Genomic DNA, 52,605 nt, shown 5'->3' on the forward strand with positions numbered 1-52,605 from the left:
ACGATTGCGGGCGACTGTGCTTCGTTACCTCGACCGTCACTCGACTGAGCCCCAAACGGACGGAGGGAGAAACGCGCCCCTTCAGGCGCGGTCTGTTTCCGCGCCTAACCCGATCAGCGCGATCTGCCGGCCATAGCCGGGCTCGCCGCGATGCGTTGCGCGGCGGTAGCTGTAGAAGCGCGCCTCGTCGGCATAGGTATCGAGCCCGAGCGCGGCGATCCGCGTAAGGCCGGCGGCGGCGAGGCGGTGGACGACGTAGGATTCGAGGTCGAACTGGTGATGCCCCGCGCGGGCGGGCGCGAAGAAGCGTTCGTTGGCGGGGTCGTGCGCTTCGAAGCGCTCAGCGAAGGCATCGTCGACCTCGTAGCTTGCGCGCGCGATGCACGGGCCAATCGCCGCGGTGATGCGGTCGCGGCGCGCACCGAGCGCTTCCATCGCGGCGATCGTCGAATCGGTCACCCCGCCGATCGCGCCCTTCCACCCGGCGTGCGCTGCGCCGACCACGCATGCCGCGACATCCGCGAACAGGACGGGCGCGCAATCCGCGGTCAGGATGCCGAGCGCGAGGCCGGGGCGATCCGTGACGAGCGCGTCGGCGCGGGGGCGTTCACCGTCCGCGAACGGCGCGGCGACGGTGATGCAGTCGCCCGAATGGACCTGATACAGCGTGACGAGCGTCGCGCCCGGCAGCACCGCGTCGGTCGCGCGTGCGCGATTCTCGGCGATGGCGGCGGCATCGTCGTCCGACCCGAGTCCGACGTTGAGCCCGGCATGGACCCCGGTCGAAACGCCGCCCTCGCGCCCGAGGAAGCCGTGCGCGACGCCTTCCAAAGTGCGCGCATGAATGACGGGAACGCCGCTCACAGCACCAGCCGCATCAGATTGTCGTCGTCGACCGTCGTGCCGACGCGAAACGCGATCCGACCGATGTCGCGGAAGCCATAGCGTTCGTAGAACCGGTGCGCGCGGTGGTTGTCGACATAGACGCTGAGGATCACCTCGCGCGCGCCGTGGCTGCGCGCATGGTCGAGCGCCCACGCCATCATCTCCTGCGCGACGCCGCTGCCATGCCACGGGCTGAGCACGTAGAATTGGTACAGCTCGATCGCATCGGGGCGCCATTCGCCGGGGAAGGTGACCGGCCCCATCTTGACGAAGCCGATGATCTTGCCGTCGTCGAGCGCGAGCCGGATCGCGAAATCGGGGTCGGACAGTTGCGAGGGCAGGCCGTTGGGGCCGAACGCCTCGTCGAGGAACGCGCCGAGATCCTTCGGGTCGTAGAGCGTGCCGAACGTCTCGGTGAACGATTCGCGCGCCATCGCGGCGAGCGCGGGGCCGTCGATCGTCCGTGCGTCGCGATACTGGATCATTCGAACCCCGCAGGTGTTGGCCAGCCGGGTGCCGACACCGCAAGGACCTGGAATAACGTGCCCATCGCCTCGGTCAGGCGGGCCTTGTCGGCGGCGATCCCGTCCGCGCGGTCGGGCGCGGCCTTCGACAGCGCGGCGGCGCGCGCGTCGATGCCGAGCGCGGTGAGGAACGCGCCCTGGTCGACCGGGCCCTCGACGCGCGCGCCCTCGACCAGCGCGGCCGCACCGAGCGTGCCGAAGTCGACGTGCGCGGTCAGGTCCTGCTCGCCGGGGGCGTCGAACGGGTTGGCGAAGGCGTGGCCGCGCACCGCCTGCAACGTGTCGCCGATCGCGGGGCCGTTATAGCCGTAATCGACGATCAGCAGCGCGCCGCCCTGCGCGACGATCCGCTGCGCGAGGGCGCGCAGGATCGCGACGCTCGCGGGCGAGGTTTCGATTACCGCGCCGTTGGCGGTGTCGCGCAAGGCTTCGGGGATGACGCCGTCGGGCACCTGCGTGCCCGCGATCGGGAGGAACAGCGTGTCCTGGCACGCGACCAGCCGCTCGAACCAGCCCGCCTCGCCTTTCACGAGCTGGCGGATCGGGAGCGCGTCGAAGAATTCGTTCGCGACGACGACCAGCGGGCGATCGGTCGGGAGCGTGTCGATCGAGTCGTGGAAGGTCGCGGCCGCGAGGCGCTCCTTCTGCGCGGCACGCAGCACCGGGCTGGTCTCGACGCAATGCACCGGCGGCGCGAACCCTGCCTTTCGCCCTGCGCGCAGCGCATCGGCGGAGAGCGTGCCGCGGCCGGGGCCGAGCTCGACCCAGGCGGCTTCGGGGCGGCCGGCGCGGTCCCACAGGTCGGCGGCCCACAGCCCGATCAGCTCGCCGAACATCTGGCTGATTTCGGGCGCCGTCGTGAAGTCTCCGCCCGTGCCGAGCGGATCGCGGGTCGCGTAATAATGCTGGTTCGCCGCCGCCATGAACTGCGCGATCGAGACCGGCCCGGCGAGCGTGATCGCGCGCGCGAGGCGGTCGGCGAGGGGAGCAGGCGGGGGTGGGGAGGGGGTGTCGTCCGTCATTGTCGGCGCGCAATGCCCCGCGACGGCGCGGTCCGCAAGCGTGGTGGCGGGGGCTGGGTCGCTTCCGCAATCCAAGTCCCGCCCGTCACCCCGGCACAAGGCCGGGATGACGCCGCTCCGAGGGCGTCAGGCGACGCTCGCATCTCCGGCAATCGGCACGACGCGCTGGCGGCGGCCCTTGGCGGTCGCGACCAGATACAGGCCGCCGAGGATCATCGGCAGCGTCAGCACCTGCCCCATGTGGATCGTCGTCGCGAAGAAGGTGCCGCTGAACTGCGAATCGGGTTCGCGGAAGAATTCGACCGTGAAGCGCGCGAGCCCGTAGCCGACCAGGAACAGCCCGACGAGCCGCCCCGGCTCATAGCGCGCCTTGGTGCGCCAGAAGGCGAACCACAGGATCGCGAACAGCGCGATCCCCTCGAGCCCCGCCTCGTACAACTGGCTCGGGTGGCGGGGCACGTCGTTGCCGGTGCGCGGGAAGATGATCGCCCAGGCGACGTTGGAGGGCTTGCCCCACAGCTCGCCGTTGATGAAGTTCGCGATCCGCCCGAAGAACAGCCCGAACGGCACCGCGCACGCGAGATAATCGTGGATCCGCAGCCAGTCGAGCTTCTCCTTGCGCGCGAACAGGATGATCCCGATCGACGTGCCGATCATCCCGCCGTGGAACGACATGCCCCCGTCCCACAGCCGGATCAGCCGCCACGGGCTAAGCAGCATGTCGGGCGCATAGAAGATCGCGTATCCGAGCCGCCCGCCGAGGATGATCCCGAGCGTCGCGTAGAACACCAGATCATCGACATGCCGCCGCGCCATCGGGCTGCCGGGCTGCGCGATCAGCTTGAGCAGATACCACCAGCCGACCAGGATCCCGGTGATATAGGCGAGCGAATACCATTTGATCTGGAAGAAGCCGAGGTCGAGCGCGACCGGGTTGAGGTGCAGGTCCTCGAACCGCAGATGGCCCGCTGCGCCGGGAGCGGCAGCAGCGGTCGTCGCATCGGCGAGCAGGGGCAGGACGGCAGTCAGGATCAAGGCTTTTCCCCGGGGATTTGCGCCTCCATAAAGGCGACTGGCGACAAGACCAAGCGACAAGACGAAACGGAGGATGAGATGCCGAGCATATTGGACGGCCGCATGGATGCGACCCTTGCCGCACTGACCGGACCAGGCGGTCCGCTCGCGCTCGGGAGCGTGTCGGTGGACGGGCGCGACCTGCCGGTCATCACCGGCGTGCCGCAGACGCTGCCGCCGTATTTCGCGCATTATTGCGCCGAACATGCCGACAAGACCTTCCTCGTCGCGGGCGACGAGCGGCTGACCTTCGCGCAGGTCCACAGCGCCGCGGCCTGTGTCGCGCAGGCGCTGGTCGGGCAGTATCGGATACAGCCGGGCGACCGCGTCGGGATCGCGATGCGCAATTCGCCGTCGTGGATCGTGCTCTACATGGGAATCGTGATCGCGGGCGGGGTCGCCACGTTGCTCAACGGCTGGTGGCAGGCGGAGGAACTCGGCGCGGCGATGACCGACGTCGAATGCAACCTCGTCTTCGCGGACCCGCCGCGCGCACGCCGGATCGCGGCGATCGACGGGCTCGGTGTCCCGATCGTGACGATCGACGACACGCTTCCGCTCAAGCAGGCGCTGGCCGGGCTCGATCCGTCCGAGGTCGCACTCCCCGTCGTCGCCCCGACCGACCCTGCGACGATCCTGTTCACCTCGGGTTCGACCGGCCAGTCGAAAGGCGCGATCAGCGATCATCGCGCGGTGACGCAGGGGGTGTACAACTATCTCGCGCAGGCGCTGATGATGCTGAGCATCGCGACGCAGGACGGCAGCCCGCCCGACGGCCAGCCCGCGACGTTGCTCAACGTACCGCTGTTCCACGTCACCGCCGAAGTGCCGGTATTCCTCCAGAGCTTCGCGATGGGGCGAAAACTGGTCCTCATGCCCAAATGGGACGCCGAGGAAGCGATGCGGCTGATTCAGGCGGAGCATGTCAGCTATTTCGTCGGCGTGCCGCTGATGAGCTTCGAGATCCTGACTCACCCCAATCGCGCCGCCTACGACCTGTCGAGCGTCACCGATTTCGCGGCGGGCGGCGCGCCGCGCCCGGTCGAGCATGTCCGCCGGATCGCGGACGAGATGGGCGGGCCGAAACCGCTGCTCGGCTATGGCCTGACCGAGACCAACGGGATCGGCTGCGGCAATTTCCGCGACAATTACCTCGACAAGCCCAATTCGACCGGGCGTGCTTCCGCGCCCTTGGTCGATCTCGCGATCCTCGACGATCGTGGGCGCCCGGTCGCGCAGGGGGAGCGCGGCGAGGTCGGGATTCGCTCGATCTGCAATTTCCGCAAATATTACGGCCGCCCCGATGCGACCGCCGCCGCCTTTACCGCGGATCGCTATTTCCTGACCGGCGACATCGGCTATCTCGATGCGGACGGCTATCTGTTCATCGTCGACCGCAAGAAGGACATCATCATCCGCGGTGGCGAGAACATCTCGTGTCAGGAAGTCGAGGCGACGATCTACCAGCATCCCGGCGTCGCCGAGGCGGCGGTGTTCGGCTTGCCCGACGAGCGATATGGCGAGGTGCCCGGCGCGGTCGTGCTGCTCCACCGGGACGAACGCCTGAGCGTCGACGAACTGTCCGCCTTCCTGTTCGCGCATGTCGCGGCGTTCAAGGTCCCGCAGCGGATCTGGTTCGTCGACGCGCCGCTGCCGCGGCTCGGGACCGAGAAGATCGACAAGGTGACGCTGCGCCGGACGTACCGCGCGCTGGTGGAAGCGGAGCGGGCAGGGGAGACGGTTTGAGGTGAGGGGGGCGTTGTTGGGCGCGGCGGGGCGTCCCACCACCGCCGTCATGCTGAACTTGTTTCAGCATCCACCCCTCCGCAGGCTCGGCCAGCCGGTGTGGCACGGTGGACCCTGAAACGCGTTCAGGGTGACGCCGGGGGGGCGCCGTTCCCCCACCCCCCCAACTTGCCGTCATGCTGAACTTGTTTCAGCATCCACCCCACCGCAGGCTCGGTCCGCCGTCGTGGCACGGTGGACCCTGAAACGCGTTCAGGGTGACGGCGTGAGGGGGGCACCGTTCCCCCACCCGCCCAACGTACCGTCATGCTGAACTTGTTTCAGCATCCGCCGCTCCGCAGGCTCGGTCAGCCGTCGTGGCACGGTGGACCCTAAAACCAGTTCAGGGTGACGGCGTGAGGGGGGTACCGTTCCTCCACCCGCCCAACGTACCGTCATGCTGAACTTGTTTCAGCATCCACCGCTCCGCAGGCTCGGCCAGCCGTTGTGGCGCGGTGGACCCTGAAACCAGTTCAGGGTGACGGCGTGAGGGGGGCTGAAACAGCATAGCGTTTGCGCTTGCCCCCCTAAAGCGGCAAACGCGGATGCATCATGACCGACACACCTTTCCGCATCGCCGCCCAAGAGTCCAAAGCCTGGCCGTATGAGGAGGCGCGCAAGCTCCTCAAGCGCTATCCCGACGGCAAGCCGGCAAACGCGCCGATCATCTTCGAGACCGGCTACGGCCCCTCGGGCCTGCCGCATATCGGCACGTTCAACGAAGTGCTGCGCACGACGATGGTGCGCCACGCGTTCCAGACGCTGTCGGACGCGCCGACCCGGCTGATCGAGTTCAGCGACGACATGGACGGCCTGCGCAAGGTGCCCGACAACGTCCCCAACCAGGCGATGCTGACCCAGCATCTCGGCAAGCCGCTCAGCCGCATTCCCGATCCGTTCGAGAAGTTCGAGAGTTTCGCCGCGCACAACAATGCGATGCTGCGCGACTTCCTCGATCGCTTCGGCTTCGAATACGAATTCATCTCGTCCGCCTCGCAATATGAAGCCGGCGTGTTCGACGATGCGCTGAAGGGCGTGTTGCGCAATTATGCCGCGATCATGGGCGTGATGCTCCCGACGCTGCGCAAGGAACGCGCCGCGACCTATTCGCCGATCCTGCCGATCAGCCCCAAGACCGGGGTGGTGCTCCAGGTCCCGGTCGAGGTCGTCAATGTCGAGGAGGGGACGATCCGCTTCACCGACAGCGACGGCGAGGTGCTGGTGCAATCGATCCTCGGCGGCCACGCCAAGCTGCAGTGGAAGGTCGACTGGGCGATGCGCTGGGTCGCCTTGGGCGTCGATTACGAGATGTACGGCAAGGACCTGATCGACAGCGGCGTCCAGTCGGGCAAGATCGCGCGCGTGCTCGGCGGGCGCCCGCCCGAGGGGCTGATCTACGAGATGTTCCTCGACGAAAAGGGCGAGAAGATCTCCAAGTCCAAGGGCAATGGCCTGACGCTCGAGCAATGGCTCGATTACGGGACGCAGGAGAGCCTGTCCTTCTTCGCCTATCGCGAACCCAAGAAGGCCAAGCAGCTCCACGTCGGCGTCATCCCGCGCGCGGTGGACGACTATTTCGACTTCCGCGGCAAATATGCAGCGCTTCCGGTCGAGCAGAAGCTCGGCAATCCGGTGCATCACATCCATGACGGCGACGTGCCGGGGACGACCCCGCCGGTCACGTTCGGGCTGCTGCTCAACCTCGTGGGCGTGCTCGGTGCTGGCGCGACCGCGGAGCAGGTGCGTGGGTATCTCAGCAATTACGTTGAAGGCGAGATCACGCCCGAGCTCGACGCGCTGATCGGCCATGCGCTCGCGTACAACCGCGATTTCGTCGCGCCGACGCTCCAGCGGCGCAAGCCCGTGGGGATCGAGGTCGCCGCACTCGAACGGCTCGATCGCGATCTGGCCGCCGCACCCGCCGATGCCTCGGCGGTCGACTTGCAGAACATCGTCTATGCGATCGGCAACGAGGGCGGATTCGATCCGCTGCGCAGCTGGTTCGGTGCCTTGTACGAGACGTTGCTCGGATCGTCGCAAGGGCCGCGGATGGGCAGCTTCATCGCGCTCTACGGGATCGACAACACCCGCACGCTGATCGCCGAGGCGCTCGCGGACTGACGGAGGACCTGCCCATGCCGACCAAACCGCTGATCGGCCCGACCACGCGGCTGTGCATGTCGCTGGCGGCGCGCCCGGGCACTTTCGGGACGCGCTTCCACAACCGGCTGTACGAGATGCTGGGGCTGGATTTCGTCTACAAGGCGTTCTCGACGCGCGACCTGGAAGGCGCGGTGCGCGGGATCCGCGCGCTCGATATTCGCGGCTGCGCGGTCTCGATGCCGTTCAAGGAAGCGGTGATCCCGCTGCTCGACGGGCTTGCCCCGTCGGCGGCGGCGATCGACAGCGTCAACACGATCGTCAACGATGCGGGTACGCTGATCGGGCACAATACCGATTATGCCGCGGTCGCGCGGCTGATCGCCGACATCGACCCGGCGACGCGCTTCGTGTTGCGCGGGTCGGGCGGGATGGCGAAGGCGGTGGCGGCGGCACTCCGCGACGCGGGGTTTCGCAACGGGACGATCGTCGCGCGGAACGCGGCGGCGGGGCAGGAGCTGGCGGCGCTGTACGGCTTTGGCTGGTCGGCGGAACTGGGCGATGCCGCGGCGGGACTGCTGCTCAACGTGACCCCGCTCGGGATGACCGGGGGCGATGCCGATGCGCTCGCCTTCCCGCAGGCGATGATCGCGGCGAGCGACGTGGTGGTGGACGTGGTGCAATACCCGCCCGAGACCCCGCTGCTGCGCGCGGCGCGGGCGGCGGGCAAACGCGTGATCACGGGCGCGGAGGTGGCGACCCTGCAGGCGCTCGACCAGTTCGTGCTGTATACGGGCGTGACGCCCGAGGCGGATCAGGTCGCGGAGGCCGCCGCCTTCGCCCGCGCGAACGGGTAGGCGGCGCGAGGAACGGGGAACGGGGGAGTGGGGGAGGATTACCGCCCCCCATGCCGTCTTCCCGCCTCCACGAGAGTTTTGCAAAACCGTCCGTCATCCTGAACTTGTTTCAGGATCCAGCCCTCCACGAGTCCGGACTATGCCTGTTGCGCGGTGGATGCTGAAACAAGTTCAGCATGACGGCAGCTTTTGGGGCCGGGGGCGACCGAAGTGGCGACCGGGAAAAGACGTTTCCCCAAACCCGCCGCTCGCTTCCGGTTCCCCCCGCGTCTCCCACGCGTTAGGCCAGACGCATGGTCCACTTTCCCACCCCGCCCCGCGCCGTCCGGAAGATCCGCTCCGCGTTGCGCACCTTCCTCGCGCAGGAGGCGACGAGCGGGATCGTGTTGATGGCAGCCGCGGCGCTCGCGCTGGTCATCGCCAATTCGCCGCTCGCCGACGCATATTTCCACACGCTCCACCGCGAGACCGGCCCGGTGCTCGCCCCGGCGATCGGGCCGATGACGGTGCATCTGTGGATCAACGACGGATTGATGGCGGTCTTCTTCCTGTTCGTCGGGCTCGAGATCAAGCGCGAGCTGGTCGACGGGCAACTTGCTTCGCCTGCGCGGCGGCGGTTGCCGGTGATTGCGGCGGCGGCGGGGATGATCGTCCCCGCGCTGGTGTTCCTCGCGATCGCGGGGGGTAACCCGCCATTGCGCGCTGGCTGGGCGATCCCCGCCGCGACCGACATCGCGTTTGCGATCGGGGTGCTCGCGCTGCTCGGCCCGCGCGCGAGCCCGGCGCTCAAGCTGTTCCTGACGACGGTCGCGATCGTCGACGATTGCGGCGCGGTCGCGATCATCGCGCTCGCCTATAGCAGCGGGATCGATCTGGTCGCGCTGGCGGGCGCGGGTGGCGTGGTGCTGCTGCTGCTCGTCCTGAAACAACGCAGGGTGATGCAGGTGTGGCCATATCTGGTCGGGTTTGCGGCTCTGTGGTGGCTGGTGCTGCTCTCGGGGGTGCATGCGACCGTCGCCGGGGTCGTGACGGCTGCGCTGATCCCCGTAACCAAGTCGCCCGGCATGCCCGATTCCGCTGAATCGCCGCTCCACCGGCTCGAACATGCGCTGTCGCCGTGGGTCGCGTTCGGGATCGTGCCGCTGTTCGCCTTTGCCAATGCCGGGGTTTCGTTCGCGGGGCTCACCCCTGCGGTCGCGCTGGACCCGCTGGTGCTCGGCATCGCGGGCGGGCTGTTCCTCGGCAAGCAGGCGGGGATCTTCGGGGGCGTCGCGCTCGCCGAACGGTTCGGGATCGCCAAGCGCCCCGCGGGCATGTCGTGGCTCCAGCTGTACGGTGTCGCGCTGCTCGCGGGGATCGGGTTCACGATGAGCCTGTTTATCGGGGGACTGGCGTTTCCGGGCAACGATGCGTTGCAGGACGAGGTCAAGATCGGGGTGCTCGCCGGATCGACGCTCGCGGCGGTCGCGGGCTGGCTGGTGCTGCGGTTCGCGCCCACGACACGAAAGGGATCCCATGCGTAGCTTCTTCTCGCCTGCCCAGCTGGCGCATGCGCCCGCGCAGGAACTCCACAACGGCGGGTTCACCGCTTATGCCGAGACGCCATCGCGCGCGGAGACGATCCTCGCCGCGATCGGCGGCGCGGAGACGCCGGAGGATCGTGGCGACGCGGCGATCCGGGCGGTCCACACCGACGACTATCTCGCGTTCCTGCGCGAGGGGCCTGCGCGCTGGGCGGCGGCGGGGCGGCCGGGGGATGCGATGGGGTATGTCTGGCCGGTGGTTGGTCGGCGGTCGCTCAGGATCGACCGGGTCGACGGGCAGATCGGGCGCTACAGCTTCGACGCCTCGACCCCGCTGACCGCGCAAAGCTGGGGCTCGGCCTATGGCAGCGCGCAAAGTGCGCTCGCCGCGACTCAGGCGGTGCTTGGGGGTGAGCGTGCCGCGTTCGCGCTGTGCCGCCCGCCCGGGCATCATGCGGGCGCGGATTATTACGGCGGCTATTGCTACCTCAACACCGCCGCGATCGCCGCGCAGGCCGCGCGCGACGCGGGGCGGCAGCGGGTCGCGATCCTCGATATCGACTATCACCACGGCAACGGCACGCAGGATATCTTCTGGGATCGCGGCGACGTGTTCTACGCGAGCATCCACGCCGATCCGGTAAGCGACTACCCGTTCTACTGGGGCCATGCCGACGAGACCGGGGACGGCGAGGGAGCAGGCGCGACGCTCAACCTGCCGCTGCCGCAAGGCGCGGGGCTTGCCCCGTTCCGTCGCGCGCAGGACCAGGCGCTCGAGGCGATCGCGCGGTTCGCGCCCGACCTGCTCGTCGTCAGCTTCGGCGCGGATACGTGGGAGAGCGACCCGATCGCGCATTTCAAGCTGACCACCGACGATTATGCGGTGCTCGCGCGCGACATCGCGGCGTGCGGCTGGCCGAGCGTGATCGCGATGGAGGGCGGCTATGCGGTCGACGCCTTGGGCCGGAACGTCGTCAGCCTGTTGTCCGGCTTCTGATGGCGGCGCATGCCAGGGGAAGTGCTGGCTACCGGCGGCTGACGCTCGCGATGCTGTTCGCGGGGTTCTCGACCTTTTCGCTGCTCTATTCGGTCCAGCCGCTGCTCCCGATCTTCGCGCAGCGCTTCGGGGTGAATGCGGAGGGCGCGAGCCTCGCGGTGTCGCTGGCGACCGGGCCGCTCGCGATCGGAATCCTGTTCGCCGGCGCGCTGTCGGATCGGTGGGGACGCCGCCCGATGATGGTCGCGGCGATGTTCCTCGCCGGGCTGTTCACCCTCGCCACCGCGGTCGCGCCCGACTGGACGACGCTGCTCGCGTTGCGCTTCGCGACGGGCGTTGCGCTCGCGGGCGTGCCGGCGGTCGCGATGGCCTATGTCGCCGAGGAGGTCGACGCGGGGTCGGTCGGGTCGGCGATGGGGCTCTATATCGCGGGGAGCGCGATCGGCGGAATGGCGGGGCGGCTCGGCGTCAGCCTGATCGCGGATGTCGCGGACTGGCGCTGGGCAATCGGGATCGTCGGGCTGGCGGGGCTGGCGATGGCGGAAGCGTTCCGGCGGCTCGCGCCCGAATCGCGGGGTTTCACCCGGCGCACGCACAAGCGCGGATCGGTCTGGCGCGCGACCGCGACGCTGTTTGCGGACCGTGCGCTGCCGCTGCTGTATGCCGAGGCGTTCCTGCTGATGGGCGTGTTCGTCACGATCTACAATTATGCGGGGTTCCGGCTGCTCGCCCCGCCGTACAGTCTTGGCCATGCGGCGGTCGGCGCGATCTTCCTGCTGTATCTGCTGGGGTCGGCGAGTTCGGCATGGTTTGGCGGGCTGTCGGGACGGCTCGGGCGGCGGCTGGTGTTCTGGACCCCGGTGGTGCTGCTGATCGTCGGTATCCTGCTGACCGCGACCGCGCCCTTGTGGAGCGTGATCCTGGGTATCGCGGCGGTGACGGTCGGCTTCTTCGGCGCGCATTCGATCGCAAGCGCCTGGGTGGGCCGGCGCGCGCGCGAGAATCGTGGACAGGGGGCGGCGCTGTACCTGTTCTTCTACTATGCCGGGTCGAGCGTGCTCGGGTCGGCGGGGGGCGTCGCCTGGACGCGCGCGGGCTGGCCGGGGGTGACGGTGTTCTGCCTGATGCTTGGGGTCGCCGCGCTGGTGATCGCGCTGTTGCTGCGGCGGGTGGCGCCGTTGCCGATACCGGTCGAGACGCCGGTCAAGCCGATCGGGAGCGACTGATGGCGACGGTTGCTTCCCATTCGCTCGAAACGAACGGGGGGATGATGCCGGTATAAGGGATCGCGCAGTGACGAGGTTCAGCGAAACGGTGCGCGGCGCGACCGCAGGCCCCCATGCAGGGCGCGCAAACGATTCGCTGAACCTGTCGACGCGGACACGCTGCCCCCCCGAGCAACGCGGTGGTTCATGACGCGTATTTCTGCGGGGGACAATACTGAATGTTACGTTACCATAATAAAACGGGCGACCAACTGGCCGCCCGTTCGATCCGTCAGCACTGTGTAACGCTCAGAGCTTGCCGGTCAGCTCCGGCAGGATCTTGAACAAGTCCCCGACGAGGCCAATGTCCGCGACCTGGAAGATCGGCGCGTCCTCGTCCTTGTTGATCGCGATGATCGTCTTCGAGTCCTTCATTCCCGCAAGATGCTGGATCGCGCCGGAGATGCCGATTGCGACATAGACTTCCGGGGCGACGATCTTTCCGGTCTGGCCGACCTGATAGTCGTTCGGCGCATAGCCCGCGTCGACCGCGGCCCGGCTCGCACCGACGCCAGCGCCGAGCTTATCGGCGAGCGGATCGATCAGTTCGTGGAACTTGTCGCCCGAACCGAGCGCACGCCCGCCCGAGACGATGATCTTGGCAGACGTCAGCTCGGGCCGCTCCGACTTGGCGATCTCGCTGCCGACATAGGTCGACACGCCGAGGTCGCCGGTCGTCGCGACCGCCTCGATCGTCCCGGTGCCGCCCTCGGTCGCCGCCTTGGCGAAGGCGGTGCCGCGCACGGTGATGATCTTCTTGGCGTCCTTCGACTGGACCGTCGCGATCGCATTGCCCGCATAGATCGGGCGCGTGAACGTGTCCTCGCTCTCGACCGACAGGATGTCGCTGATCTGCATCACGTCGAGCAGCGCGGCGACGCGCGGCGCGATGTTCTTGCCGTTGGTCGTGGCGGGCGCGAGGAACGCGTCGTGATCGCCCATCAACTGGACGATCAGCGGCGCGACGTTCTCTGCGAGTGCATGCGCATAGGCCGCGTCGTCCGCGACATGCACCTTGCCGACGCCTGCGATCTTGGCGGCTTCGGCGGCGACCGCGTCGACGCCCTGGCCGGCGACGAGCAGATGCACCTCGCCGAGCTGCGATGCGGCGGTGACCACGGCGAGCGTGGCGTCCTTGACGGTGGCGCCGTCATGTTCGACCCAAACGAGCGTCTTCACTTGGAAACTCCCATCGTCTTGAGCTTGGCAACGAGTTCATCAACGTCCGCGACCTTGACGCCGGCCGAGCGCTTGGCGGGTTCGACCACCTTGAGCGTGGCGAGGCGCGGGCTGACGTCGACGCCGAAATCGGCGGGCGTCTTGTTCGCCATCGGCTTGGACTTGGCCTTCATGATGTTGGGGAGCGACGCATAGCGCGGCTCGTTGAGGCGCAGGTCGACCGTGATGATCGCGGGGAGCTTGAGCGTCTCGGTCTCCGACCCGCCATCGACTTCGCGCGTCACGGTGACGCTGTCGCCGGCGAGCTCGACCTTCGACGCGAACGTCGCCTGGCCGACGCCGAGCAACCCGGCGAGCATCTGCCCGGTCTGGTTGTTGTCGTCGTCGATCGCCTGCTTGCCGAGGATCACCAGATCGGGCTTTTCCTCGTCGACGATGGCTTTCAGCAGCTTGGCGACGCCGAGCGGCTCGACCTTGTCCTCGCTGACGACGAGGATGGCGCGGTCAGCCCCCATCGCGAGCGCGGTGCGGAGCGTTTCCTGCGACTTCTGCTCGCCGATCGAGACGACGACGATTTCCGTCACGCCCTTGTCCTTCAAGCGGATCGCTTCCTCGACCGCGATCTCGTCGAACGGGTTCATGCTCATCTTGACGTTGGCGAGGTCGACGCCGCTGCCATCCGCCTTGATGCGGGGTTTCACATTGTAATCAAGCACCCGCTTGACCGGTACCAGCACCTTCATCGGCTATCCCTTCCAAGGTCGATCACGTTTTCCGCCACGCGTAAAGGCGGTGCATCTGGCGGTCAGATGGCTATTTTCCGCGCTTTTCGCAAGTCCGGTATGGAAAAAGCGCGATGCCGTAGCGGCATTTGCGGGACGGAACGTGCCGATTCGGCAGCCGAACAGAAAAGGGGCCCGGACGTTGCCGTCCGAGCCCCCGTTTCATCGGTACCGCGGGTGGCTTACGCCGCCTTCTGGACCTCGGCGACGATCTTCTTGGCGGCATCGCCAAGGTCGTTCGCGGGAACGATCGCGAGACCCGAGGTGGCGAGGATTTCCTTGCCCTTCTCGACGTTGGTGCCCTCGAGGCGGACGACCAGCGGCACCGAGAGGTTCACTTCCTTCGCCGCGGCGACGATGCCCTCGGCGATGATGTCGCAGCGCATGATCCCGCCGAAGATGTTGACGAGAATGCCCTTCACCGCGGGATCGCTCAGGATGATCTTGAACGCCGCGGTGACCTTCTCCTTGTTCGCGCCGCCGCCGACGTCGAGGAAGTTGGCCGGGAACATGCCGTTCAATTTGATGATGTCCATCGTCGCCATCGCGAGGCCGGCGCCGTTGACCATGCAGCCGATGTCGCCGTCGAGCTTGATGTAGGCGAGGTCGTACTTCGACGCCTCGAGCTCGGCGGGATCTTCCTCGGTCTCGTCGCGCAGTTCCAGCAGGTCCTTGTGACGGAACATCGCATTGCCGTCGAAGGCGACCTTGGCGTCGAGCACCATCAGCTTGTTGTCTTCGGTGACGGCAAGCGGGTTGATCTCGATCTGCTCGGCGTCGGTGCCCATGAAGGCGTCATACAGCTTGGACGCGACGTTCGCGGCCTGCTTGGCGAGATCGCCCTTGAGCTCGAGCGCGGCGGCGACGGCGCGGCCGTGATGCGGCTGGAAACCGGTCGCCTGATCGATGTCGATCGCGTGGATCTTCTCGGGCGTGTCGTGCGCGACGGTCTCGATGTCCATCCCGCCCTCGGTCGAGGCGACCATCGACACGCGGCCGGTGGCGCGGTTGACGAGCAGCGCGAGGTAGAATTCCTTGGCGATGTCGACGCCGTCGGTGACGTACAGGCGGTTGACCTGCTTGCCGTGCTCGCCGGTCTGGATCGTCACCAGCGTGTTGCCGAGCATGTCGGTTGCCGCCGCGCGAACGTCGTCAGCGGTCTTGGCGAGGCGAACACCGCCCTTTGCATCGGGGCCGAGTTCCTTGAACTTGCCCTTGCCGCGGCCGCCCGCATGGATCTGCGCCTTGACGACGTAGAGCGGCCCGGGGAGCTTCTCGCAGGCTGCAACCGCTTCCTCGACCGACATGGCGGAGAAGCCCGCCGGAACCGGCACGCCGAATTTCGCCAGGAGTTCCTTGGCCTGATATTCGTGGATGTTCATGGGTTCGTGCCTTTCACGGGTCGAGTTTGCCTGTGCCTTAAGCACAGCGGGCGCAGTGAATCCACCCCTTGCAAGGCTCGCCTTCGCCGCGCGGGTCGCCTATGGGACGGTCATGTCGTGGATCCTCGGCCTCGCGCTGTGTCTGGTAACCGTCGTCGGGATGGAGGCGTTCGCCTATGCGGCGCACCGCTGGATCATGCACGGGGTCGGCTGGTTCCTCCACGCGAGCCACCACGCGCCGCGGACCGGCGCGTTCGAGCTCAACGACTGGTATGCTGCGATCTTTGCGGTGCCCTCGTTCCTGCTGATCTTCGGCGGGTTGCAGCTTGGCTGGTGGCCGGGCTGTGTGTGGATCGGGGCCGGGGTCGCGGCGTATGGCGCGATCTATTTCGGGTTTCACGACATCATCGTGCATCGCCGGCTGCCGACGCGCTATCTGCCCAAGTCCACCTATATGAAGCGGATCGTCCAGGCGCACCGGCTGCATCACGTGGTCGAGACGAAGGAGGGGAGCGTCAGCTTCGGGTTCCTCGTCGCGCAGCGGCCGGAAGCGTTGAAGGCGGAGCTGAAGCGGCGCCAGCGGGCGGGCGTGCGGGCACCGGGGCGGCAGCGCGATCCGATTCACTGAGCGTTTTCGGGGCCGCGCACTTTCTCCTTCCGGCATCCGCAGGGAGGCAAGACCTCTGCAAAACCGTCCGTCATCCTGAACTTGTTTCAGGATCCAGCCCTCCGCGAGTCCGGGCTATGCCTGTTGCACGGTGGATGCTGAAACAAGTTCAGCATGACGGAAGTGGGGACGGGGTCCCCAATCCCTCAGTCGAACAGCGACGACACCGAGCTTTCGTCCGCGATCCGGCGGATCGCCTCGGCGAGCAGCGGCGCGATCGTCAGGTTGCGGATGCGCTTGGCGTCCTTGATCACCTCGTGCGTCCCGATCGAGTCGGTGATCACCAGTTCCTCGAGCGCCGACCCCTCGACTCGCGCGACCGCGCCGCCCGACAGCACGCCGTGCGTCACGTAAGCCGCGACCCCCTCGGCACCCGCCTGCTTCAGCGCGGCGGCGGCGTTGCACAGCGTGCCCGCCGAGTCGACGATATCGTCGATCAGGATGCAGAAGCGGCCCTCGACCTCGCCGATGATGTTCATCACCTCGGACTCGCCCGCGCGCTCGCGCCGCTTGTCGACGATCGCGAGCGGGGCGTTGTCGAGCCGCTTGGCGAGCGCGCGCGCGCGCACCACGCCGCCGACGTCGGGCGAGACGACCATCAGGTTGCGGTCGCCATAGCGCGTCAGGATATCCGCCGACATCACGGGGGCGGCGAACAGGTTGTCGGTCGGGATGTCGAAGAACCCCTGGATCTGCCCGGCATGGAGATCGACCGAAAGCACGCGGTCGGCGCCCGCGACCGTGATGAGGTTGGCGACGAGCTTGGCCGAGATCGGCGTGCGCGGGCCGGGCTTCCGGTCCTGGCGGGCATAGCCAAAATACGGCACCACCGCGGTGATCCGCTTCGCCGACGCGCGCTTGAGCGCATCGATGCAGATCAGCAATTCCATCAGATTGTCGTTGGCGGGATAGCCGGTCGACTGGAGCACGAAGACATCCTCGCCACGGACGTTCTCGTGGATCTCGACGAACACTTCCTCGTCGGCGAAGCGGCGGACGCTCGCCTGGGTCAGCGGAATCTCGAGATAGGCGGAGATGTCGCGCGCCAAGGGCAGATTGGCGTTCCCGGTCAGAAGTTTCATGTGCGGTCGCCCTTTACTGCGTGACAAAATCGCGACTCCCTTAGAAGCGCGGGGCGGATCGCGAAAGGGGGCGGGGGACAAAGCGTCGCGCGCTTGCCCCGGCGCGCGGGGCTGCGTAGGCCGGAGGGATGACCGTCCACACCCGTTTCGCCCCGTCGCCCACCGGGCACCTCCACGTCGGCAACATCCGCGCCGCGCTCCACAACTGGCTGTGGGCGCGTGCGCAGGGCGGGGAATTCTGGTTGCGGATCGACGATACCGATGCGGAGCGCAGCGAGGAACGCTTCGTCGACGCGATCCGCGCGGATCTGGCGTGGCTCGGGCTCGTGCCCGATGGCGAGGAACGCCAGTCGGCGCGGTTCGCGCTCTATGAGGCGCGGTTCGAGGCGTTGCGCGTGGCGGGTCGGGTCTATCCCGCCTATGAAACGGCGCAGGAGCTCGACCTCAAGCGCAAGATCGCGGCGGGGCGCGGGCTGCCGCCGATCTACGATCGCGCCGCGCTCGCGCTGAGCGACGCGGATCGCGCGGCGCTCGCGGCCGAGGGCGTCCAGCCGCACTGGCGCTTCAAGCTCGACCACGACACGCCGATCGTATGGGACGACCTGATCCGCGGGGCCCAGAAGTTCGATGCCGCGACGATGAGCGACCCGGTGATCCGCCGCGCGGACGGATCGTGGCTCTACATGCTCCCCTCCGCGATCGACGATGCCGAGATGGGGATCACGCATGTCGTCCGTGGCGAGGACCATGTCTCGAACACCGCACTCCAGTTGCAGATGTTCACGGCGATGGGCGTTACCGCGCCCGCCTTCGCGCATGAGGCGCTGCTGACGGGGGCGGAAGGCAAATTGTCCAAGCGGCTCGGCTCGCTCGGCGTCGCGCATTTCCGCGAGATCGGGATCGAACCCGAAGCGGTGCGCGCGTTGCTCGCGCGGATCGGGACGAGCCTGCCGGTCGAGCCGCTGGTCGAGACGCAGGGGCTGGTGGAAAGCTTCGACTTCGCCAGATTCGGCCGCGCGCCCGCGCGGTTCGACGAGGCGGAACTTGCCGGACTCAACGCCAAGATCGTCCATCAGCTCGATTTCGCGCATGTCGCCGAGCGGCTTCCGGCGGGGATGGGCGAAGCGGAATGGGCGGCGGTGCGGCCCAATCTGGCGACCGTCGCGGAAGCCGCCGACTGGTGGCGCGTGATCGAGGGCCCGATCACCGCGGAGCGCGACCCCGCCGATGCGGATTTCCTCGAGTCGGCGGCGCGCATGATCAACGTGATCGCCTGGGATGCCGACCCGTGGCACGCGCTGACCGCCGCGCTCAAGGCCGAGACCGGGCGGAGCGGCAAGGCGCTGTTCCTGCCGCTGCGCCGCGCGCTGACCGGGTTGAATCACGGGCCGGACATGAAGACGCTGCTGCCGCTGATCGGACAGGATCGTGCGCGGGAACGCTTGATTGCGACATGAGACAATGTCTCTTGCGCCGTAAAGGTTATGATGTAACATCCTCCACAGCCCCGGCAGAGACCGGGCGGTCTTAGGTGGAGATGAGCGCATGTATGCAGATCGCTATTCCCGGCCCGGCGGACTCAATCCAGGCGGCGTCGCGTTCGCGCTTGGCGCAAGCGGCGTGCTGCTGTTCGGGCTTTCGCTGACCGCACCGCATTTCGTGCAGCACATCGTCCCGACGATCGAGGCGACCAACATCCCGCTCCCGACCGATCCGCCCCCGCCCGAACATCCCAAACCGCAACCGCCCGCCGCGCTGCACAGGACGGTGACGCCGAAACCGATCGATCACGTCGAGGTCACGGATCCGCCGATCCCGATGACCACCAGCGGCCTCACCGGGGTCAATATCGATCTTCCGCCGATGGCCGGTACGGCGGCAACCACGGGCGAGACCGGCACCACTGGTACGATCCCGCTGCCGCCTCCGCCGGTCCTGACCGCAGCCCGGATCGACTCGCGCTATCGCGACTCGTTCCAGCCCGCCTATCCCGCCGACGAACGCCTCGCCGAACATGAGGGCCGCGTCGTCGTCCGCGTGCTGGTCGGCACCGACGGGCGGGTGAAACAGGTCGAGCCGATCAGCGCCGCGTCGCCCGCGTTTCTGGAAGCGACCCGTCGCCAGGCGCTGACCAGATGGCGCTTCACGCCCGCAACGCGCGGCGGCGTCGCGGTCGAGGCGTGGCAACAGATGGCAGTGCGCTTCCAGCTCGGGCAGGAATAAGGTCGGCGGTAGCGTCGACGCCGCCACGCGACATCGGTCCGCATCCGGCGCCGGGAAAGCGCCGGTGCGGCCTGGCGCCGAGGCCATATCGTTAACCATTGCTTCCTAGACCATGGGTGCCACCGGCTCGAGCGGTGGCGCGACCAGGAAGCGCGAAATGACAGGTTTTCCCCCGAACCGAGCCGTGAGCCATCCGCTCGACACGCCGTTCCTGCTGTATGGCGTGCTGTGTTTCGTCGCCGGGATGGCGATGTACGTGACCGGCGTGCTGCTCGTTTTCCCGCGCTATCTGCTCAACCTCCACGCGCTGCTTGATCCGGTCGCGGGATGGCTGGTGTGGTATAGCGGGGTGCCGATCATGATCGGCATCGTGCTGGCGTTGTTCGACCTGCTCTACATGCACCAGCACAAGAAGCCCGATGTCCCGGTGCGCTATATCCCGGTGAAGCGACGGCGCGTCACCGTCGCGCTGACGGCGTATAACGACGAGGACAGCATCGCCGGCGCGGTCGAGGATTTCCTCGCGCATCCGCTGGTCGAGCGCGTCATCGTCGTCAGCAACAACAGCCGCGACGCGACCTTCGAGCGCGCCGAGGCGGCTGGCGCGCTGACCTTCAACGAGGCGGCACCGGGCTATGGGCGCTGCGTGTATCGCTGCCTCAGCGAAGCGGTGAAGTTCGACGACACCGAATTCGTCGTCTTGTGCGAGGGCGACAGCACTTTCCGCGCGTATGACGTCGAAAAGCTGCTGGCCTATGCCCCGCATGCCGATGTCGTGAACGGCTCGCGGATCGTCGAGCCGTTGCGGCAGTATCTCACCCAGCTGACCGTCTTCATGTATTACGGCAATCTGTTCGTGGGGAAGCTGCTGGAAGCCAAGCATCTGGGGCGTGGCACGATCACCGATGTCGGCACGACCTATAAGCTGTGCCGTCGCGATGCGCTGATCGCGCTGCTGCCGCATCTCAACCCCGCGGTGAACCTCGAGTTCAACGCGCATTTCCTCGATACCGCGCTCCGCCGTGGTTTGCTGCTGCTCGAATGCCCGATCACCTTCCATGCGCGGATCGGGCTCAGCAAGGGCGGCAACGTCAACAACTGGCGCGGCTTTGCGGTGGGGACGCGGATGATCTACGGCCTGCTGTCGGACTGGAAGCGCTTCGCATGAGCGGCGACTATCACGCATCCCGGCTGACCGAGGACCACCGCCGTGGGGCGGTGTGGCGGGCGTTGTGGCATTATGTCTTCCGCCACCGCATCGCCGCCGACGCGTGCGTGCTCGATCTCGGCGCGGGCTATGGCGACTTCATCAACAGCGTCACCGCGCGCCGCCGGATCGCGGTCGACACCTGGGCCGGGCTGGCCGACCATGTCGCGCCCGGGGTCGAAGCGATCGTCTCCCCCGTCACCGAACTCGGCGCGATTGCCGATGGGACGGTCGATTTCGCCTTCGCCTCCAACCTGTTCGAGCATCTGCCGCAGGATGCGTTCGTCGTTGCCTTGCGCGAGATCCGGCGCACCCTGTCGGCGCGCGGCACGCTGACGATCCTGCAGCCGAATTACCGCTACGCGTACCGCGAGTATTTCGACGATTACACGCATGTCGCGGTCTATTCGCACATCAGCCTGGCCGATCTGCTGAGCGCGCATGGCTGGGAAGTGACCGAAGTGCGCCCGCGGTTCCTGCCGCTGACCGTCAAGTCGCGGCTTCCCGTGTGGCCGTGGCTGATCGGCGCCTATCTCGCCTCGCCGCTGAAGCCGATGGGCAAGCAGATGCTCGTCGTGGCACGCCCCCGGTGATCGCGGCGACTTCGCGGGGGGATTGGCGGCTGTGGGCGCTGCGGTTCGGGGTCGCGGTCGCGGTCGTCCTGCTCGCGCTCGACCTCGTCCGGCTGATCGCCACCGGGTTGCGCGCGGTTCATTATGCGTATGACCTAGACTATGGCGAGGGGATCGTCTGGCAACAGATGATCAATATCGTCGCGGGCGCGGGCTATGCGCCGCTCGGCGTGTTCCCCGCGATCGTCTATCATTATCCGCCGGTCTATCACCTCGTCGTCGGCGCGGTCGCGCAGGCGTTCGGCAGCGACGGGCTCGCGACCGGCCGGATGGTTTCGTTGCTCTCGACGCTCGTCTCGATCGGGCTGGTGGGGCGTCTCGCCTTCGCGATGATCCCGGCGCAGGAGCCGCGCCGCGTGCGGTTGCTGGCGGCGGCGATCGCGGGGGGATGCCTCGCGCTCTCGCCGCCGATTCTCCACTGGTCGAGCCTGATGCGAGTCGACATGCTGGCGGGCGCGTTTTCGCTCGCCGGTCTCGCGCTGACACCGGGGGCGGCGACAAACCCGCGGCGGCTTGCGCTGGCCGCGCTGTGCTTCGTGCTGGCGATCTATACCAAGCAGACGTCGATTGCGGCCCCCGCCGCGGCGTTCGTCACGTTGTGGCTCGCCCGGCCGCGTGCGGCGTGGACGCTGCTGGGGTGGTGCGCGGCGCTCGGGCTTGGCATCCTGGCGGCGTTGAGCGTGATGAGCCACGGCGGTTTCCTGCGGCATACCTTGCTCTACAATCTGAACCGGCCCGACCTGTCGCGCGCGCAGATCGTGGCGTTCGCGATCCTGGTCCACATCAGCATCCTGACGATTGCCGCTCTGGGAGTCGTAGCGGTCTGTCGGAACCTGCGGTCCCCGACCGTCGCGGCGCTGCGCCAGAAACTGGCGGCCGACCCGGGTGCGTTCGCGGCGTTGCTGATGCTCGCCTTCCTCGTTCTCAAGACCGCGATGCTGCCGACGATCCTCAAGTCCGGCAGCAACGACAATTACCTGATCGAATGGCTTTACGCCGCCGCCGCCTTCGTCGGGATCGGCGTCGTGCCGCTGGTGGAGGCGGTATTTACCGGCAGTCGGCGACCGTCGTTGCTGCTGGTTGCGATGATGACGGTCGGGGTACCGATCCAGGCGTATCACATCCTGGTCGCCGGCACGCCGAACGACCTGTCGCGCTCCTACGCGCCGGTGGTCGAGCGGATCGCGCGGTCGACGCGCCCGGTCGTGTCGGATGACATGGTGCTGCTGATTCGCGGCGGCCAGCCCGTCCGGTGGGAACCCGCGATCGCCGCGGAGCTCGGCCACGCGGGCCTTTACGACGAAGCCGGTTTCGCACGACTCGTCCGCGCGGGGACGTTCGGGTTCTTCGCGACCGTCGGGGATCGCGGAGACCGGCTTTACGACGAACGCTACAATCCGGTCGTCGCCGATGCGATCGATGCGGCCTATCCCCGCCGCGAACGGTATCACGACCTGGTGCTGCACCTCCCGCGCTAGGCCAAAGGGCGCATCGGCAGGCGGGATGACGGTCGCGGTCGCGCGCGGGACTGGCGCCGCCCCCCGGGCGCGCCTATCTTCGGGTCATGAAGCTCCTGCAATATTTCTCGCCCCGGCAGGCGTGGCGCGATGTCCGCTCCTTCGTGACGACGCGGCGACCGCACCAGCTCGGTTTCATGGGGGTCGCGCTCGCGCTGACGTACGTGATGATCATGGGCGTGATCTATGAATCGCGGATCCCGCCCAAGCCGTATCACCGCGACATCATCTACGTTCAGAACTGGCGGCTCGACCGGACCAACGCGCAGATCATCGCGCAGCAGAAGATCGACAGCGTGGAGAAGGCCAAGCAGGACGCCGAACTCGAGCGGCTCAAGGCGGAACGCCGCGCGCAGTTCAAGAAGGTGAACGACGGGCTGAAGGCCTGGGGCATCTGATCGCATGGACGATTCCCGCTGGATCGACGCGGCGCTCGCGCTCGCGTCGCGCGGTCGCGGGCGGACCGCGCCCAACCCGAACGTCGGCTGCATCATCGTCGCGCCGGGAAACGGGGGCGGAAAGGTCGTCGGGCGCGGCTGGACGCAGCCGGGCGGTCGCCCGCATGCGGAGGCGATGGCGCTCGCGCAGGCGGGGGAAAAGTCGCGCGGCGCGACTGTCTATGTCACGCTCGAACCGTGCGCGCATGTTTCGCCGCGCGGGCCCGCCTGCGCCGACCTGCTGATCCTGTCGAACGTCGCGCGCGTCGTCGTCGCGCTGGAGGATCCCGACGTGCGGACCAATGGCGCGGGGATCGCGCGGTTGCGCGACGCGGGAATCATCGTCGACGTCGGCACGGGCGAGGCGGCAGCGCGCGCGCAGATCGCCGGCTTCCTTACCCGCCTGTCCGAACAGCGCCCGCACGTCACGCTCAAGCTCGCGCTGTCGCTCGACGGGGCGATGGCGCTCGACTCGGGCGCGAGCAAATGGATCACCGGCGCGGCCGCGCGCGGGCATGCGCATCTCGAACGCGCGCGGCACGAGGCGATTCTCGTCGGGCGCGCGACGATCGACGCGGATTCGCCGACGCTGGACGTTCGGCTGGAGGGATTGGCCAAGCGGTCGCCCCGCCGCGTCGTCCTGTCGCGCACGCCTGCATTCGCGCCTGCAGACGGCGATTCGGCCGGCTGGGAAAACCTTGGCGCGCCCGAGGCGATCGGCGCGCTGGACGCGGTCGATCACCTGCTGGTCGAGGGTGGTCCGGCGACCGCCGCCGCGTTCCTCGCCGCCGATCTGGTCGACCGGCTGTTGCTGTATCGCGCGCCGATCCTGATCGGTGGCGGGCGCACGCTACCCGACATCGGATTGAACGACCTGGCCGACGCGCATGGCCGTTGGGTCTTGACCGATGCGCGTACCCTTGGCAGCGACCGGCTCGAGGTTTACGAATGCGTAAGGGGGCGCGTAAGGACCCGCACCGCCGCGGCACCGCCCGGCGCAAGAGGATAGAGCGATGTTCACCGGGATCATTACCGACATCGGCACGATCGACCGGATCGAGCAACGCGGCGACCTGCGCGTGATCGTGGCGACCGGCTATGACATGAGCGGGGTCGATCTCGGCGCGTCGATCGCGTGCTCGGGCGTGTGCCTGACGGTGGTCGACAAGGGCGTCAACGCAGACGCGGACTCGCCCGGCGGGTGGTTCGCCGCCGACGTTTCGGGCGAAACGCTGTCGCGCACCGCCGCGGGGCAATGGACCGAGGGCGCGACGCTCAACCTCGAACGTGCGCTAAAACTGGGCGAGGAGCTCGGCGGCCATATCGTGACGGGGCATGTCGACGGGATCGGCGAGATCGTCTCGATGACCACGGAGGGCGGATCGCTTCGGGTGGTCGTCGCGGCGGGCCCCGAAATCGCGCCGTTCGTCGCGCCCAAGGGGTCGATCACGCTCGACGGCGTGTCGCTCACCGTCAACAGCGTCGAGGACGTCGTTGAGGATGGGGCGGATCGCGTGCTCGTCGGGATCAACCTGATCCCGCACACTGCTGCCGTCACCACCCTCGGCAGCCTTAATGCCGGTTCGCCGATCAACATCGAGATCGACGTGCTGGCGCGGTATCTCAAGCGTATGGAGCATTATCGTGGCCGTTAACCCGACGTCCGGTCCCGAAGTCGCGCGGTTGCGCCATGGCTTCCTGTCTTCGCCGGAAGAACTGATCGACGAGGCCAAGAACGGCCGCATGTTCATCCTGGTCGACGACGAGGACCGTGAGAACGAGGGCGACCTCGTCATCCCCGCGCAGATGGCGACGCCGGAGAAGATCAACTTCATGGCCAAATACGGGCGTGGCCTGATCTGCCTTGCGATGACCAAGAAGCGAGTCGAGGAACTCGGGCTCGGGCTGATGAGCCGTCACAATGGCACGCGGCATGAAACCGCCTTCACCACCTCGATCGAGGCGCGCGACGGCGTGACGACGGGCATTTCCGCCGCCGATCGTGCGCGGACCATCTCGGTCGCGATCGATTCGTCCAAGGGCAAGGACGAGATCGTCACGCCGGGCCACGTCTTCCCGCTGGTCGCGCGCGACGGCGGCGTGCTGGTCCGCGCCGGGCATACCGAAGCGGCGGTCGACGTGTCGCGGCTCGCGGGGCTCAATCCGTCGGGCGTGATCTGCGAGATCATGAACGAGGATGGCACGATGAGCCGGCTCGACGACCTCGTCGGCTTCGCGCAGCTCCACAACCTCAAGATCGGCACGATCCGCGACCTGATCGCCTATCGCCGCCGCCACGATCATCTCGTCGAGAAGCGCGCCGAAATGGCGTTCGACTCGAAATGGGGCGGGCAGTGGAAGGCGATGACCTTCCACAACAAGGCGACCGGCGACGAGACGATCGCGCTGGTCAAGGGCCGGATCGACCCGACCAAGCCGACTCTGGTCCGCATGCACACCGCCTCCTATTTCGTCGACATGTTCGGCGAGCAGTCGCAGCGTTCGGGCCTGTTGTCGGGCGCGATGGAAGCGATCGCGGCGGAGGGGACCGGCGTCATTGTCGTGATCAACCGCCCGATGAAGGATTCGGTCACGCGCTTCATCAAGCTGCGCAGCGAGGGCAAGGGCGCGGGCGCGCCCGAGGTCGAGGAACTGCGCGACTACGGCGTTGGCGCGCAGATCCTCGCCGAACTCGGGGTCGAGGAAATGGTCCTGCTGACCAACACGCATCACGCGCTCGTCGGGCTCGAGGGCTATGGCCTGTCGATCGTCGACGAACGTCCCATCCCCGGAACGGGCGGAGAATAATGGCCAAGATCCTCATCGTCGAAGCGCGCTTCTACGAGCATCTCAACGACCTGCTGCTCGAGGGCGCGCGCGCCGCGATCGAGCAGGCGGGGCACAGCCACGAGACGATCACCGTCCCCGGCGCGCTCGAAATCCCCGGCGCGGTCGCGCTCGCGGCGGACAGCGACCAGTATGACGGCTTCGTCGCGCTGGGCGTCGTGATCCGCGGCGAGACCTATCATTTCGAGATCGTCGCGGGCGAAAGCGCGCGCGGTCTGATGGCATTGTCGATGGACGGGCTCGCGATCGGCAACGGCATCCTGACCACCGAGAACGAAGCGCAAGCGCTCACCCGCGCGCGCAAGGACGAGAAGGACAAGGGCGGCGAAGCCGCCAAGGCCGCGCTGGCGATGATCGCGCTCAAGGAGCGGTTCGGCTGAGCGGCGCGTGGGTTTCTACAGCACTCTGTGTTCTGCACCCCTTACTCCGCTTCCCCACTCCCCCCAAAAGTACGCTTCCCCGGCGAAGGCCGGGGCCCAGTCGCACAGGCTCTGGTAACGGGGCACAGAGTGTGAACTTCTCGGGTTGCGCTCCTGGGCCCCGGCCTTCGCCGGGGGAGTGAATCAAGGGGAGAACAGTCTTCGCTTGGGAAGCGTATCAGAGGGGGCCTTCCCACCATCCCCCCGCTTACTTATACCGGTGTCAATAAGCGGGGAGAGCGACACGATGGCATACGCCCACACGTTCAAGGCCAATCCGCACTGGCTGCCCCGCCAGAAGCAATCCGCGATCCGTGCCATTCCCGGCGAGGACGGGCTTCCCTTCATCGGTAACACCTTCCGGATGCTGCGCGATCCCGGCGCGTTCGGGCGGCGGATGATCGCGACCTATGGCCCGGTGTTCCGCAACAATGCGTTCGGCGGCCCGACCGTGACGCTGGTCGGCGCGGAAGCGAACGAACTCGTGCTGTTCGACCGCGACCGCGTGTTCTCGTCCGAACAGGGGTGGGGGCCGCTGCTCAACCTGCTGTTCCCGCGCGGGTTGATGCTGATGGATTTCGAGAAGCACCGCGCCGACCGCAAGGTCATGGCGGTCGCGTTCAAGCCCGAGCCGATGCGGCATTATGCCGAGACGCTCAACGCCGGGATCGCGCGCGAGGTCGCGACCTGGGGCGATCGGCCGCTGCGCTTCTACGATGCGATCAAGGAACTGACGCTCGATCTCGCCGCCGAGAGTTTCCTCGGGATGCCGCTTGGGGAAGAGGCGAACCGGATCAACCAGGCGTTCGTCGACGAGGTGCAGGCGTCGATCACGCCGATCCGGATACCCTTGCCGGGATCGCAGATGCGCAAGGGCGTCAAGGCGCGTGCCTATCTGATCGACCTGTTCAAGCGCGAGATTCCGGCGCGGCGGGCAGGGCAAGGGCAGGACTTCTTCTCGCAATTCTGTCGCGCGACCGGGGATGACGGGCAACCGCTGTCGGCGGATGCGATCGCGGACCATATGAACTTCCTGATGATGGCGGCGCACGATACGATCACCTCGTCCGCGACCAGCCTTGTCATGCTGCTCGGGCGCAACCCCGAATGGCAGGAGAAGCTGCGCGCGGAGATCGCCGGGCTCGGTCTCAACGACGAAGGCGCGCTGCCCTATGGCCAGCTCGACCGGCTGGAGCTGACCGACATGGCGTTCAAGGAGGCGCTGCGGATGATTCCGCCGGTCCCGTCGCTGCCGCGGCGCGCGGTCAAGGACTTCGAATTCGGCGGCTATCACATTCCCGCCGGAAGCACGGTGAGCGTGAGCGTCGCCTATACGCACATGATGCCCGAGCTATGGCCCGAGCCGACGCGGTTCGACCCGCTGCGCTTCACGTCCGAGGCGGTCCGCGCGCGGCACAAATATGCGTGGGTGCCGTTCGGCGGGGGCGCGCATATGTGCCTGGGGCTGCATTTCGCGACGATGCAGATCCGAATCTTGCTGACGCACTTGCTAAGTCGGTACCGAATCGCGTTGGAGGAGGATGCGGGGGCGGAATGGCAAGCCTGGCCAATCCCGCGACCCAAGGACGGGTTGCCCTTGCGCTTCGTGCCGCTGGCGCCCGGTCGCCCCGCGGACACGTAAAAGGACGACATGATGAAGCTCCTGGCCTTCGGCGAGATCCTGTTGCGGCTGTCCCCGCCCGGGCGCGAACTCCTGATGCAGACGCCCAAGCTCGACGTGTGGGTCGCAGGGGCCGAGGCGAATGTCGCGGGGGCGCTTGCGCGGCTCGGGCACGCCGTCGCCTTCGCCAGTGCGGTGCCGGACAATGACCTCGGGCGCGCGGCGATCGCCAATTTGCGCGGCGCGGGGGTCGATACGCGCGACATCCAGATGCGCGGGGACCGGATGGGGCTGTATTTCGCGACCTCGGGTGCAGGCCTGCGCGCGACCGAAGTGATCTACGACCGCGCTTACTCGTCCTTCGCCGAGACGCCGACCGAGGCGTGGGACTGGGATCGGTTGCTCGACGGGGTCGATCGGCTGCTCTTGTCGGGGATCACGCCCGCGCTCGGGCCGGTGCCTGCCGCGAGTGCGATCGCGGCGGCGGAGGCGGCGTCCGCACGGGGCATTCCGATCGCGTTCGACGGCAACTGGCGCGGCAAATTGTGGGAGCGGTGGGACAGCGACCCGCGCGGCATCCTGATGCAACTGGTCGACAGGGCGGACCTGTTGTTCGGCAACCACCGCGATATCGCGCTGCTGCTCGGCCGCGAATTTTCCTCTGATGGCGAGGAACGGCGGCGCGAAGCGGTCGAGGCGGCGTTCGCGGCGTTCCCGCGGCTCACGACGATCGCGTCGACCGCGCGACATGTCGAGCATGTCGACCTCAACCGCCTGTCCGCGCGGGTCGATACGCGCACCGCGAGCGCGCAGACCGAGGAAGTGGTGATCGCCGGAATCGTCGACCGGATCGGCGGCGGAGATGCGTTCGCGGCGGGCGTGCTCCACGCGCTCCGCGGCGGTGGCGATCCGGCGGCGGCGGCGCGGACCGGGCTCGCGCTCGCCGCGCTCAAGCATTCGTTGCCGGGGGATGCGTGCCTGTTCCGCCAGGCCGATATCGACGCCTATCTCGCGGGCGGGCTGGACGTACGGCGATGAGCGAGGGCGCGCCGATCCGGGTCGGGCTGATCGGTTACGGGCTGGCGGGGGCGTCGTTCCATGCGCCGCTGATCACCGCACTCGATGCTTTCGCGCTGACGACCGTGGTGACGTCGCGCTTCGATTCGGTCGGGCAGGCGATGCCGGACGTACGGGTCGAAAGCGACGTCGCGGCGGTGCTGGCCGATCCCGCGATCGACTTGATCGTGATCGCCGCGCCCGACGCGCAGCACGCGCCGCTCGCGCGCGCCGCGCTTACGGCGGGGAAGCATGTCGTGATCGACAAGCCGTTCGTGACCGATCCCGCCGATGGCGCGGCGCTGGTCGTGCTGGCGGAAGCGCAGCGGCTGATGCTCTCGGTGTTCCACAACCGGCGCTGGGACGGCGATTTCCTGACGGTGCGCCGCCTGCTCGACGAAGGCATGCTGGGCGAGATCGCGCTCGCGGAGTTCCGCTGGGACCGGTTCCGCCCGGCGATCAAGACCGGATGGCGCGAAACGCCGGGGGCGGGGCTGCTCAACGACCTCGGCCCACACCTGATCGACCAGGCGGTCGAGCTGTTCGGGATGCCGGAGGCGGTGACGGGGGATCTCGCGAGTCAGCGCGCCGGTGCCGCGGTCGAGGATTATGTCGAGGCGACGCTGCACTATGGCGCGCGACGCGTGATCGTGTCGGCGGCGACGCTGGTCGCCGCGCCGCGCCCGCGGTTCGCGCTGCACGGGACGAGCGGCAGCTTCGTCAAATACGGGATCGACCCGCAGGAGGCGGTGCTGCGCGGCGGAGGCTCGCCACGCGATCCGGGATATGGCGTCGATGCCGTTGCGGACCATGGCGTGCTGACGCTCGGCGACGGCAGCACGCGCACGGTGCCGAGCGAGCGGGGCGACTGGCGGGCCTATTATGCGGGCGTCGCTGCCGCGATCCGCGAGCAAGCCGAACCACCGGTCAGCGCTGGCGCGGCGCTCGACGTGATGCGCCTGATCGCGCTCGTGCGGCAGAGTGCGAGGGAAGGGCGGACGATCCCCTGTCCCGCAGGCGGCGTATAGCGCTGGAACGCCTCGGCTCTCCCGCATCGCCCGGCAGGAACGGTCGGACTGTAGTCGGTCGCGGCCTGACGAAAGGCACCTCCACCTTAAGGCGGAGCGCGGAACTCTTGCCCACCCCCTCCGTTTAACGCTGGTAGAGGGCATCTCGTCGCTGTACCATAGGATGTCCCCCGTTGGAGGAGCGTCGTGATGAACGGAACCATCTTTTTCCGGGCCGACCACGAACTGATCGGCCGTGTGCTTGCAGAAAAATTGCGGCGTCGCATGGAACGATCCGATTTCCAGGATTGCGTCCGGATCGTGCCGTCGCGCCCCTTGGCGACATCGGACGCAGCGCCCGGCTTCGGCGAACGCCCGCCTTTCGGCCGATAACCGCCCGGCGACGCTTTACGCCGCGGTCAACCGCTGGTGATCGATGTGTGGCAACACGTGTCGCGCGAACAGATCGGCCTCGGCGGCATGCGGATAGCCCGAGAGGATGAACGCCGCGATCCCCATGTCGCGATACGCGTTGATCTTGGCGAGCACCTGATCGGGATCGCCGACGATCGCCGCGCCGCAGCCCGACCGCGCCCGGCCGACTCCGGTCCACAGGTTCGCCTCGGCATAGCCGTCGTCCGCGGCATTCTCCCGGAGCGCAGCCTGCGCGGCGACCCCGGCGGAGGTCGAGTCGAGCGACTTTGCGCGGATCGCGGCGCCTTCGGCGGCGTCGAGCTTGGACAATAGCCGGTCGGCGGCGGTGCGTGCTTCCGCCTCGGTATCGCGGACGATGACGTGCGCGCGATAGCCGAACTGGAGCGTACGGCCGTAAGCGCCGGCCCGCGCGGTCATGTCGGCGATGATCGCGGCGACGGTTTCCTGCTTGTCGGGCCACATCAGGAACACGTCCGCTTCGCGCGCAGCGGCATCGCGCGCGTCGGGCGACAGACCGCCGAAGTACAGCAAGGGTGCCTTGCCCGAGACGGTGCCGATCCGCGCGGGATCAAGCTTGAGCTTCCAGAATTCGCCGTCATGGTCGAGCGGTTCGCCGTTGAGCAACGTCTTGAGGATCCGCATCAGCTCGACCGTGCGCGCATAGCGGGGGCCTGAGCCGAGCGTTTCGCCGGGCATATCTGACGAGATGATGTTGACCGACAGCCGCCCGCCGAGCAGCCGGTCGATCGTCGCGATCTGGCGCGCGAGTTGCGGCGGCCAGCTTTCGCCGACCCGCACTGCCATCAGCAGCGCCATCCGCTTGAGCATCGGTGCGATCGCGGCGGCGAAGGCGGTCGTGTCGATCCCGAGCGCATAGCCCGAGGGAAGCAGGATATTGTCGAACCCGCCGGTTTCGGCCTGGAGGACGATGTCGCGGCAATGCTCCCAGCTCGACTTGAGCCTGGCATCGGGGACGCCGAGGAACTCGTAATCGTCGTCGCACAGCGCCGAGAACCAGCTGACCTCGCACGGGCTGCGGTCGGTCATGGCAGGCGTTCCCCGCGCGCGGCGATCAGCACGTCGTACCAGCTCTGCCGCGTGAAGCGGACCTTGTAGACGTCGGCGATCTCGCCGATGCGGGCGACATTCTGCGTGCCGACGATCGGGATCGCGCGTGCCGGATGCGCCATGATCCAGGCATAAGCGGCCGCGGCGCGCGATACGCCGGCCTGCTCGGCGACCACGTCGAGCGCAGCAGCGACCGCCTTCGAGCGGTCATCCTCGGGTGCCCCGATCCGCCCGCCGCCCAGCGGCGACCAGGCGAGGACCGCATGGTCGCGTTCCATCGCGAGATCGAGCAGGCCGTTTTCGATCGGCCCCAGTTCGAGCGGCGAGAGTTCGGGCTGGAGGCTCGCGAGCGGGATGGTGAGGAACGCCTCGAGCGCGCGGATCTGCGGGATCGTGAAGTTCGACACGCCGATCGCGCGGACCTTGCCCGACGACACCATCTGCTCGAGCGAACGCGCCAGTTCCTGCGGGTGCGTGAGAATATCTGGGCGGTGGATCTGGTAGAGATCGACCTGGCCGACCCCGAGTCGCGTCAGCGAGTCCTCGAGCGCCTTGGTCAGATAGGCGGCACTCTGGTCGTAGGGGACCGGCGGAAGGATCCCGCCCTTGGTCGCGAGCACCATCCGGTCCCGCAGGGCGGAGTCGTCGGCAAAGACCTTGCCGAGCAGCGACTCGGCGTCGCCGAACCCGTCGGTGCCGTTGAAGCCGTAGATGTCCGCGGTGTCGAACAGCGTCACGCCCGCCGCGAACGCCGCGTCGATCAGCGCGCGCCCTTCCGCCACGGTGGACTGGCCGAAGCGCCACATCCCCCAGGCTACCGGGCTGACCATCAATCCGCTCTTGCCGAGCGGACGCAATTCGGGTGTAAGAATGATCTCAGACATCGTTGTCATATAGAGGCGAAGACCTTGGCAGAGCAAGTGCGTTACGGGCTGGTCGGCACCGGCATGATGGGGGTGGAGCATATCACCAACCTCGCGATCACGCCGGGCGCGGTGGTGACCGCGCTGGCCGATCCGGCGGAAGGCTCGCTCGGCTGGGCGCGCGACGCACTGGGCGACCGTGCGGGCGAGGCGACCGCGTTCGACTCGGTCGAGGCGCTTGCCAGCAGCGGCCTGTGCGATGCGGTGATCGTCTCCAGCCCGAACTATACGCATCGCAGCGTGCTCGAACCCTTGTTCGACGCCGGCCTCCACATCCTGTGCGAAAAGCCGCTCGCAACGACGCTGGACGACTGCCGCTGGATCGTGGAGCGCGCAGACCGCAGCGACCGCGTGTTCTGGACCGCGATGGAATATCGCTACATGCCGCCCGCCGCGGCGTTCATTGACGAGATCCGCAAAGGATCGATCGGCCGGCTGCAGATGCTGTCGATCCGCGAGCATCGTTTCCCGTTCCTCGTCAAGGTCGCGGACTGGAACCGCTTCAACCGCAACACCGGCGGGACGATGGTCGAGAAATGCTGCCATTTCTTCGACCTGATGCGGCTGATTACGCAGAGCGAAGCGGTGCGCGTCTATTGCTCGGGTGCGATGGACGTGAACCATGTCGATGAAACCTACGGCGGCGAGCGGCCCGACATCATCGACAACAGCTACACCACCGTCGATTTCGCCAACGGTGTGCGCGCGATGCTCGACCTGTCGATGTTCGCGGATGGCGCGGAAAACCAGGAGGAGATTACCGCGGTCGGCGACACGGCGCGGCTCGACGTGCTGATTCCGGAAGGCGCGCTGGTCCATTCGCCGCGTGTCGGGTTCCGTAATCCCAAACAGGCGACGCGGCGCGTGGTCGAGGTCGATCAGGCCGCGCTCGATGCGGGGAGCCATCACGGCTCGACCTTCTACGAGCATCAGCGGTTCAACGCAGCGGTGCGCGGGGCGGGGCCGGTCGAGGTGACCGCGCGCGACGGGATGCTCGCGGTCGCGATCGGAACGGCGGCGGAGATCAGCGCACGCGAGAAGCGCGTGGTGGAGATGAAGGAGCTGGGGTTCTGATCGTTTGATCCCGCTTTCCTTCCGTTCGTTTCGGGCGGGCAGGGCGCGACAAGCGCAGCTTTACGCCGGGCAAGACTGACAGCGGTGTCCGGGACCGCAAAAGATCAATACCCACCAAAGAAGTGGGAATATCGCACACGGGAGGGAATGATGATGACCAAGGGACGTTATCTCGCGGGGGCCGCCGGCTTCGCGCTGTTCGCCGCGACGCCGCTCTGGGCGCAGACCGCCGCCCCCGCGCCGGACCAGAAGCCCGCGCCGGTCGCCGAATCGACCGCGCCCGTTCCGAATGCCCCCGACGAAGCGCCCCCCGGCGACATCATCGTGACCGCGCAGAAGCGCTCCGAACGGCTGCAGGACGTGCCGGTCGCGGTCAGCGTCATTTCGGGCGACGCGCTCGCGAGCCAGGGGAAGGTCAGCCTCGAGGGCGCGCAATATCTCGTTCCCACGCTCAATTTCCTCAAGTCGGGGACGACGCTCAACCAGTCGCTGTTCCTGCGCGGGGTGGGGACGTCGACCTTCTCGATCGCGGGTGAACCGTCGATTTCGACCGTCGTCGACGGCGTTGTCTTCGCGCGCGCGGGCGAGGCGTTCGGCGATCTGGTCGACGTCGACCAGATCGAGGTGCTGCGCGGACCGCAGGGCACGCTGTTCGGCAAGAACGCGAGCGCGGGCGTGATCAACATCATCTCCAAGAAGCCGACCCGGACCTTCGGCGGCTATGTCGAGGCGGGGTTCTTCACCGACAGCGAATATCGCGGTCGCGCGGCGATCAACGTGCCGCTGGGGGACAGCGTGCGGTCGCGGCTGACGGGTTTCTACACCAATTACGACGGCAACATCCGCAACACCGCGGTCAACAAACTCGTCAACGGGTTCGAACATTATGGCGGCCGGTTGCAGGTCGACGCGGATGCCGGGCCGAACGTGAAGCTCGCGTTCATCGCGGATTATCACCACAATGATGACGATTGCTGCGGCGAAGTAATCGCGACCGGGCCGATCAACCCCGCGACCGGCGCGGTCGTCGCCAACCCGTCGTCGGGCGTGCTGCCGACCCCGCGCGGCGCGGATACGCGCTCGATCGCGCAGGATCTCGTCACGCGGACCAAGGAGACCGGTTACGGCTTTTCGCTCCAGGCGGACATCAGCGCGGGGACGCAGACCGTCACCTCGATCACCGCCTATCGCAACTACAAGAATACCGAGATCCGCGACGGCGATTTCCTCCCCGGCGCCTATGTCGGGTTCAACCAGCTCCACGATTTCGGGCCGCAGACCGGCGATACGTTCAGCCAGGAATTGCGGCTGACGTCGCCGGGCCACCAGTTCCTGACCTATGTGCTGGGCGCCTATTATTCGCGCGCGGCGAGCGAGCGCATCTTCACGCGCAACGACGTGGTCTGCAACACGACGCCGGGCACGACCCCCAACCCGCTGGTGCCGTGCGGCAGCGCGGGCGCGCCGCGCACGACCTCGCCAACGGGCACCGCCGATTTCGGCTCGGTGTTCAAGAACATGGCGCTGTTCGGCCAGGGCACGCTCAATCTTGCGGAGCGATTCCGGCTGATCGGTGGCCTGCGCTACACGGTCGACCAGCTCGACGTGTTCCATTCGCGCGTGACCGCGCTGGCCGGGCCGGGGATCAACGGCAATTTCGACCAGGGCGTGTACAACAATGGTCTCGGCGGCGGCGTCTCGAACGGCATCCCGTTCCGGGCCAAGGCGACCAACGAGAATCTGTCGGGCAAGGCGGGCGTGCAATATGACATCAGCCACGGGTCGACGGCGTATGCGACCTTCGCGCGCGGCTATAAGGGGCCGGCGTTCAACGTCTTCTACAATCTGACCGCTACGGGCACGAACACGATCGCACCCGAGACGTCCGATTCGTACGAGCTGGGCCTCAAGAACACTTTCCTCGACGGCAAGCTGACACTCAACCTCGCGGCTTATTATGCCAAATACCGCAACTTCCAGGCGAACAACCCGGATCTGGTGGCGGGCGTGGTGGTCACGCGCTTCACCAACGCGGGCGACGTGTCGACGCGCGGCGGCGAGCTCGACGCGACGTTCCGGCCGATCCGCGACCTGAACTTCACCGGCGGCGTCGCCTATACCGATGCGCATGTCGATCGGTTCAACGCGCCGCTTGGCGCGGCGGTGGTGCCCGCGGGGACGCCGCTCGGCTTTGCGCCCAAGTGGAAGGGCAACCTCAGCGCGGATTATCGGGTGCGGACCGGCGGGGTCGCGGATATCTTCCTCGGCGCGCAGGGGTCGTATCAGAGCAGCGAGCTCGGGCTGTTCTCGGCGGACGCGGTGCAGCGGCGGCTGGGGACGATCGGGGCGTACGGGTTGGTCAATCTGAGCGTCGGGCTGGCCACGCCGGACGATCACTACAAGCTGACCTTCCAGGTGCGGAACCTGTTCGACCAGAGCTTCGCCGCGTCGATCATCAACGGCGGGCCGGGGCAGGCGTATCGCTACCAGATCCCGCGCGATGCGGACCGGTATTTCGGCGTGACCGGGCGGGTGACGTTCTGAATGCTAGATCCTCCCCGGGACGGGGAGGGGGACCGCCAGCCTTCTTCAGGCTGGTGGTGGAGGGGGGCTCTCCGCGAGCGGAACGCGTGTGGCGAGAACCCCTCCACCATTCGCTAAATGCTCATGGTCCCCCTCCCCGTGCCGGGGAGGATTAGCGGTTCTGCGCCTTGTTCTACCGCGCAGGCGGGAGTCCGGGTTACAGGCGTGGCCCCGGTTCCACGGCGGCCTCGCACCTCCCACCGTTCGTCCTGAGTAGTGACCGAGTAGGCGAAGCCGTAGCGAGGGCGCGTATCGAAGGACAGGTTGCCGCGCGTGACGGTCCTTCGATACGCGCCCTCGATACGCCCCGAAGAGGGGCTACTCGGTCGCTACTCAGGACGAACGGTGGGGGTGAGGTTGGGACGGTGGGGGCGAGGCATGCAACCGGTCCCCCCCTTAATGCGCGACCACCAGCCCGTCCCCGCGTTCGCGTTCGTCGATCGGCACGATCCGCGGGATCAGCAAATGAATCGCGAGCAACGCCGCCAGATACGACCCTGCGCAGATCGCCAGCGCCGGCCGGTACCCCCAGCCATGCGCGAGCGCATAGGCCTGGAACTGGATCATTCCGATCGAGCACAGATTGCCGCAGAACGCCGCGATCCCGATCCCGCTGCCGACCGAGCGCGCGGGCGTATCGCTACCAGATCCCGCGCGATGCGGACCGGTATTTCGGCGTGACCGGGCGGGCGACGTTCTGAGGTATGGGTGGGCCTGCCCCCTTTAGCTGAGGCCTCTCACCTCCCACCGTTCGTCCTGAGTAGCGACCGAGTAGGCGAAGCCGTATCGAGGGCGGGTATCGAAGGACAGGTTGCCGCGCGTGACGGTCCTTCGATACGCGCCCTCGATACGCCCCGAAGAGGGGCTACTCGGTCGCTACTCAGGACGAACGGTGGGGGTGAGGTTGGGACGGTGGGGGCGAGGCATGCAACCGGTCCCCCCCTTAATGCGCGACCACCAGCCCGTCCCCGCGTTCGCGTTCGTCGATCGGCACGATCCGCGGGATCAGCAAATGAATCGCGAGCAACGCAGTCAGATACGACCCCGCGCAGATCGCCAGCGCCGGCCCGTACCCCCAGCCGTGCGCGAGCGCATAGGCCTGGAACTGGATCATCCCGATCGAGCAGAGGTTCCCGCAGAACGCCGCGATCCCGATCCGGCTGCCGACCGAGCGCGCGGGGGTAATGTCGGTCACCACCCCGAACACGTTGGTCGAGAACCCCTGGTGCGCGAACAGCACGAGGCCCAGCAGCAACGCCGCCGACCACGGGCTCGACACGCTCTGGACGAACACCACCGGCAGCACGAGCAGCGCATAGCCGAGCATCGTGACCTTGCGTGCGCGGTTCACGCTCCACCCCGCCGCCATCAGCCGCGAGGGGAGGAACCCGCCGGTCAGCGCGCCGCACGCCGCGAGCACATAGACCAGCGCCACCGGCATCCCGAGCTTGCCCTGTTCCATCCCGAACAGCCGGTGGAACAGATCGGGCAGCCACAGCAGCATGAAGAACCACACCTGATCCGACAGCACCTTGGCGATCGCGATTGCGAGCGTACCGCGCGTCCACAGCACTTTCAGCCACGGCACGGGGGCGGGCGCGACCGCGTCGAGCGCGACCGGCTGGACGCGGATCGAGAACCACACGACGACCCAGATCAGCCCGAGCCCGCCCGCGACGAGGAACGCCGCCTGCCACCCGAACGCGAGCGCCAATGCCGGAATGAACAAAGGCGTGACGATCGCGCCGATATTGGGCGCGGTATTGCCGATCCCGAGCGCGATCTGGCGGTCCTTGTGGTTGAAATAGGTCGCCGCCGACTTGACCGCGGCGGGCGTGCCGACCGATTCCGCGATCCCGAGCAGGATCCGCGCGGCGAAGAAGGCGGGGACGGTGGTGGCGAAGGCGTGCGCCATCCCAGCGAGGCTCCACACCAGCACTCCGAGCGCGAACCCGATCCGCAGGCCGACGCGGTCGAGGAACCAGCCGGTGCCGAGGAACGCGAACGCGGTCGCGATCTGGAAGGCGGTGCCCATGTTGGCATAGTCCTGGTCCGACCAGCGGAACTGCGCCTCGAGCGTGGGTTTCAGCAGCGCGAGGATCTGCCGGTCGACATAGTTGAGCATGACCGCGACGAACACCATCGCGACGATGATCCACCGGGCTGCGCCGCCTCGCATTGCCATATGCGCTCCACTCCTGTCTTTTTCTTGAGACAGCGTTGTCAGATATCGCTGCGTTCGGCTAGACCCGATCGCATTCCGTCGTCCGGTCTTGTCCCGGGGGCTGCCGCGCTCCAAGACATGAAGGTGCGGTGTGCGGCACGGTGAACCCCGGGACAAGCCCGGGGTGACGCAAAAAGGGTCGGTGAAGCGCGATGGCATCCAGGCAACCGAACCGTCCGCTGCCGATGGCGGCCGATCTCTACGGCGACCTGTACGGCGACGTCTCCGCAACGCCGAAACGCGACTGGCGGGGGTATGCGCCGGGGCTGGTGGTGGTCGTGATGGGGACGCTCGCCGCGGGGTTCCTGTCGGATCATTACGGCGTGCCACTGACGCTGATGGCGTTGCTGATCGGGCTCGCGCTCAACTTCCTCAGCGCGGATTCGCGGCTGACCCCGGGGCTGGCGTTCGCGTCGCGCTCGCTGCTGCGCTGGGGGATCGTGCTGGTCGGCGTACGGATCACCTTCGGGCAGATCGTCGCGCTCGGGCCGGTCGCGTTGCTGAGCGTCGTCGGGATCGTCGCGCTGACGATGGCGGTGGGGGTGTTCGCGGCGCGGCGGTTCGGCTTCGATACCGCGTTCGGGTTGCTCGCGGGCGGGTCGGTCGCGATCTGCGGTGCGAGCGCCGCAATGGCGCTGGCGACGACGCTTGGCGAGAAGCGCACGACGCAGGCACAACTGACGCTGGTGCTGGTCGGCATCTCCGCGATGAGCGCGTCGGCGATGATGCTCTACCCGCTGGTCGCGCATGCGCTCCACATGAGCGACCTGAAGGCGGGGTTCCTGCTCGGTGCGGCGATCCATGACGTCGCGCAGGCGCTGGGCGCGGGCTATTCCTACAGCGACGGCGCTGGCGGGATCGCCGCGATCGTCAAGCTGACGCGCGTCGCGCTGCTCGCCCCCGTGCTGGCGGTGGTCGCGGTGGGGCTGTCGCGGTTCGACCCGAACGGCGGGGCGGGCAAGGCGAAGGGGCCGGGGGTGCCGTGGTTCGTGGTCGGATTCTTCGTACTGGCGGGCATCAACTCGTTCGGCGTGATCCCGCCGATCGTCGCGACCGGCGCGGAAAAGGCGGCGGCGGCGATGCTTGCCGCCGCAGTGACCGCGACCGCGATCCGCTCGCCGCTCGCGCAATTGCTCGAGGCCGGGCCCAAGCCGTTGCTGGTGATCCTGATCGCGACGCTGGCGGCGTTTGCGCTCTCCCTCGGGTCGGCGGTGTTCCTGATCGGGTAGGGAGCGGGCGGCTTACGCGGCCCCTGGCGACTCGCCGAACACCCCGATCTCGCGCCCGCCTTCCGACGACAGCCGCGCGCGGTACAGGCCGGGGGTGGTGAAATGCCATGCCGCGGTGCCATCGGGCGCCGCGACGATCACCCCGCCGGTCCCGCCCATCGCGCGCACTTCGTCGAGCACGGCCCGGGCCGCTTCGGTCACCGGCATGCCGCCGATCCGCGCGCGCGCGCAGATTTCGTGCGCGACGCCGACGCGGATGAAGAATTCGCCCGACCCTGTGCACGACACCGCGCCCGCGCGATCATCGGCATAGGTGCCCGCGCCGATCAGCGGCGAATCGCCGATCCGGCCCCAGCGCTTGCCCGTGACGCCCCCGGTCGAAGTCGCGGCGGCGACATGGCCGTGCGAATCGCACGCGACCGCGCCGACCGTGCCGTATTTCATGTCGACGTCGAACGCGCCGCCGCCCGCGAGCATTTCCTCGAGTTGCGCGCGGCGTTCGGGGAGGACGAGCCAGTCCTGCGTCGCCGCCTCGCAACCCTGTTCGCGCGCGAACGTGTCTGCGCCCGCGCCGCTCAGCAGCACATGCGGGCTGTGCGCCATCACCGCGCGCGCCAGGGACACGGGATGCCGCGTCGCGGTGACGCCGGCGACCGACCCGGCGTTGCGGTCGCGCCCGTCCATGATCGCGGCGTCCAGCTCGGCGATCCCGTCGTGCGTCAGCGCGGCACCGCGGCCGGAATTGAAGTGCGGATCGTCTTCCAGCACGCGCACCGCCGCCTCGACCGCGTCGAGCGCGCTGCCGTCGCCTGCCAGCACCGCTGCCCCCGCATCGAGCGCGCGACCGAGCGCCTCGGTCGCCCCCTCGACCTGCGCGGGGGTGAGCGTCGCGGGCGTCATTTGCCCGGCACCGCCGTGGAGCATCAGGGTCCAGCTCATGTCGTGTGTTCCTTGTGCGGGAAGGGACGCAGCCCGATCAGCGGCCGCAGCCAGCCGATCTCGCGCCCGATCAGGTAAAACAGCCAGCAGCCACCGATCGTCGCGACGACGAGCACCGCGAATTCGGCGAGCGGCGACAAGGCGAATGGCAGCAATGCGCCCTCGACCCCGACGATGATCGTCTGGTGGATGATGTAGAAGGGAAACACCGCCTCGGTCAGCGTCCGCCGCCAGCGCCGGTCGAAATTGAGGAAGCGGTCGGCCAGCGCGATCAGCGCGACGACCATGCTCCACCCCTGGACCGCGCGCGACACCGCGAACAGCGTGCCATAGGGCCAGCCGGGCATGCTTCCGCCCGGCCAGCGCAGCTCGATCGCGGCGGCGACCGCGTAGCTTGCGACCGCGACGATCAGAGCCGCGGGCCACCAGCGATGGATCGCCGCAAGTGCCGCGGGCGAGCCGGCAAGCGCGAAGCCGAACAGGAAGCCGGGAAGATATTGCGCATGCGACACGCTGTCGCGGACGAGGTCGTTGGTCGGCCCGATTCCGGGGAACAGCCACGCGCTGACCAGCACCAGCCACGCCATCGGCAGCAGCCACACCAGCACCGTGCCGAACACCCGGTCGAACAGCGGCTGCAGGCTCCGCCGCCCGACCAGCGCGACGCCTACCACCAGCAGCATCGTGTACAGCCAGAGATAGCCGACGAACCACAGATGCTGCCACGTCGGCAGCGGCAGCCCACGCACGCGCGCGAAGCGGAAATAGTCGTGGAGCAGGAAATAGCCGAAGTCGTGGGCGTAGCCGCGCTGCGTCGTCAGCTCGATCCACGGCTGGATCGGCACGACGACCAGCACCCCGAACAGCAATGGGAGCAGCAGCCGCCACGTCCGGTTGCGCGCGAACCGGCCCGCGCCGTGCCCGCGCGCCAGCAACGCGCGGCTGGCATAGCCCGAGACGACGAACAGCAGCAGCAACCGCCAGCTGTTGAGTGCGAGCATCGGCACCACCACCCAGGGGATCGGGTGCGCGGTCTTGGCGTGATAGCCCCAAGGGACGAACACCATGCCGATATGGTAGAAGATGAGCAGGCCGAACGCGCCGATTCGCAGCCAGTCCAGACCATAATGCCGTTCCATCGCGCTTCCCTTAGCCGATGATCGCGCTTTGGCCAGCGCGACCGGGCGAGTGCCCACGCTTTCGCGCGGCAAAAGGTTCCCGTTCGGCGATCGAGACGCTATATCGGCCCCGCAGCGAAGGAAATTCTCCCCATGTCCCTACGTCCGTGGCGCGATATCATGCGCCGTCAGTCCCGCCAGATCATGGTCGGCAACGTGCCGGTCGGCGGCGACGCGCCCGTCACCGTCCAGACAATGACCAACACGCCGACCAGCGACCCGCGCGCGACGATCGACCAGATCCGCCGCTGCGAGGACGCTGGCGTCGACCTGATCCGCGTCTCCTGCCCCGACGTCGAGAGCACCGCCGCGCTGAAGCAGATCGTCCGCGCGAGCCGCGTGCCGATCATCGCGGACATCCATTTCCACTACAAGCGCGCGCTCGAAGCCGCAGACGCGGGCGCGGCGTGCCTGCGGATCAACCCGGGCAATATCGGCTCGGCGTCTCGCGTGCGCGAAGTGATCGACGCCGCCAAGTCGAACGGCTGTGCGATCCGGATCGGCGTCAACGGCGGCAGCCTCGAGAAGCATCTGCTCGAAAAATACGGCGAGCCGTGCCCGGATGCTTTGGTCGAATCGGCGATGGATCACATCAAGATCCTGCAGGACCATGATTTCCACGAGTTCAAGGTCGCGGTGAAGGCGTCCGACTTCTTCCTCGCGGTCGCCGCCTATCATCAGCTGGCGGAGCAGGTCGATTGCCCGCTGCACTTGGGCATTACCGAGGCCGGTGGATTCGTCGGCGGGACGGTCAAGTCGTCGATCGGGATCGGCTCGCTGTTGTGGGCCGGGATCGGCGACACGATCCGCGTCTCGCTTTCGGCTGAGCCCGAGGACGAAGTCCGCGTCGGGTTCGAGATCCTCAAGTCACTCGGCATCCGCAACCGCGGCGTGCGAGTCGTGTCGTGCCCGTCGTGCGCGCGGCAGGGGTTCGACGTGATCCGCACCGTGCAGGCTTTGGAAGAGCGGCTCCAGCATATCCGCACGCCGATGTCGCTGTCGGTGCTCGGCTGCGTCGTCAACGGCCCCGGCGAGGCGCGCGAGACCGACATCGGGCTGACCGGTGGCGGCAACGGCAAGCACATGGTGTATCTGTCGGGCGTGACCGACCACACGGTCAACAGCGAGGACATGCTCGAACACATCGTCAAGCTGGTCGAGGACAAGGCCGCGTCGATCGAGGCGCATGAGGCGGCGCTGGCCGCGGCTGCACCGGTGCCCGTGGCGGCGGAATAGGTCCTGTGGTACATGTCAGGTCTCGGGAGGCCTGACATGACCTATCATGCCAAAGTGATCGCTGGCGGTACGATTGCCATCCCTCCGGAACTCCTTGCGGAATTGGGGATCAAGGAAGGCGACTCGCTGGTGATCGAACGGGCGGAGGATGGCGGCTTGATCGTCAAGACCTACGCGCAGATCGTCAAAGAGGTGCAGCGTACGTTTCGCGCGATGTTGCCACCCGACTATAGCGGCAGCATGGTCGATGAACTGATCGCGGAACGGCGGGCGGAAGCCGCGCGCGAAGAGGCCGATCTGGAAGATTGGATGCGGACGCACCAGGCGCAATGAGCGTGGTTATGGATGCATCCGCGGTGCTTGCGATCCTTTTTGGGGAACGTGGCGCGGACGTGGCTGCCGCCTCGGCGCGCGGCGCACGGCTTTCCGCAGTCAATCTGACCGAAATTCTGGAGAAGATCGCCCGCAGGACCGGCACTTGCGACGCGGTACTGCCGACACTGGCCGAACTGAAGATCGACATTGTTCCGTTCGATCAGCATCAGGCGCGCCTGGCGGCTGATCTCAAGCCCCAAGTCGGCAAGAATGATTCGTTTGCCGATCGCGCCTGTCTGTCTCTCGCACTTTCCTGTGCGCTGCCGGTCGTTTCTGCAGATCGCGCCTGGGTCGACCTCGATATCGGAGTCGATATCCGCATGATCCGGTAACGCGCTTCTGCGTTACGCGTGACGTGGGCGGCGCTCCTCACTATGGGGCAGCGATGCGGCCTGTTTCCTCCTCTCACGCCTTCTCGGTCGCCGCGATCGGTATCGGCACCTATTCGGCGATGGACGTCCTGATGAAGGGCCTCAGCATCACCAGCGGCGCGTATAGCGCGGTGCTGTGGCGCTCCTTCGTCGGGGTCATGCTGCTCGGCACGGTGTTCCTGCTCAGGCGGCGGGCCTTCCCGGGGCGGGCGGCGTTGAAGCTCCATGCGCTGCGTGGGGCGACCGGGGGGATTTCGGTCCTGCTGTTCTTCTGGGGGCTCGTCCGCGTCCCGATGGCGCAGGGGGTCGCGCTGACTTTTCTCGCGCCGCTGATCGCGCTGTTCTTCGCCGCGGTCCTGCTCGGCGAGACGATCCGGCGTGCGGCGATCCTCGGCTCGGTGATCGCAAGCCTCGGCGTGCTCGCGATCGCGGCGGGGGAGGTGCAGGGGCATGCCTCGACCGCCCATGTGCTCGGCTCGGTCGCGATCTTCGCGGCGTCGATCTTCTACGCCTATTCGCTGATCCTGCTGCGGCAACAGGCGCAGGTCGCCGATCCGCTCGAGGTTGCGCTTTTCACGAGCATCGTGCTCACCGCCCTGTTGCTCGTGGGAGCCTGGTGGTTCGCCGAGGTCCCGAACGTGGCGCAACTCCCCGCGATCGGTGGCGCCGCGGTGCTCGGGTCGATTTCGGCGATGGCGCTCGCCTGGGCATACAGCCATGCCGAGGCGCAAGTGCTCGCCCCGGTCGAATATACCGCGTTCCTATGGGCGGGGCTGTTCGGCTGGTGGGTGTTCGACGAGCGTGTCTCGCTCTACACCCTTGCCGGCGCGGCCCTCATCATTGCGGGCTGCGTCTTCGCCATTCGCGGCCCCGCCGCACCCGCCCCCCAGACCGAGGCCGCCGCATGATCGAAATTCGCCCCGCCACCGCCGACGACGTCGCGCTGATCCTGCATTTCGTCCGCGAACTGGCCGAATTCGAGCGTGCCGCCGACAAGGTCGTCGCGACCGAGCCGTTGCTCCACGACGCCCTGTTCGGTGCGCATCCCGCAGCGGAGGCGGCGATCGCGTCGCTCGACGGGACGCCGGTCGGGATGGCGCTGTTCTTCCACAATTTCTCGACCTGGACCGGGTGGCGCGGGCTGTATCTCGAGGATCTCTACGTCACCCCCGAGGCGCGCGGCAGCGGTGTCGGCAAGGCGTTGCTCAAGCATCTCGCCGCGCTTGCGGTCGAGCGCGGGTGCACGCGGTTCGAATGGTCGGTGCTCGACTGGAACGAAAAGGCGATCGCCTTCTACCGTTCGGTCGGCGCGCTGCCGATGGAGGAATGGACCGTCTACCGCGTCACCGGCGATGCGCTCGCGACGCTCGCGGACAAGGCCTGATGGCGGTCGACCCGGGACTGATCGCCTGGGTCGAGGAGGCGCTCGCGCCGGTCGGCGGGGTGACGAAGCGCGCGATGATGGGCGGGGCAACGCTCTATCTCGACGGGACGATCTTCGGGATCGTCGCGGGCGATCTGCTGTGGTTCAAGGCGGATGCGGAAAGCGATGCGGCCTGGGATGCCGCCGGGTGTGCGCGCTTCAGCTACGACATGGGGGAAGGGCGGACGGGCACGATGAACTACCGTCGCGCGCCGGATGACGTGTATGACGATGCCGATGCGTTGCGCGACTGGGCGCTGATCGGGGTTGCGGCGGGAATGCGTGCGCCGGTGAAGCGGAAGAAGCCGGCGAAGTCACCGGGCCCATAACCGTCACCCCGGCTTCTCCGGGGTGACGGGGATATGGCCCGTGCGCGCACGCACGGGCGCGTGTGTCAGGCGTCGACGTCCATGCCCGGAGCCGGATCGCCTGCCTTCTTGGCCTCTTCATACCGCTCGATCGCCTCGATCACGACCTTGCGCGCTTCCTCGCGGTCGCCCCACTTGCCGACGCGGACCCACTTCTTCTTTTCCAGGTCCTTATAGTGGGTGAAGAAATGCTCGATCTGCTCGAACACGATCTCGGGCATATCGCCGCGCTCGTTGACGTTCGAATAATAGGGGAAGGTCGAGTCGACCGGCACGCACACGAGCTTCTCGTCGCCGCCGGCTTCGTCTTCCAGGTTGAGCACCGCGATCGGCCGCGCGCGGACGACGCAACCCGGGATGAACGGCGAGCGCGCGACGACGAGCGCGTCGAGCGGATCGCCATCGGGCGACAGCGTATGCGGCACGAAGCCATAGTTCGCCGGATAGCGCATCGGCGTGTGGAGGATGCGGTCGACGAACAGCGCGCCGCTTGCCTTGTCGAACTCATATTTCACCGGCTCGCCACCGGTGGGGACTTCGATGATGACGTTGAGGTCGTCCGGCGGGCTCTTCCCGACCGGGATCATGTCGATGCGCATTGAGTCGTCCTGTCTTGACTTGATTTGGGTTAATGCAAAAGTAAGCCTGCTATCCTGCCTTTAGCGGGGCATCAGCAGACGATCCAGACCGCCTTCGCCCGTCCCGCTCTTCTCGAGCCGTGGATAGCGCAGCCCACCGTGATACTCGAGAGCGACCGGCGCGATCGTATCGTTCGCCTTGATTAGCAGCGTGATCGGCGCCTTGCCGGTCTTGGCGGCGGTGATCGCGGCTTTCAGCGCGGTGTCCGAATAGCTCGTGCCGTTGACCGCGACGATGCTGTCGCCGACCGTGATCCCCGCCTTGAACGCCGGGCTGTCCCAGCCGACGCCGGTCACGCCGCCCTCCTTGTTGAGCGAAACGCCGATCGAATAGGTGAGGTCGGTCGTCTTGCGGGTCGACTCGGCGTTCTTGAACGTAAGCGTCGGCTCCTCGCTGTAGACGAGCTTGTAGCCGTTGGTCTCGAACCCGGTAATCGGCGCACGCGCGCCGGTTTCGGTGAGGCGCTTGGTCAGCAGGCCCGCCCAGTCATAGGGCTGGATCGCCTGGAGCGTCTTGACGACGTCGTCGAACGTGTAGGTGACTTCGCCATAATCGCCATCGGTCAGCCCGAAGAAGGCGCGGCCGAAATCGTCGATCGACTTCTTGCCACCCGACTGGCGGCGCAGGATCGAGTCGACCTCCATCCACACCAGCAGCCCTTCGTTATAATAGTCTTCCGAGCGCTGGTAGCTGGTCCAGCCCTTCGGACGACGCTGCGAGATGACCGGATCGTTCGTGGTGTCGACCATGTCGCGCCAGGTGCGCGCCGGGCGGTTGTCGAGGCTTGCGAGGATCATCGCATAGCCGTCGAGCGTGTCCTGTTTCGAGACGATTCCCGACCGCGCCTGGAGCACATAGCCCCAGAATTGCGTCTGCCCTTCATAGACCCACAGCAGGCTGCCGCGCATCGGCATGCGGAAATCGGGGGTCCACAGGTCCGCGCCGCGGCGAAACTTGCCGTCCCAGCTGTGATTATATTCGTGCGGCAGCAGGTTGCGCGGCCCCGGGCCGTCGTTCCACTTGGTGAAATAGCCGAGCTTGACGCCGTCTTCCGACGAGCGGTGATGCTCGAGCCCGATCCCGCCCATCAGGTCCGAGATCGACAGCAGGAATTCATAGGTGTCGTAATGCTGCGACCCGTAGAGCTTGACCGCCTGGTCGACGAGCCGCTTGTGCGCGGCGATCTGCTCCGGCGTCGCGGCGAGCTCGGCGGCGGTGTCGGCATAGACGTCGAGGTTGACGCGCGGGCTCAGCGCCCACTGCTTGTAATAGCGCCCCGCGAGGACGGGGGAATCGACCAGCACTTCGTAATTGGTCTTCTCGTACGAATAGGTCGCGCCGTTCGCCTTCGACGGCAGGCCCGACGAGGCGGTGAACCCAGCGGGATATTTGACCGTCGCCTTCACCGGGATCTGCCGGGTGAAATAGCCCGCCGGGTACAGGCTCATCGAGTTCCACTGGAGCCGCAGCATGTTGGGGGTCATCACGATCGAGCCCTGGTCTTCCTTCGTCGCCGACAGGAATTGCAGGTCGATGTCGAGCTTGCTCACGCCCACGGGCACGTCGATGTGATAGGCGTAGACGTCGACCGGATCGCGCGTCCACGCGAGCTCCTTGCCGCCCGCACGGATGTGCAGCGCGGCGAGCTTGTCGAGCTGGCCGGTCGGCGAATGGTTGCCGGGCAGCCACTTGGGGAACAGCAACGTCATTGCCCCCGCCTGCACCCCGGTCAGCGTCTCGCGCGTGGTGAAGATCCCGCGGGTCGTGTCGGTCGCGTCGATGTCGAGCGTCATCGTGCCGGGGAAGGGCACGTCCTGCGCGGCCGGGATCGTGTCGACGATCGGCACCGGCTGCGGCTTGGAGTTCTCCGCCAGCACCGGCGCGGTGGTGGACAGCAGGACGGCGGTGAGCGCGACGCGACGGATCATGCAGGGGACTTTCGCATTGGGAGGAAAGGAAATTACGCTGTTACGGTGACTTAAGCGGGCAAGGCGGCGCGCGTCCAGCCCATCAGCCGCCGCCGCTGCTGCTGCTGCCGAGCACGTTGATCGAGAAGGCGAGCACGCCGATGTTGAAGACGAACGCGGCAAGGCATTGCCCGAGCACGGTCCGCCGCACCCGCCGCGACGAGATTTCGACGTCCGAGGTCTGGAAGGTCATCCCCAGCGTGAAGCTGAAATAGAGGAAGTCCCAGTAATCGGGCTCGTCGCATTTGGGGAAATCGATCCCGCCGCTGTCCTTTCCGTCGTCTTCGTCGTCGGAATAGAAGAGATGCGCATAATGCATCGCGTAGATGGTGTTCGAGAACAGCCACGCCACCACCAGCGTCCCGATGATCAGCAGTGTGCCGATCAGGTTGGTCTTGCCCTGCGTCTCCTTGAACACCGACGTCAGGATGACGAGCATCGTCAGCCCGGTCAGCACGAGCAGGCCGGCGCGGTTCGCATCGTTCGCAGCCGCCTGCTTGCGCATCGCCCCGGCCTCGCCCCGGCGCAACAGCGGCAGGATCGCGACCAGGAAGAAGACGCCCGCGACATCGAACGACGCCATCGTCCCACGACCCCAACCGAGCGGCGGGATCGCGACGAACAGCCCGGCAACGAACAGCAACGTGAAGAGGATGAAGCGGGGCGGAGCAACCTTGTTGCCGATGTCGAAAACCATGACGCGGGTGTTGCAGAGCTTTCGCGCCGCCGCAATCCCGCGTGTTACAGGTGCAGCGCACGCCGCGCCATGACGCCGGCGATGAACAGCAGATACACGCCGAACACGCGCTTGAGCGGTTCGGCGGGGAGCGCGTGCGCGGCGGCGACGCCGAGCGGCGCGGTCAGGATCGACATCGACGTGATCACCACCGCGCCGAGCACGTTGACATAGCCCAGCGATCCGACCGGCAACCCGGGCTTGCCGAGCCCGATCAGCACCCAGCCGATCGTCCCCGGCACCGCGATGATGAAGCCGAACCCCGCCGCGGTCGCGATCGCCTTGTGGATCGTGCGGCCGCACAGCGTCATCACGATCACCGCCACCGTCCCCCCGCCGATCCCGAGCAACGACGAGAACAGCCCGAGCGACCCGGCGATCGCGGCGCGGACACCTCCGCTCGGCATCGTGTCGCTGACCTGTCGCCGCGCGAGTTTCGGGACGAGGAAGTTGATCGACATCAGCGCGATCCCGCCCGCGAAGATCAGCGCGAGCGTCTGGCCGGTCATGCGCTGCGCGAGCACCACGCCGATCCCGACGCCGAGCACGATCCACGGTGCCCAGCTTCGCAGAATGGTGAAGTCGACCGCGCCGCGCCGCGCGTGCGCGAGCGTCGAGCGAAGCGCGGTGACGACGATCGTCGCGAAGGAGGTGCCGATCGCGACATGCGTATATTCGGCGGGATCGCCCCCGAGCAGCGGCAGCAGTGCGATCATCGCGGGGACCACGACGAACCCCCCGCCGATCCCGAACAGCCCCGCCGCAAACCCGGCGAACAGCCCGGCGGCGAGCAACGCGAGGATGACCGGCGCCCAGCCAAACATCGCGCTCATGCGGCGCGACCGTCGGGGTGTGGTGGCGGCGACGAAGGGCGGGGGGACAGGAGGCGCATCGAACCCTTTCCGAAAAGATCGGTGTGGCCCTGCGGATGCTGAAAAGGCGCTGTAACCGCGCCCGTTGCGGAGGATGCTGCGGCGCAGCGCGGAACGTGTCAAGCACCCCTATCCACCGCGGCGCGACAAGCATCTGGCGCAACGCGCGGGGCTCGCCTAGAGAATCGCAGGCTATGGCCCGTATCGAAACCCCCAAGCGTATCCGTGGAACGCAGGACATCTTTGGCGACGAGCAGCGCCGCTTCACCCGCGTGGTCGAGGCGTTTGATCGTGTCCGCAAATTATATTGCTTCCAGCGCGTCGACATCCCCGTGTTCGAGAGCACCGCAGTCTTCGCGCGCTCGCTCGGCGAGACGACCGATGTCGTGTCGAAGGAAATGTACACGTTCGAGGATCGCGGCGGTGATTCGCTGACGCTGCGCCCCGAATTCACCGCGGGGCTGGCGCGCGCCTATCTGACCGAGGGGTGGCAGCAATATGCCCCTTTGAAACTCGCGACGCACGGGCCCGTGTTCCGCTACGAACGCCCGCAAAAGGGGCGCTTCCGCCAGTTCCACCAGATCGACGCCGAGGTGATCGGCGCGGCCGAGCCCGCCGCCGATGTCGAGCTGCTCGTGCTGGCGGACCAGTTGCTGCATGAGCTGGGGATCGCGGATGGCGTGACGTTGCAGCTCAACACGCTGGGCGACGCCGAGACGCGCGATGCGTGGCGCGACGCGCTCGTCGCGCATTTCACCGCGCACAAGGATTCGCTGTCCGAGGACAGTGTCGCGCGTCTGGAACGCAACCCTTTGCGTATCTTGGACTCCAAGGATCCGCGAGACCGACCGATTGCCGACGCTGCGCCCGATATCGATGCCTATCTGACGGTGGAGGCGCGCGGCTTTTTCGATGCGGTGACCGCGGGGCTGGATGCGGCCGGCGTCGCGTGGACGCGCAACGCGCGGCTGGTGCGCGGGCTCGATTATTACCGGCACACCGCGTTCGAATTCGTCACCGACCGGCTTGGCGCACAAGGCACCGTGCTCGCTGGTGGGCGCTATGACGGGCTGGTCGGGTCGCTTGGCGGGCCTGAGACGCCGGGCGTCGGCTGGGCGGCCGGGATCGAGCGGCTGGCGATGTTGCTGGAGGAGCCTGCGGTCGACACGATCGATGTCGTGATTGCGGTCGAGGACGATGGCGCGATGTCCACGGCGTTTCGCGCGCTGAAGCTGTTCCGCGAGAACGGTCTCTCCGCCGAGATGGTCGCGACGGGCTCGCCACGCAAACGCTTCGACAAGGCGGCGAAGATGGGGGCGAAGGTCGTCGTCGGGCTGCGGCTCGACGGGGATGCACCCGTGTTCAGCACGCGCGCGGCGGCGGACGTTGTGGAACATGAAACGGTGAAGACGCTGACGCAGCGACTGGTCGCGGCATGATGACGTTTGTCTCACTCGCTTCCCCGGCGAAGGCCGGGGCCCAGTCGTGGAACGGCAATTGTTCTCGGGCAGTCCGCGCTTCCGTCGGCCATCCCGACTGGGCCCCGGCCTTCGCCGGGGAAGTGCCGAAGGTCGCCGGGGAAGTGCTGAAGGGTATGCGCACCGCATGAGCTCCATCTCCCCCGAACGGATCGCGCAGATCGAGGCGCGGCGTGACGAACTGTCCGCGTTGATGGCGACCGGCGACCTGCCGTCCGACCGGTTCGTCGCGGTGTCGAAGGAATATGCCGAGCTCGAACCGGTCGCGCGCGCGGCGGGCGAGGTGCGGCGGTTGCGCGCCGAGCTTGGCGTGCTCGCGGGCATGGAAGCCGATGACGACCCCGAGATCAAGACGATGGCGCGCGAGGAGATCGAGGCGATCCGCGGCACGCTCCCCGACGCCGAGCGCGCGCTGTCGCTCGCCTTGCTCCCGCGCGACGCGGCGGACGAACGCGCCGCGATGCTCGAGATCCGCGCGGGCACCGGCGGCGACGAGGCCGCCTTGTTCGCGGCCGACCTGTTCCGCATGTACCAGCGCTATGCCGAGGGGCAGGGGTGGAAGGTCGAGCTGATCTCCGCCTCGAGTTCCGAAAGCGGCGGGTTCAAGGAAGCGATCGCGTCGGTCGAGGGCAAGGGCGTGTTCGCCAAATTGAAGTTCGAAAGCGGCGTCCACCGCGTCCAGCGCGTCCCCGCGACCGAAGCGCAGGGGCGGATCCACACGTCCGCGGCAACCGTCGCGGTGCTGCCCGAGGCGGAGGAGGTCGACGTCAAGATCGACGACAAGGATCTGCGGATCGACGTCTATCGGTCGTCGGGGCCGGGCGGGCAGTCGGTCAACACGACCGATTCCGCGGTCCGTATCGTTCACATCCCGACCGGTCTGACGGTGATCCAGCAGGACGAGAAGTCGCAGCACAAGAACCGCGCCAAGGCGATGAAGGTCCTGCGCACGCGCCTGTACGAGGCGGAGCGCGAGCGGCTCCACACCGAACGCGCGGGGGCGCGCAAATCAATGGTCGGGTCCGGCGACCGGTCGGAGCGGATTCGCACCTATAATTTCCCGCAGGGGCGCGTCACCGATCACCGGATCAACCTGACGCTGCACCGGTTGCCGGAGATCTTGCAGGGTGAGATGGAAGAATTGCTCGGCGCGTTGATCGCGCAGGACGAAGCGGAGCGGCTGGCGTCGCTGGATGGCTGAGCCGGCGAACGGGGGAAAGCCCCTCCCCCTCGGGGGAGGGGTTGGGGTGGGGCCGTGCAGCGCGCCCGACCTCGGTGGTCTCTGCGAGGCTTCCCCCACCCCCGACCCCTCCCCTGAAGGGGAGGGGCGAGAAGCAGAAGCCATGCGCAAGCCCCTCCCCCTCGGGGGAGGGGTTGGGGTGGGGCCGTGCAGCGCG

General features: G+C 67.4%; 50 protein-coding genes. 32 read left to right on the top strand and 18 right to left on the bottom strand.

What is annotated here, in order from left to right; all coding sequences use genetic code 11:
• Nucleotides 1-81: 81 nt before the first annotated feature.
• The 4 genes from pgeF to lgt form a co-directional block, all read right to left on the bottom strand.
• A complete protein-coding gene (gene pgeF, locus RH91_RS05710; RefSeq protein ID WP_029623639.1) occupies nucleotides 82-864 on the bottom strand; it encodes a peptidoglycan editing factor PgeF in 783 nt (260 codons plus the stop codon).
• Nucleotides 861-1,370, bottom strand: coding sequence for a GNAT family N-acetyltransferase (locus RH91_RS05715; RefSeq protein ID WP_010161634.1), 510 nt, complete (start codon nucleotides 1,368-1,370; stop codon nucleotides 861-863). The genes pgeF and RH91_RS05715 overlap by 4 nt, the downstream gene beginning before the upstream one ends.
• Nucleotides 1,367-2,431 (bottom strand): class I SAM-dependent methyltransferase, encoded by a 1,065-nt coding sequence (locus tag RH91_RS05720; RefSeq protein WP_010161635.1) that lies wholly within the window; start codon nucleotides 2,429-2,431, stop codon nucleotides 1,367-1,369. Before RH91_RS05720 ends, RH91_RS05715 begins: the two co-directional genes overlap by 4 nt.
• Before the next feature lie 126 nt (nucleotides 2,432-2,557).
• Entirely contained in the window at nucleotides 2,558-3,466 is a 909-nt protein-coding gene (gene lgt, locus RH91_RS05725) for a prolipoprotein diacylglyceryl transferase (RefSeq protein WP_010161636.1), read from the bottom strand.
• A gap of 78 nt (nucleotides 3,467-3,544) precedes the next feature.
• Between lgt and RH91_RS05730 the strand changes: the two genes are divergently transcribed.
• The 6 genes from RH91_RS05730 (at nucleotide 3,545) to RH91_RS05755 (ending at nucleotide 11,993) form a co-directional block, all read left to right on the top strand.
• Nucleotides 3,545-5,251: a class I adenylate-forming enzyme family protein gene (locus tag RH91_RS05730; protein ID WP_029623640.1), complete on the top strand. Its 1,707-nt coding sequence runs from the start codon at nucleotides 3,545-3,547 to the stop codon at nucleotides 5,249-5,251.
• Between the two features lie 591 nt (nucleotides 5,252-5,842).
• Entirely contained in the window at nucleotides 5,843-7,411 is a 1,569-nt protein-coding gene (locus RH91_RS05735; protein ID WP_010161639.1) for a lysine--tRNA ligase, read from the top strand.
• Between the two features lie 14 nt (nucleotides 7,412-7,425).
• Complete coding sequence (locus RH91_RS05740) at nucleotides 7,426-8,247, top strand: shikimate 5-dehydrogenase (RefSeq protein ID WP_010161640.1); 822 nt, start codon at nucleotides 7,426-7,428, stop codon at nucleotides 8,245-8,247.
• 293 nt (nucleotides 8,248-8,540) lie between these two features.
• Nucleotides 8,541-9,770 (top strand): Na+/H+ antiporter NhaA, encoded by a 1,230-nt coding sequence (gene nhaA / locus RH91_RS05745; protein WP_010161641.1) that lies wholly within the window; start codon nucleotides 8,541-8,543, stop codon nucleotides 9,768-9,770.
• Entirely contained in the window at nucleotides 9,763-10,767 is a 1,005-nt protein-coding gene (locus RH91_RS05750; protein WP_010161642.1) for a histone deacetylase family protein, read from the top strand. Before nhaA ends, RH91_RS05750 begins: the two co-directional genes overlap by 8 nt.
• The gene (locus tag RH91_RS05755; RefSeq protein ID WP_010161643.1) at nucleotides 10,767-11,993 is read left to right on the top strand and encodes an MFS transporter; all 1,227 of its coding nucleotides are present in this window, start codon (nucleotides 10,767-10,769) and stop codon (nucleotides 11,991-11,993) included. Before RH91_RS05750 ends, RH91_RS05755 begins: the two co-directional genes overlap by 1 nt.
• 288 nt (nucleotides 11,994-12,281) lie before the next feature.
• Here RH91_RS05755 and RH91_RS05760 read toward each other — a convergent pair whose 3' ends face one another.
• The 3 genes from RH91_RS05760 to sucC form a co-directional block, all read right to left on the bottom strand.
• Nucleotides 12,282-13,211, bottom strand: coding sequence for an electron transfer flavoprotein subunit alpha/FixB family protein (locus RH91_RS05760; protein WP_010161644.1), 930 nt, complete (start codon nucleotides 13,209-13,211; stop codon nucleotides 12,282-12,284).
• A complete protein-coding gene (locus RH91_RS05765) occupies nucleotides 13,208-13,954 on the bottom strand; it encodes an electron transfer flavoprotein subunit beta/FixA family protein (RefSeq protein WP_010161645.1) in 747 nt (248 codons plus the stop codon). Before RH91_RS05765 ends, RH91_RS05760 begins: the two co-directional genes overlap by 4 nt.
• Nucleotides 13,955-14,175: 221 nt before the next feature.
• Entirely contained in the window at nucleotides 14,176-15,375 is a 1,200-nt protein-coding gene (sucC, locus tag RH91_RS05770; protein ID WP_010161646.1) for an ADP-forming succinate--CoA ligase subunit beta, read from the bottom strand.
• A gap of 112 nt (nucleotides 15,376-15,487) precedes the next feature.
• Here sucC and RH91_RS05775 point away from each other — a divergent pair, with 112 nt between their 5' ends.
• The gene (locus tag RH91_RS05775) at nucleotides 15,488-16,003 is read left to right on the top strand and encodes a sterol desaturase family protein (RefSeq protein ID WP_026046327.1); all 516 of its coding nucleotides are present in this window, start codon (nucleotides 15,488-15,490) and stop codon (nucleotides 16,001-16,003) included.
• Nucleotides 16,004-16,188: 185 nt separating this feature from the next.
• Here the strand turns inward: RH91_RS05775 and RH91_RS05780 are convergent, their stop codons facing one another.
• A complete protein-coding gene (locus RH91_RS05780; protein ID WP_010161649.1) occupies nucleotides 16,189-17,124 on the bottom strand; it encodes a ribose-phosphate pyrophosphokinase in 936 nt (311 codons plus the stop codon).
• A 128-nt stretch (nucleotides 17,125-17,252) separates the two neighbouring features.
• Here RH91_RS05780 and RH91_RS05785 point away from each other — a divergent pair, with 128 nt between their 5' ends.
• From RH91_RS05785 to RH91_RS05850, 14 genes are all read left to right on the top strand, one after another.
• Nucleotides 17,253-18,581 (top strand): glutamate--tRNA ligase, encoded by a 1,329-nt coding sequence (locus tag RH91_RS05785; RefSeq protein ID WP_010161650.1) that lies wholly within the window; start codon nucleotides 17,253-17,255, stop codon nucleotides 18,579-18,581.
• 88 nt (nucleotides 18,582-18,669) lie between these two features.
• Nucleotides 18,670-19,347, top strand: a complete 678-nt coding sequence (locus RH91_RS05790) for a TonB family protein (RefSeq protein WP_010161651.1) — start codon at nucleotides 18,670-18,672, stop codon at nucleotides 19,345-19,347.
• A 157-nt stretch (nucleotides 19,348-19,504) separates the two neighbouring features.
• Nucleotides 19,505-20,515 (top strand): glycosyltransferase, encoded by a 1,011-nt coding sequence (locus RH91_RS05795; protein ID WP_051116713.1) that lies wholly within the window; start codon nucleotides 19,505-19,507, stop codon nucleotides 20,513-20,515.
• Nucleotides 20,512-21,147, top strand: a complete 636-nt coding sequence (locus RH91_RS05800) for a class I SAM-dependent methyltransferase (RefSeq protein ID WP_010161653.1) — start codon at nucleotides 20,512-20,514, stop codon at nucleotides 21,145-21,147. Before RH91_RS05795 ends, RH91_RS05800 begins: the two co-directional genes overlap by 4 nt.
• Entirely contained in the window at nucleotides 21,144-22,664 is a 1,521-nt protein-coding gene (locus tag RH91_RS05805; protein ID WP_010161654.1) for a hypothetical protein, read from the top strand. Before RH91_RS05800 ends, RH91_RS05805 begins: the two co-directional genes overlap by 4 nt.
• Nucleotides 22,665-22,750: 86 nt before the next feature.
• Nucleotides 22,751-23,101 (top strand): hypothetical protein, encoded by a 351-nt coding sequence (locus tag RH91_RS05810; RefSeq protein WP_010161655.1) that lies wholly within the window; start codon nucleotides 22,751-22,753, stop codon nucleotides 23,099-23,101.
• A 4-nt stretch (nucleotides 23,102-23,105) separates the two neighbouring features.
• Complete coding sequence (gene ribD / locus RH91_RS05815; RefSeq protein WP_010161656.1) at nucleotides 23,106-24,149, top strand: bifunctional diaminohydroxyphosphoribosylaminopyrimidine deaminase/5-amino-6-(5-phosphoribosylamino)uracil reductase RibD; 1,044 nt, start codon at nucleotides 23,106-23,108, stop codon at nucleotides 24,147-24,149.
• A 4-nt stretch (nucleotides 24,150-24,153) separates the two neighbouring features.
• Nucleotides 24,154-24,795, top strand: a complete 642-nt coding sequence (locus RH91_RS05820) for a riboflavin synthase (protein WP_010161657.1) — start codon at nucleotides 24,154-24,156, stop codon at nucleotides 24,793-24,795.
• Nucleotides 24,785-25,948 carry a 3,4-dihydroxy-2-butanone-4-phosphate synthase gene (gene ribB / locus RH91_RS05825; RefSeq protein ID WP_010161658.1) on the top strand — a complete coding sequence of 388 codons (1,164 nt, stop codon included), beginning with the start codon at nucleotides 24,785-24,787 and terminating at the stop codon, nucleotides 25,946-25,948. Before RH91_RS05820 ends, ribB begins: the two co-directional genes overlap by 11 nt.
• Nucleotides 25,948-26,367 carry a 6,7-dimethyl-8-ribityllumazine synthase gene (gene ribH, locus RH91_RS05830; protein WP_010161659.1) on the top strand — a complete coding sequence of 140 codons (420 nt, stop codon included), beginning with the start codon at nucleotides 25,948-25,950 and terminating at the stop codon, nucleotides 26,365-26,367. Before ribB ends, ribH begins: the two co-directional genes overlap by 1 nt.
• Before the next feature lie 286 nt (nucleotides 26,368-26,653).
• A complete protein-coding gene (locus RH91_RS05835; protein WP_010161660.1) occupies nucleotides 26,654-28,048 on the top strand; it encodes a cytochrome P450 in 1,395 nt (464 codons plus the stop codon).
• A 9-nt stretch (nucleotides 28,049-28,057) separates the two neighbouring features.
• A complete protein-coding gene (locus tag RH91_RS05840; protein WP_010161661.1) occupies nucleotides 28,058-29,065 on the top strand; it encodes a sugar kinase in 1,008 nt (335 codons plus the stop codon).
• Entirely contained in the window at nucleotides 29,062-30,111 is a 1,050-nt protein-coding gene (locus RH91_RS05845) for an oxidoreductase (protein ID WP_010161663.1), read from the top strand. The genes RH91_RS05840 and RH91_RS05845 overlap by 4 nt, the downstream gene beginning before the upstream one ends.
• A 189-nt stretch (nucleotides 30,112-30,300) precedes the next feature.
• Nucleotides 30,301-30,483 (top strand): hypothetical protein, encoded by a 183-nt coding sequence (locus RH91_RS05850; protein ID WP_010161665.1) that lies wholly within the window; start codon nucleotides 30,301-30,303, stop codon nucleotides 30,481-30,483.
• A gap of 15 nt (nucleotides 30,484-30,498) precedes the next feature.
• Here RH91_RS05850 and RH91_RS05855 read toward each other — a convergent pair whose 3' ends face one another.
• Together RH91_RS05855 and RH91_RS05860 are read right to left on the bottom strand one after the other, a co-directional pair.
• Complete coding sequence (locus RH91_RS05855) at nucleotides 30,499-31,572, bottom strand: LLM class flavin-dependent oxidoreductase (protein ID WP_010161666.1); 1,074 nt, start codon at nucleotides 31,570-31,572, stop codon at nucleotides 30,499-30,501.
• Complete coding sequence (locus RH91_RS05860) at nucleotides 31,569-32,477, bottom strand: aldo/keto reductase (RefSeq protein ID WP_081469508.1); 909 nt, start codon at nucleotides 32,475-32,477, stop codon at nucleotides 31,569-31,571. The genes RH91_RS05855 and RH91_RS05860 overlap by 4 nt, the downstream gene beginning before the upstream one ends.
• Nucleotides 32,478-32,513: 36 nt before the next feature.
• Between RH91_RS05860 and RH91_RS05865 the strand changes: the two genes are divergently transcribed.
• Nucleotides 32,514-33,590, top strand: a complete 1,077-nt coding sequence (locus tag RH91_RS05865; protein WP_010161668.1) for a Gfo/Idh/MocA family protein — start codon at nucleotides 32,514-32,516, stop codon at nucleotides 33,588-33,590.
• 147 nt (nucleotides 33,591-33,737) lie between these two features.
• Nucleotides 33,738-36,134: a TonB-dependent receptor gene (locus RH91_RS05870; RefSeq protein ID WP_010161669.1), complete on the top strand. Its 2,397-nt coding sequence runs from the start codon at nucleotides 33,738-33,740 to the stop codon at nucleotides 36,132-36,134.
• Nucleotides 36,135-36,569: 435 nt separating this feature from the next.
• On the opposite strand, the gene RH91_RS22265 is transcribed toward RH91_RS05870, so the two are convergent.
• Nucleotides 36,570-36,740 (bottom strand): hypothetical protein, encoded by a 171-nt coding sequence (locus RH91_RS22265; RefSeq protein WP_232283414.1) that lies wholly within the window; start codon nucleotides 36,738-36,740, stop codon nucleotides 36,570-36,572.
• 376 nt (nucleotides 36,741-37,116) lie between these two features.
• Entirely contained in the window at nucleotides 37,117-38,358 is a 1,242-nt protein-coding gene (locus tag RH91_RS05875; RefSeq protein WP_010161670.1) for an MFS transporter, read from the bottom strand.
• A gap of 191 nt (nucleotides 38,359-38,549) precedes the next feature.
• Between RH91_RS05875 and RH91_RS05880 the strand changes: the two genes are divergently transcribed.
• Nucleotides 38,550-39,626: a YeiH family protein gene (locus RH91_RS05880; RefSeq protein ID WP_442852539.1), complete on the top strand. Its 1,077-nt coding sequence runs from the start codon at nucleotides 38,550-38,552 to the stop codon at nucleotides 39,624-39,626.
• A gap of 12 nt (nucleotides 39,627-39,638) precedes the next feature.
• On the opposite strand, the gene RH91_RS05885 is transcribed toward RH91_RS05880, so the two are convergent.
• A complete protein-coding gene (locus RH91_RS05885) occupies nucleotides 39,639-40,565 on the bottom strand; it encodes an isoaspartyl peptidase/L-asparaginase family protein (RefSeq protein WP_010161672.1) in 927 nt (308 codons plus the stop codon).
• Complete coding sequence (locus tag RH91_RS05890) at nucleotides 40,562-41,704, bottom strand: acyltransferase family protein (protein WP_010161673.1); 1,143 nt, start codon at nucleotides 41,702-41,704, stop codon at nucleotides 40,562-40,564. The genes RH91_RS05885 and RH91_RS05890 overlap by 4 nt, the downstream gene beginning before the upstream one ends.
• A gap of 132 nt (nucleotides 41,705-41,836) precedes the next feature.
• On the opposite strand from RH91_RS05890, the gene ispG reads away from it, so the two are divergent.
• From ispG to RH91_RS05920, 6 genes are read left to right on the top strand one after another with little or no spacing between them, the layout of a single operon-like run.
• The gene (gene ispG, locus RH91_RS05895) at nucleotides 41,837-42,979 is read left to right on the top strand and encodes a flavodoxin-dependent (E)-4-hydroxy-3-methylbut-2-enyl-diphosphate synthase (protein WP_026046324.1); all 1,143 of its coding nucleotides are present in this window, start codon (nucleotides 41,837-41,839) and stop codon (nucleotides 42,977-42,979) included.
• Between the two features lie 36 nt (nucleotides 42,980-43,015).
• A complete protein-coding gene (locus tag RH91_RS05900) occupies nucleotides 43,016-43,312 on the top strand; it encodes an AbrB/MazE/SpoVT family DNA-binding domain-containing protein (RefSeq protein ID WP_010161676.1) in 297 nt (98 codons plus the stop codon).
• The gene (locus tag RH91_RS05905) at nucleotides 43,309-43,686 is read left to right on the top strand and encodes a PIN domain-containing protein (protein ID WP_029623642.1); all 378 of its coding nucleotides are present in this window, start codon (nucleotides 43,309-43,311) and stop codon (nucleotides 43,684-43,686) included. Before RH91_RS05900 ends, RH91_RS05905 begins: the two co-directional genes overlap by 4 nt.
• A 53-nt stretch (nucleotides 43,687-43,739) precedes the next feature.
• Nucleotides 43,740-44,633 carry a DMT family transporter gene (locus tag RH91_RS05910; RefSeq protein WP_029623643.1) on the top strand — a complete coding sequence of 298 codons (894 nt, stop codon included), beginning with the start codon at nucleotides 43,740-43,742 and terminating at the stop codon, nucleotides 44,631-44,633.
• Nucleotides 44,630-45,109 (top strand): GNAT family N-acetyltransferase, encoded by a 480-nt coding sequence (locus RH91_RS05915; protein WP_010161679.1) that lies wholly within the window; start codon nucleotides 44,630-44,632, stop codon nucleotides 45,107-45,109. Before RH91_RS05910 ends, RH91_RS05915 begins: the two co-directional genes overlap by 4 nt.
• Nucleotides 45,109-45,477 (top strand): TfoX/Sxy family protein, encoded by a 369-nt coding sequence (locus RH91_RS05920; protein ID WP_010161680.1) that lies wholly within the window; start codon nucleotides 45,109-45,111, stop codon nucleotides 45,475-45,477. Before RH91_RS05915 ends, RH91_RS05920 begins: the two co-directional genes overlap by 1 nt.
• 65 nt (nucleotides 45,478-45,542) lie before the next feature.
• Here the strand turns inward: RH91_RS05920 and ppa are convergent, their stop codons facing one another.
• The 4 genes from ppa to RH91_RS05940 form a co-directional block, all read right to left on the bottom strand.
• Entirely contained in the window at nucleotides 45,543-46,115 is a 573-nt protein-coding gene (ppa, locus tag RH91_RS05925) for an inorganic diphosphatase (RefSeq protein ID WP_010161681.1), read from the bottom strand.
• 60 nt (nucleotides 46,116-46,175) lie between these two features.
• Nucleotides 46,176-48,083: a M61 family metallopeptidase gene (locus RH91_RS05930; RefSeq protein WP_010161682.1), complete on the bottom strand. Its 1,908-nt coding sequence runs from the start codon at nucleotides 48,081-48,083 to the stop codon at nucleotides 46,176-46,178.
• A gap of 82 nt (nucleotides 48,084-48,165) precedes the next feature.
• Nucleotides 48,166-48,819, bottom strand: a complete 654-nt coding sequence (locus RH91_RS05935; protein WP_010161683.1) for a DUF1345 domain-containing protein — start codon at nucleotides 48,817-48,819, stop codon at nucleotides 48,166-48,168.
• A gap of 44 nt (nucleotides 48,820-48,863) precedes the next feature.
• A complete protein-coding gene (locus RH91_RS05940; RefSeq protein WP_010161684.1) occupies nucleotides 48,864-49,691 on the bottom strand; it encodes a sulfite exporter TauE/SafE family protein in 828 nt (275 codons plus the stop codon).
• 233 nt (nucleotides 49,692-49,924) lie between these two features.
• Here RH91_RS05940 and hisS point away from each other — a divergent pair, with 233 nt between their 5' ends.
• Nucleotides 49,925-51,169, top strand: coding sequence for a histidine--tRNA ligase (gene hisS, locus RH91_RS05945; RefSeq protein WP_010161685.1), 1,245 nt, complete (start codon nucleotides 49,925-49,927; stop codon nucleotides 51,167-51,169).
• A 166-nt stretch (nucleotides 51,170-51,335) separates the two neighbouring features.
• A complete protein-coding gene (prfA, locus tag RH91_RS05950; RefSeq protein ID WP_010161686.1) occupies nucleotides 51,336-52,409 on the top strand; it encodes a peptide chain release factor 1 in 1,074 nt (357 codons plus the stop codon).
• Nucleotides 52,410-52,605 lie beyond the last annotated feature (196 nt).

It is taken from the genome of Sphingomonas sp. PAMC 26617, from assembly GCF_000242835.1.
Classification (GTDB): Bacteria; Pseudomonadota; Alphaproteobacteria; order Sphingomonadales; family Sphingomonadaceae; genus Sphingomonas.

What these genes read in the sequence shown, in the direction of transcription:
- RH91_RS05715 (WP_010161634.1), bottom strand. Translation starts at nt 1,370, where the DNA reads ATGATCCAGTATCGCGACGCACGGACGATCGACGGCCCCGCGCTCGCC.
- RH91_RS05720 (WP_010161635.1), bottom strand. Translation starts at nt 2,431, where the DNA reads ATGACGGACGACACCCCCTCCCCACCCCCGCCTGCTCCCCTCGCCGAC.
- RH91_RS05730 (WP_029623640.1), top strand. Translation starts at nt 3,545, where the DNA reads ATGCCGAGCATATTGGACGGCCGCATGGATGCGACCCTTGCCGCACTG.
- RH91_RS05735 (WP_010161639.1), top strand. Translation starts at nt 5,843, where the DNA reads ATGACCGACACACCTTTCCGCATCGCCGCCCAAGAGTCCAAAGCCTGG.
- RH91_RS05740 (WP_010161640.1), top strand. Translation starts at nt 7,426, where the DNA reads ATGCCGACCAAACCGCTGATCGGCCCGACCACGCGGCTGTGCATGTCG.
- nhaA (WP_010161641.1), top strand. Translation starts at nt 8,541, where the DNA reads ATGGTCCACTTTCCCACCCCGCCCCGCGCCGTCCGGAAGATCCGCTCC.
- RH91_RS05750 (WP_010161642.1), top strand. Translation starts at nt 9,763, where the DNA reads ATGCGTAGCTTCTTCTCGCCTGCCCAGCTGGCGCATGCGCCCGCGCAG.
- RH91_RS05755 (WP_010161643.1), top strand. Translation starts at nt 10,767, where the DNA reads ATGGCGGCGCATGCCAGGGGAAGTGCTGGCTACCGGCGGCTGACGCTC.
- RH91_RS05765 (WP_010161645.1), bottom strand. Translation starts at nt 13,954, where the DNA reads ATGAAGGTGCTGGTACCGGTCAAGCGGGTGCTTGATTACAATGTGAAA.
- sucC (WP_010161646.1), bottom strand. Translation starts at nt 15,375, where the DNA reads ATGAACATCCACGAATATCAGGCCAAGGAACTCCTGGCGAAATTCGGC.
- RH91_RS05775 (WP_026046327.1), top strand. Translation starts at nt 15,488, where the DNA reads ATGTCGTGGATCCTCGGCCTCGCGCTGTGTCTGGTAACCGTCGTCGGG.
- RH91_RS05780 (WP_010161649.1), bottom strand. Translation starts at nt 17,124, where the DNA reads ATGAAACTTCTGACCGGGAACGCCAATCTGCCCTTGGCGCGCGACATC.
- RH91_RS05785 (WP_010161650.1), top strand. Translation starts at nt 17,253, where the DNA reads ATGACCGTCCACACCCGTTTCGCCCCGTCGCCCACCGGGCACCTCCAC.
- RH91_RS05790 (WP_010161651.1), top strand. Translation starts at nt 18,670, where the DNA reads ATGTATGCAGATCGCTATTCCCGGCCCGGCGGACTCAATCCAGGCGGC.
- RH91_RS05795 (WP_051116713.1), top strand. Translation starts at nt 19,505, where the DNA reads ATGACAGGTTTTCCCCCGAACCGAGCCGTGAGCCATCCGCTCGACACG.
- RH91_RS05800 (WP_010161653.1), top strand. Translation starts at nt 20,512, where the DNA reads ATGAGCGGCGACTATCACGCATCCCGGCTGACCGAGGACCACCGCCGT.
- RH91_RS05810 (WP_010161655.1), top strand. Translation starts at nt 22,751, where the DNA reads ATGAAGCTCCTGCAATATTTCTCGCCCCGGCAGGCGTGGCGCGATGTC.
- ribD (WP_010161656.1), top strand. Translation starts at nt 23,106, where the DNA reads ATGGACGATTCCCGCTGGATCGACGCGGCGCTCGCGCTCGCGTCGCGC.
- RH91_RS05820 (WP_010161657.1), top strand. Translation starts at nt 24,154, where the DNA reads ATGTTCACCGGGATCATTACCGACATCGGCACGATCGACCGGATCGAG.
- ribH (WP_010161659.1), top strand. Translation starts at nt 25,948, where the DNA reads ATGGCCAAGATCCTCATCGTCGAAGCGCGCTTCTACGAGCATCTCAAC.
- RH91_RS05835 (WP_010161660.1), top strand. Translation starts at nt 26,654, where the DNA reads ATGGCATACGCCCACACGTTCAAGGCCAATCCGCACTGGCTGCCCCGC.
- RH91_RS05840 (WP_010161661.1), top strand. Translation starts at nt 28,058, where the DNA reads ATGATGAAGCTCCTGGCCTTCGGCGAGATCCTGTTGCGGCTGTCCCCG.
- RH91_RS05845 (WP_010161663.1), top strand. Translation starts at nt 29,062, where the DNA reads ATGAGCGAGGGCGCGCCGATCCGGGTCGGGCTGATCGGTTACGGGCTG.
- RH91_RS05850 (WP_010161665.1), top strand. Translation starts at nt 30,301, where the DNA reads ATGAACGGAACCATCTTTTTCCGGGCCGACCACGAACTGATCGGCCGT.
- RH91_RS05855 (WP_010161666.1), bottom strand. Translation starts at nt 31,572, where the DNA reads ATGACCGACCGCAGCCCGTGCGAGGTCAGCTGGTTCTCGGCGCTGTGC.
- RH91_RS05860 (WP_081469508.1), bottom strand. Translation starts at nt 32,477, where the DNA reads ATGTCTGAGATCATTCTTACACCCGAATTGCGTCCGCTCGGCAAGAGC.
- RH91_RS05870 (WP_010161669.1), top strand. Translation starts at nt 33,738, where the DNA reads ATGATGATGACCAAGGGACGTTATCTCGCGGGGGCCGCCGGCTTCGCG.
- RH91_RS22265 (WP_232283414.1), bottom strand. Translation starts at nt 36,740, where the DNA reads ATGATCCAGTTCCAGGCCTATGCGCTCGCGCATGGCTGGGGGTACCGG.
- RH91_RS05875 (WP_010161670.1), bottom strand. Translation starts at nt 38,358, where the DNA reads ATGGCAATGCGAGGCGGCGCAGCCCGGTGGATCATCGTCGCGATGGTG.
- RH91_RS05880 (WP_442852539.1), top strand. Translation starts at nt 38,550, where the DNA reads ATGGCATCCAGGCAACCGAACCGTCCGCTGCCGATGGCGGCCGATCTC.
- RH91_RS05885 (WP_010161672.1), bottom strand. Translation starts at nt 40,565, where the DNA reads ATGAGCTGGACCCTGATGCTCCACGGCGGTGCCGGGCAAATGACGCCC.
- RH91_RS05890 (WP_010161673.1), bottom strand. Translation starts at nt 41,704, where the DNA reads ATGGAACGGCATTATGGTCTGGACTGGCTGCGAATCGGCGCGTTCGGC.
- ispG (WP_026046324.1), top strand. Translation starts at nt 41,837, where the DNA reads ATGTCCCTACGTCCGTGGCGCGATATCATGCGCCGTCAGTCCCGCCAG.
- RH91_RS05900 (WP_010161676.1), top strand. Translation starts at nt 43,016, where the DNA reads ATGACCTATCATGCCAAAGTGATCGCTGGCGGTACGATTGCCATCCCT.
- RH91_RS05905 (WP_029623642.1), top strand. Translation starts at nt 43,309, where the DNA reads ATGAGCGTGGTTATGGATGCATCCGCGGTGCTTGCGATCCTTTTTGGG.
- RH91_RS05910 (WP_029623643.1), top strand. Translation starts at nt 43,740, where the DNA reads ATGCGGCCTGTTTCCTCCTCTCACGCCTTCTCGGTCGCCGCGATCGGT.
- RH91_RS05915 (WP_010161679.1), top strand. Translation starts at nt 44,630, where the DNA reads ATGATCGAAATTCGCCCCGCCACCGCCGACGACGTCGCGCTGATCCTG.
- RH91_RS05920 (WP_010161680.1), top strand. Translation starts at nt 45,109, where the DNA reads ATGGCGGTCGACCCGGGACTGATCGCCTGGGTCGAGGAGGCGCTCGCG.
- ppa (WP_010161681.1), bottom strand. Translation starts at nt 46,115, where the DNA reads ATGCGCATCGACATGATCCCGGTCGGGAAGAGCCCGCCGGACGACCTC.
- RH91_RS05930 (WP_010161682.1), bottom strand. Translation starts at nt 48,083, where the DNA reads ATGATCCGTCGCGTCGCGCTCACCGCCGTCCTGCTGTCCACCACCGCG.
- RH91_RS05935 (WP_010161683.1), bottom strand. Translation starts at nt 48,819, where the DNA reads ATGGTTTTCGACATCGGCAACAAGGTTGCTCCGCCCCGCTTCATCCTC.
- RH91_RS05940 (WP_010161684.1), bottom strand. Translation starts at nt 49,691, where the DNA reads ATGAGCGCGATGTTTGGCTGGGCGCCGGTCATCCTCGCGTTGCTCGCC.
- hisS (WP_010161685.1), top strand. Translation starts at nt 49,925, where the DNA reads ATGGCCCGTATCGAAACCCCCAAGCGTATCCGTGGAACGCAGGACATC.
- prfA (WP_010161686.1), top strand. Translation starts at nt 51,336, where the DNA reads ATGAGCTCCATCTCCCCCGAACGGATCGCGCAGATCGAGGCGCGGCGT.